The organism is Paraburkholderia sp. BL18I3N2 (assembly GCF_003001875.1).
Lineage (GTDB): Bacteria > Pseudomonadota > Gammaproteobacteria > Burkholderiales > Burkholderiaceae > Paraburkholderia > Paraburkholderia phytofirmans.
The window spans coordinates 57,672-113,833 of record NZ_PVNC01000021.1 but is presented as its reverse complement, the minus strand read 5'-3'; the positions used below and the strand labels follow the sequence as shown (position 1 = coordinate 113,833).

Sequence of the window (56,162 nt, the reverse complement as noted above, 5' to 3'; positions counted from 1 at the left end):
TTTTCGTTCGCGTGGAATTCGATACTGATCTCCGCGGGCGTGACGATTCTGTGCCTGATACTCGCCGTGCCGGCCGCGTATGCGATGGCGTTCTTCCCCACCCGGCGCACGCAGAAAGTGCTGCTGTGGATGTTGTCGACCAAGATGATGCCGTCGGTCGGCGTGCTGGTGCCGATCTATCTGCTGTGGAAAAACAGCGGTCTGCTGGATTCGGTGTCGGGTCTCGTGATCGTCTACACGCTGATCAATTTACCGATCGCGGTATGGATGTCGTTCACGTACTTCGCCGAAATTCCGCGTGACATTCTCGAAGCCGGCCGGATCGACGGCGCCGCGACGTGGCAGGAAATCGTCTATCTGCTGATGCCGATGTCGCTGCCTGGGCTCGCATCGACGGCGCTCCTGCTCGTGATCCTTTCGTGGAACGAAGCGTTCTGGAGCATCAACCTGTCGAGTTCGAACGCCGCGCCGCTGACCGTGTTTATCGCTTCGTATTCGAGTCCTGAGGGTCTCTTCTGGGCCAAGCTGTCCGCCGCTTCGCTGCTGGCGGTCGCGCCGATCCTGATCGTCGGCTGGCTGTCGCAGAAGCAACTGGTGCGCGGCCTTACCTTCGGGGCGGTCAAATGACGGCAGGCACGAGTGCAAGCACGCTCGCCGGCAATTTCGCGCTGATCTGCGATTGCGACGGCGTGCTGATCGACAGCGAAGCCGTGGCGGCGCGCATGCTGGTGCACGAACTCGAAGCGCGCTGGCCCGACACCGACGTCGAACCGGTCGTGCTGCCGCTGCTCGGACTGCGCATCGAGAAAGTGCTGCAAGGCACCGCGGCACAGCTCGGCAAAAGCCTCAGCGACGAGGATATCGATTCGATCCGGCAAGCTGTGGAAGCGGCGGCGATGCAGGCGCCGACGGTCGAAGGCATCGAAGCCGCGCTCGCTCAGGTGCCGCTCACGAAAGGCTGCGCGAGCAACAGCTTTCGCCCGTATGTGGAAACGGTGCTGACGCGCACGGGCCTCGTGAGATTTTTCGGCGACCGTCTGTTCTGCGCCGACGCGGTGCCGAATCCGAAGCCCGCGCCCGACGTCTATCTGGCGGCGGCCAAGGGTCTCGGACTCGCGCCCTCGGCGTGCCTCGTGGTAGAGGACAGCGTCACGGGTGTGACCGCGGCAAGCGCGGCTGGCATGACGGTGCTCGGTTTCATCGGCGGCGGTCACGCGAGCGACGCGCAGATCGACAAGCTGCATGCAGCCGGCGCGCGTCACGTCTTCGACGACATGCAGCAGCTGCCGGAGTTGGTCGCGCAATGGACGCTGAGTGCGACGGCCGCCGCGCCATAAGCGGCGGCATCGAAAGCGGATCAATGTAGCCGCCTGAGCGTCTCAAACAACTCAGGCAACCGAAATATCGGACAAGCAACACATAGCATTACACGGAGACACATCATGGCAAGCGTAACTCTGCGCAACATCAGGAAGGCGTACGACGAAAACGAAGTGATGCGCGACATCAACCTCGATATCGCGGACGGCGAGTTCGTCGTGTTCGTGGGCCCGAGCGGTTGCGGTAAATCAACGCTGATGCGGATGATCGCCGGCCTCGAAGATATCAGCGGCGGCGATCTGACCATCGACGGCATGCGCGTGAACGACGTGGCGCCCGCCAAGCGCGGCATCGCGATGGTGTTCCAGTCGTACGCGCTGTATCCGCACATGACGCTGTATGACAACATGGCGTTCGGCCTGAAACTCGCCGGCACCAAGAAGCCGGAAATCGACGCCGCCGTGCGCAACGCCGCGAAGATCCTGCACATCGACCATTTGCTCGATCGCAAGCCGAAGCAGTTATCGGGCGGCCAGCGTCAGCGCGTGGCGATCGGCCGCGCGATCACGCGCAAGCCGAAGGTGTTCCTGTTCGACGAACCGCTGTCGAATCTCGACGCTGCCTTGCGCGTGAAAATGCGCCTCGAATTCGCGCGTCTGCATGACGAACTGAAGACCACGATGATCTACGTGACGCACGATCAGGTCGAGGCCATGACGCTGGCGGACAAGATCGTGGTGCTGTCGGCGGGCAATCTGGAGCAGGTCGGCAGCCCGACCATGCTGTATCACGCGCCGGCCAACCGTTTCGTCGCGGGATTCATCGGTTCGCCGAAGATGAACTTCATGGAAGGCGTGGTGCAGTCGGTCACGCATGACGGCGTCACGGTGCGCTACGAAACCGGCGAGACGCAGCGCGTCGCGGTGGAACCGGCCGCGGTGAAGCAGGGCGACAAGGTGACGGTCGGCATTCGCCCCGAGCATCTGCACGTAGGCATGGCCGACGACGGCGTCTCGGCCCGCACGATGGCTGTCGAGTCTCTTGGCGACGCAGCCTATCTGTACGCGGAATCGAGCGTCGCTCCGGACGGACTGATCGCGCGCATTCCGCCGCTCGAACGTCATACGAAAGGCGAGACGCAAAAACTCGGCGCGACGCCGGAGCACTGCCATCTGTTCGACAGCGCAGGGAAAGCATTCCAGCGTAAGATCGTCGAAGTGCTGGCCGCGTGACGATTGGGAAAGCGGCGGGCGCGCCGCTTTCCTTTCAACCACGCCCCGGAAACGCTCATGGCCGCCTACGTCGTCATTACGCGCGAGAAAACGCTCGACCCCGCGAAGCTGGATGCATACAAACAGGTTGCACCTGCAACCTTCGAGCAGCATCCGGTCATGATGCTGGCGAGCCACGGCCGCAAGGAAGTCGTGGAAGGTCCGCCGATCGACGAAATTCTGATCCTCGAGTTCGCCAGCTACGACGAAGCGATTGCCTGGTATCGCAGCCCGGAGTATCAGGCCGTCAGCGAAACACGTCTGCAGGGCGGGGAATACCGGATCATCATCACCGAGGGCCTGACGGCGATGTAGGGCGGCATTTCCGCAGCCCGCCCGCTTACGCCTCGAGCGCGGCTCTCGCGCATGATTCGTCGGTCACCAATCCCGACAGCCAGCCGCCTTTGAGCACCGCGATCAGCGCTTCACGCTTGCGCTGCCCGCCGGCGAAAGCGATGGTCGGGCGCTGCGGCGGCGAGTCGAGCGCGATGCTCGTGACGCGCCGGCCGGTCGGCGATTCGACGTGCGCGCCGGCTGCATCGATCGGCAGTCCGAGCATTTCAGCCACTGCGCCGTTCTGCATCAGTTCTTTCACTTCCGCCGACGTAATGAAGCCGTCTTCGAGCAGCGGACATTTCGGCCCGATATTGCCGATGCCCACAAACGCCACGTCGGCCTGCGCCGATAGCGACTCGACAATCCGATAAAGCCGGTGATTGCACCACTGCGCGCGTTCCGCTTCGCTATCGGCGAGCAGCGGCGCGGGCAGCAGAAAATGCTTGCCGCCCGTCTTCTCCGAAATGTGCAGCGCGACGTCATAGCGGTTCGAGGAGCCGTCCTGGGCGATCGCTCCGACCATCGATACCAGCCGGTGCTGCGGACGGTCCAGCTGTGCGATCTGATCGACGGCGGCCTTCAAGGTCCGGCCGCTGCTCACCGCGACCACCATCGGTTTTTCCTCGCCGAGATAGCGCTCCATCACCTGCGCGCCGGCCACCGCCAGTTTGCGATCGACCTCATCCGACGTATCGCTGTCGATGGGCACCACTTCGCACATGCTCAGACCGTAGCGCTTGGACAGTTGATCGGCGAGGGCGAGGCAGTCCGCCAGCTTGTGATCGACGCGCACGCGAATCAGATTCTTTTCGACCGCGAAGGCGACCAGCCGTTGCGCGACCGGGCGCGATACCTGGAGCTTCTCGGCGATCTCGTTCTGGGTGTTGCCGGCAACGTAATAGAGCCACGCGGCGCGGGTAGCAAGATCTAATTTTTCTGTGGACTTGGGCACGGTGACGGTTCGCTTGAAGTGCGCCGATGATAGCAGCCGGTCTTCGCGCTTCAACTAACCCTGGCGCGGAAACCGGCCGCGGATTGCCGGTCAGGCAAGCGGTTGCCGCGCGGGGTCGAACAACGGCCGCACGTGACGGTAAAGCGCGCGATACGCTTCGAGCCGCGCGCGCAGTTCGGCATGGCGGCGCGGGTTCGGCGTGAACTCCTTGGCGATCGGCGGCTTGGTCAGCACGGTGGCCGGATCGCCGCCGGCGGCCAGCCAGCCGAGGCGTGCCGCGCCGAGCGCCGCGCCGGTCTCGCCACCGCCGTGCTTGCGGGTGGCGGTGTCGAGTGCGTCGGCGAGCAGTTGGGCCCAGTAGTCGCTGCGGGCGCCGCCGCCGAGCAGCGACAGCGCTTTCGCTTCGGTGCCGGCCGCGCGCAGCGCGTCGAGGCCGTCGGTGAGCGCAAGCGTGACGCCTTCGAGCACCGCGTAGCCGAGCAACGCGCGATCCGTTGCGTGCGTCATGCCGAAGAACACGCCTTGCGCATACGGGTCGTTGTGCGGCGTGCGTTCGCCTGACAGATAGGGCAGGAAGAGCGGCGCGGTGTTCAACGCGTCTGCGGGGAGCGCCTCGATTTCGGCGAGCAGGGTCGGTTCGTCGGTGGAAGTCAGCTTGCAGACCCAACGCAGACAACTCGCGGCGGAGAGCACCACGCTCATCTGATGCCAGCGATCCGGAATCGCGTGACAGAACGCGTGCACCGCCGAAGCGGGATTCGGCCGGAAGCTGTCGCCGACCACGCACAGCACGCCCGACGTGCCGAGCGAGACGAAGCCGTCGCCAGGTTGCGTCGCGCCGATGCCGATCGCGCTGGTGGCGTTATCGCCCCCGCCGGCCGCCACGATTACGCCGTCGCTCAGGCCGAATTCATGCGCGACCGAGGGCAGCAGCGTGCCGGATGGCTCGCTGCCTTCGGCGAGGCTCGGCATCTGCGCGCGCGACATATTGCAGGCTGCGAGCAGCGAGTCCGACCAGTCGCGTTTGGCGACATCGAGCCACAGCGTGCCGGCCGCATCGGATGGATCGGACACCTTGCCGCCGGTCAGTTGCAGGCGCAAGTAATCTTTCGGCAGCAACACACAGGCGGTCTGCGCAAAGATCTCGGGTTCGTGGCGCGCGACCCACAGCAGCTTCGGCGCGGTGAAACCGGGCATGGCGAGATTGCCGGCCACGCTGTGCAACTCGGGCGCGCGCTCGGTCAGTTCCGCGCATTCCTTGTCGCTGCGCATGTCGTTCCACAGGATCGCGGGACGCAGCACGCGGTCCTGCGCGTCCAGCAGCACGGCGCCGTGCATCTGACCCGACAGGCCGATGCCGCGAATCTGCGCGAACTCGTCGGGATGTTTGGCGCGCAACGCGGCGAGCGCGATACGCGTGCCGGCCCACCAATCTTCGGGATTCTGCTCGGCCCAGCGCTGATGCGGGCGCGAAACGGTGAATGGTGAGCCTGCGGTGCCGATCACGCGTCCGTCGGAGGCGAGCAGCAGAACTTTCACTTCGGACGTGCCGAGGTCGATGCCGAGATACATGGGCGCGGAACCTTCGTCGTTGGAGATGCGCTACTTTAGCCGCACATGGCGCGCGGTGCCATGCGCATTAAGCCTGGCTGTGCCGGGCGTGGCACCTGCGCGCTTCTATGCCGCGCGGTGCGCGGCCCTTATGAATCATCAAGTCAGCGGCGTTCAAACCGCGCCGCGTTTGGTGAGCCATACATCGACGCGCGCCAGGGCGCCTTCCAGCGCCGATTCCAGTTCCGGCGTCTGCGCCATGCTGCCCCACAGCAGACGGTCGGCGGCGAACGCTTTCAATGGATCGGGCGCCTCGAAGAAAGCACGCGCGACACGCTCATCCATCACGCCGTCCTGATATGCGTAGGGCAACTCGCCGGCGTTCCAGCGATCGAGAAAACGGAAGAACAGCGCCGGCAACATGGCCGTCGCCGCGGGCGTGACGCCGCGCTCGAAACACTCCGACAACGTCGGTGCGATAAATCCGGGCAGCTTCGAAAAGCCGTCCGCCGCGACGCGCTGGTTCGTGTCCTGGATATAAGGATTGCTGAAGCGCTCGAGCACCACGTCGCGATAGCGTTCGAGATCGAGCGGACTCGGCGTCAGGCACGGAATCACGTCTTCGGTCACGTATTCGTAGGCGAATTTGTTGATGTCCGCGTCGAGCGTGCCTTCGTGAATATAGTTCAACCCGACCAGCGTGCCCGCCCAGGCGATGCAGCTATGCGTCGCGTTGAGAATGCGGATCTTCGCCTCTTCGTACGGCATCACCGAGTCGACCAGTTCCGCGCCGACTTTTTCCCATGCCGGGCGTCCGGCGATGAAGTTGTCTTCGATCACCCATTGGATGAACGCTTCGCCCATCACCGGAACGGCGTCGTCGACACCGGTGGCGGCCTTGACACGCTCGCGCACGTCCGGCATGGGACGCGGTGTGATGCGGTCGACCATCGAACTCGGACTGGCGGTGTTGTCATCGAACCATTGCGCCAGTTCGAGCGCGCCGCGTCGTTCGAGAAACTCGCTCATGCCGGCATGGAAGCGCTCGCCGTTGCTGCGCAGATTGTCGCAAGTCTGCAGCGTGACCGGGCCCGCGCCGGCTTTCATGCGCGCGTCGAGAATCGCGGCCAGCGCGCCGTAGATGGTGGTGTGGCCGCCTTTGAGGTCGGCCGCGAGATCGGGGTTGGCGGTGTCGAGCTCGTCCTGCTCGTCGAGGTAATAGCCGCCTTCGGTGACGGTGAATGCGATGATCTTGCAGGCCGGGTCGGCGCCCGCTTCGATCAGCGCGTCGAGACTTTCGGTCCACGGCACCACGCGCTCGATCGAACGAATCGTCTCGTAGGCGCGCTCACCTTGAGGCGTGACGGTCTCGAGCGTATAGACGCCGTTTTGCGCGGCGAGCGCTTCGAGCACCGCGTTCATGTCGCTGCGGATATTGCCGACCGTCAGCGACCAGTGCGGCTCGCCCGCTACGTTGGCCTCGTTCAATCGATGGAGATACCACGCCTGATGCGCGCGATGAAACGATCCCGCGCCGATGTGCAGGATCACGTGTGCGGCCGCGCCGCTGTCTTGCCCGCTGTTCATGTGCGTCTCCTGAATGTCCTTGCTCGCACGGCTAGTAGCGTGCGTTTCTTCTTGGGTTGGAGCATTTGCTCTGCATGTGAGCGAATGATCGTACCCGGCGAAACGAAAGTCAAGGCGACGAAGTACGGTTTTTTGTGGCGCAGCGCCGCGCAGCGCGGCTTTTCAGCGCGATGGGCAGTCCGCCGCAGCGTGATGGACGCGTGTTGCGGAGCGTATTGCATTGCATCAAATTTGACACCGGCCGCGCCAGGACTAACCCGAATGCAAAAAAGTATCGGTCCGCGGTTTCATTTCTAGTGGTGAATAGCGCGCCGGAAGACTACTTTTGCTATACAAGACGAAGACTAGCGGCGCACGAGGCGGCCGCTTCATGGAGACAGACAGTGCAACCCGATCTCGAACTCGTGGCCGTACGTCGTGACGAATCGTTCAAAGTATGGTCGCACGGCTATCCGTACCGTACGGTGCGCTGGCACTTTCATCCGGAATACGAAATTCATCTGATCGTCGCGACGACCGGCAAGATGTTCGTCGGCGATCACATCAGCAGCTACACGCCCGGCAACCTCGTGTTGATGGGGCCGAACCTGCCGCACAACTGGGTGAGCGATGTGCCGGAGGGCGAGACCATCGCGCAGCGCAATCTGGTCGTGCAATTCGGGCAGGAGTTCGTGTCGGGCTGCATGGACAGTTTTCCGGAGTGGCGTCAGGTCGAAGCGCTGCTTGCCGATTCGCGCCGCGGCATCTCGTTCGGCGCGAAAACGAGCGCGGCGATCCAGCCGCTGTTCCTCGAATTGCTGGCGGCGCGCGGCCTGCGCCGGCTGGTTCTGTTCATGTCGATGCTCGAAATCCTGATGAACGCCGAGGATCGCGAGACGCTCGCGAGTCCGGCTTATCAGGCCGATCCAACCAGTTTCGCGTCGACGCGCATCAATCACGTGCTCTCGTATATCGGCAAAAACCTCGCGAACGAATTGCGCGAATCGGACCTTGCGCAGCTCGCGGGCCAGAGCGTCAGCGCGTTTTCGCGTTATTTCCGCCGTCATACCGGGCTGCCGTTCGTACAGTACGTGAACCGCATGCGGATCAATCTCGCGTGCCAGTTGCTCACCGACGACGACCTTAGCGTGACGGATATCTGTTTCAAGGCGGGCTTTAACAACCTGTCGAATTTCAACCGGCAGTTTCTCGCGGTGAAGGGCATGGCGCCTTCGAAATTCCGCCACTATCAGCAATTGAACGACGCGAGTCGCGACGCCTCGGAAGAAGCCGCCGCCCGCGGCGTGGGTATCGACGACGCCCCCGCCATCGTGCTCGCGCCGGGTCTGCCGCGCAGCGCCGCCGCTTATCCACCGACGTAGTCCCAAGCCCAGGCTTTCCGCCGAAGCGTTTTATTTCACCTGCGTTTCAACACGTATCGCGCTGTCCCACGACAGCGTGAGGGACGTGCTCACTTTCAATAATGGAGACAACCATGACGCAATCCCTTTCGAAGCCAACCTCGTTGAAGACCTTCGCACACAGCACGGCGGCACTGGCGACGCTCGCCTTCGGCTTGTCGTTCATCGCCGCGCCGGCTGCGCAAGCCGCGCCGTTGAAAATCGGCATGACGTTTCAGGAGCTGAACAACCCGTACTTCGTGACGATGCAAAAAGCGCTTAACGATGCGGCTGCTTCCACCGGCGCGACGGTTGTCGTGACCGACGCGCACCACGATGTCAGCAAGCAGGTCAGCGACGTGGAAGACATGCTGCAGAAGAAGATCGACATCCTGCTCGTGAATCCGACCGATTCGACCGGCATCCAGTCCGCGGTGACCTCGGCGAAGAAAGCGGGCGTGGTGGTGGTCGCCGTCGATGCGAACGCCAACGGTCCGGTCGATTCGTTCGTCGGTTCGAAGAACTACGACGCGGGCGAGATGGCTTGCGAGTATCTGGCGAAGTCGATCGGCGGCAGCGGCGAAGTGGCGATTCTCGACGGCATTCCGGTCGTGCCGATTCTTGAACGCGTGCGCGGCTGCAAGGCGGCGCTCGCGAAAGCGCCAGGCGTGAAGCTCGTGGATACGCAGAACGGTAAGCAGGAACGTGCGACTGCGTTGTCCGTCACCGAGAACATGATTCAGGCGCACCCGAATTTGAAGGGCGTGTTCAGCGTGAACGACGGCGGCTCGATGGGCGCGCTCTCGGCAATCGAATCGTCGGGCAAGGACATCAAGCTGACCAGCGTCGACGGCGCGCCGGAAGCGATTGCCGCGATCCAGAAGCCGAATTCGAAGTTCGTCGAAACGTCCGCGCAATTCCCGGCTGACCAGGTGCGCATTGCACTCGGCATTGCGCTCGCCAAGAAGTGGGGCGCCAATGTGCCGAAGACCATTCCTGTCGACGTGAAGATGATCGACAAGAGCAATGCCAAGGGTTTCAGTTGGTAAGCCGAATGTCCGTTGTCGGGTTGAGCAAAAAGCACGGCAACGGACAGAAGAGGAGGACCCGATGGACACGATACTCAAGCTCGACAACATCACCAAAAGTTTTCCAGGGGTGAAGGCGCTGCAAAGCATTCATCTGGAAATCGCGCGCGGCGAGATTCACGCGTTGCTTGGCGAAAACGGCGCCGGCAAATCGACGCTGATGAAAATCCTGTGCGGCATCTATCAGCCGGACGAAGGCACGATCACGATTGAAGGCGAGGCGCGTCATTTCGCCAACTATCACGATGCGGTGGCTGCCGGCGTCGGCATCGTGTTTCAGGAGTTCAGCCTTATTCCGTATCTGAACGCGGTGGAGAACATGTTTCTCGGCCGCGAATTGAAGAACGGCTTGGGCCTGCTCGAACGCGGCAAGATGCGGCGCGCGGCGGCGGCGATTTTTCAGCGCCTCGGCGTGACGATCGATCTGTCGGTGCCGATTCGCGAACTCTCGGTCGCGCAGCAGCAGTTCGTCGAAATCGGCAAGGCGCTCTCGCTGGAGGCGCGCATTCTGATTCTGGACGAACCCACCGCCACGCTCACGCCCGCCGAAGCCGAGCATCTGTTCGCGATCATGCGCGAGCTGAAGCAGCAGGGCGTCGCGATGATTTTCATCTCGCACCACCTCGAAGAGATTTTCGAGGTGTGCGACCGCATTACCGTTCTGCGCGATGGCCAGTACGTCGGCATGACCGAGGTTGCGCAATCCAATGTGGGGCATCTGGTGGAAATGATGGTGGGGCGCCGCATAGAAAACAGCTTTCCGCCGAAGCCGCCGCTGCGTGCCGACGCGAAGATCGTGCTCCATGTCGACAAACTGCAATTGCTCAAGGACAGCCCCGTGCTGAGCTTCACGCTGCGTGAAGGAGAAATTCTCGGCTTCGCGGGACTGGTCGGCTCGGGGCGCACGGAAACCGCGCTCGCCGTGATCGGCGCGGATCCCGCTTACGTGAAGGAGATTCGCATCAACGGCGCGGTGGCGAAGTTATCCGATCCCGCTGACGCGTTGCGCGCCGGCGTCGGCATTCTGCCCGAGAGCCGCAAGACCGAAGGCCTGATCACCGATTTCTCGATCAAGCAGAACATCTCGATCAACAACCTCGGCAAGTATCGCTCGTTGCGTTTCTTCATCGACCAGCGCAGTGAAGCGCGCGCGACCGCGGACATCATGAAACGCGTGGGCGTCAAAGCACCGACCATGCATACGGAAGTCGCGACACTCTCTGGCGGCAATCAGCAGAAAGTAGTGATCGCGCGCTGGCTGAATCACCACACCAACATCCTGATCTTCGACGAACCGACGCGCGGCATCGACGTGGGCGCCAAAGCCGAAATCTATCTGCTGATGCGCGAACTCACCGCGCGCGGCTACTCGATCATCATGATCTCGTCCGAACTGCCGGAGATCGTCGGCATGTGCGACCGCGTCGCCGTGTTCCGGCAGGGCCGCATCGAAGCGATGCTCGAAGGCGACGCGATCGACTCGAACGCCGTGATGACCTATGCAACTGCCGGCTCTCGTGGAGCAACACATGAACACGCCTAATCCTTCTTCACCCAAGACCTCCACTGTCAGCAGCGATACGCCGGGAGCACCGGTGCGTTTCACGTGGGCCGCATTGAAACGCTCCACGCTGTTCTATCCGTTCATCGGCTTGCTGGTGGTCTGCATCGTGATGGTGTTCGCGAGCGACAGTTTTCTGTCCGGGGCGAACATCGAGAACGTGCTGCGCCAGGTGTCGATCAACGCGATCATCGCCGTCGGGATGACGTGCGTGATTTTGACCGGCGGTATCGATCTCTCCGTTGGCTCCGTCATGGCGCTGGCGGGCACGCTCGCCGCGGGTTTGATGGTGGCCGGCATGAACGCGATCGCTGCGCTCGCGATCGGTGTCGCGGTCGGCCTCGGCTTCGGCGCGGCTAACTGTTTCTTCGTGGCGTTTGCCGGCATGCCGCCGATCATCGTCACGCTCGCGACGATGGGCATCGCACGCGGCCTCGCGCTGATCTACACGGGCGGCTATCCGATCGACGGCTTGCCGGACTGGGTGAGCTTTTTCGGCAGCGGCAAGATTCTCGGCGTGCAGGCGCCCGTCGTGATCATGGCGGTGATCTATGTGATCGCGTGGGTGCTGCTGGAGCGCATGCCGTTCGGCCGCTACGTTTATGCGATTGGCGGCAACGAACAGGCCACGCGTCTGTCCGGCGTGCGCGTGGCGCGCGTCAAGCTGATCGTCTACACGATTGCCGGTTTGACGTCCGCCTTCGCCGCCATTGTGTTGACCGCGCGTTTGATGAGCGGGCAGCCGAACGCCGGCGTCGGCTTCGAACTGGACGCCATCGCCGCCGTGGTGATGGGCGGCACGTCGATCTCCGGCGGCCGCGGCTCGATCATCGGCACGTTGATCGGCGCGCTGCTGCTCGGTGTGCTGAACAACGGGCTGAACATGGTCGGCGTGAATCCGTATGTGCAGAACGTGATCAAGGGCGGAATCATTTTGCTCGCGATTTACATCAGCCGCGACCGCAGAAAGTAACTCTTCAACGACTTCCACTTTTAAGCAGGACCATGCAATGACGACTCAATCCACAGACCACGACCAGCAGAACATGACAGCCATCGTCTGTCATGCACCGAAAGACTATCGCGTCGAACAGGTGTCGAAGCCTCGCGCGGGCGCGCACGAACTGGTGATCCGCATTGCCGCGTGTGGGATTTGCGCGAGCGACTGCAAATGTCATTCGGGCGCGAAGATGTTCTGGGGCGGCCCGAGCCCGTGGGTGAAAGCGCCGGTGATTCCGGGCCACGAGTTCTTCGGTTTCGTGGAAGAAATCGGCGAAGGCGCGGCCGATCACTTCGGCGTGAAGATGGGCGACCGCGTGATTGCCGAACAGATCGTGCCGTGCGGCAAATGCCGCTATTGCAAATCCGGTCAGTACTGGATGTGCGAGGTACACAACATCTTCGGCTTCCAGCGCGAAGTCGCCGATGGAGGCATGGCCGAATACATGCGTATTCCGCCGACGGCGATTGTCCACAAGATTCCCGACGGCATTTCGCTGGAAGACGCCGCGATCATCGAGCCGCTCGCCTGCGCGATTCACACGGTCAACCGTGGCGAAGTGCAACTCGACGACGTCGTGGTGATCGCCGGCGCCGGTCCGCTCGGTTTGATGATGACGCAAATCGCGCATCTGAAAACGCCGAAGAAACTGGTGGTGATCGATCTCGTCGAAGAGCGCCTCGCACTTGCCCGCGAGTACGGCGCCGACGTGACGATCAACCCGAAACAGGACGACGCGCTGGCAATCATCCATTCGCTCACGGACGGTTACGGCTGCGATGTGTATATTGAAACCACAGGTGCGCCGATCGGCGTGAATCAGGGCATGGACCTGATTCGCAAGCTCGGGCGGTTCGTTGAGTTTTCGGTGTTCGGCGCGGATACGACGCTGGATTGGTCGGTGATCGGCGATCGTAAGGAACTCGACGTGCGCGGCGCGCATCTCGGGCCGTATTGCTATCCGATCGCGATCGATCTGCTGGCGCGCGGGCTGGTTACATCGAAAGGCATTGTCACGCACGGCTTTTCGCTGGAAGAATGGGACGAGGCGATCAAGATCGCCAACTCGCTCGATTCGATCAAGGTGTTGCTGAAACCGCGCGCCTGAGCGTCGAACGCGGTCGGAGTACGAGCGGCATCTAAACGGAGACAGTATGGATTACGTCATCGGCGTCGATATCGGCACGCAGAGCACCAAGGCGCTGCTGGTCGATCAGCACGGCGCGATCGTCGCGCAGCATGCGTCGAGCTATCAGCCGGATACGCCCAAGCCGCTGTGGGCCGAACAATGGCCCGCGGTCTGGTTGAAGGCGGTGGTGGAGTGTATCGCTGCATGCGTTGCCAAGGCCAAGGAGGCGGGCGTCGCGGCGAAGTCGATTAAAGCTGTGTGCGTGAGCAGCCTGTACGGCGGCTCCGGCATTCCGGTGGATAGCGAGATGCGGCCGCTCTATCCCTGTTTGATCTGGATGGATCGGCGCGCCACCGAGCAGGTCGAATGGGTGCGCAACAACGTCGATCTCGAACGGCTCTATACGATCACCGGTAACGGCGTGGATAGCTATTACGGCTACACGAAAATGCTGTGGCTGCGCGATCACGAACCGGACGTGTGGTCGCATACGCGTTATTTCCTGCCGCCGAATGCGTACGTGATCTACATGCTGACTGGCGAGGTTGCGGTCGATCATAGTTCGGCGGGCAATATCGGCGGCATCTACGACATTGGCAAACGCGACTGGTCCGACGAAGCGCTCGACATGCTCGGCATTCCCGCGACGATGATGCCGGAGCGGTTGGTCGAATCGTCGGATGTGGTAGGCGGCTTGCTGTCGCAGTGGGTCGAGCAGCTTGGCCTCGACGCGGGCACGGCGATCGTCGCGGGTGGCGTGGACGCCGCAGTGGCGACGTTTGCGGCCGGCGTCACGCGCGCCGGGCAACACGTCGCGATGATCGGCACGAGCATGTGCTGGGGCTATATCAACCAGAGCGTCGACGCGCGGCATGGGTTGATCAGCATGCCGCATGTGTTCAACGGGCAGCGCGATATTTATGTGTTCGGCGGGGCGATTACGGCGGGCGCGTCGGTGACCTGGTATCGCGAGCAGTTCTGTCATGCGGAGATCGCGGCCGCGCGCGCGACGCCGCATGGCGATCCGCATCGCTTGCTGGAAGAGTCGGCCGAGAAGGTGCCGGCCGGCTCGGATGGCGTGATGTTCCTGCCGTATCTGATGGGCGAGCGCAGTCCGGTGTGGGATGCCAAGGCGAGCGGTGCGTTCGTCGGGCTGAGCCTGTTTCATACGCGGGCGCACTTGTATCGCGCGGTGCTGGAGGGCGTCACGTTCGCGTTGAAGCACAACATCGAAGCGGGACGCAAAGGCGCGCAGTCGCTGGACGACAAACTGATCGTGGTGGGCGGCGCCGCGCATTCGGATTTGTGGATGCAGATTATCGCGGACGTCACCGGGTATCCGGTTTATACCATCGAGCAGGACGTGGAGGCGGCGATGGGGGCTGCTTTGCTGGCGGGCGTCGGTGTTGGACTGGTGTCGCGTGAAGAGGCGCAGAGTGGCTGGGTCACGCTGGTTGAACGCGCGGAGCCGAACGCACAACGGATGGCGTTGTATGAGCAACGGTTCGGCGTTTATACGGATTTGTATCCGGCGTTGAAGCCGGTCATGCATCGGTTGCAGACATCATGAATGCTACTTTTGATTTTTCTGGTCGCTCGATTCTTGTGACGGGTGCTTCGAGTGGGATTGGACGTGCGACGGTTGAGGCGTTGTGTGCGTCGGGCGCGAATGTGGTGGCTGCCGCGCGTAATGTGAATGAGCTTGCGCGGTTAGCGGAGGAGACGGGTTGCGAGCCTTTAGTGCTTGATGTGAGCGATGAAGCGGCTATCGATGACGCGTTGGGTTCGCTCGATGTGTTCGATGGGCTCGTGAATTGCGCGGGAATTGCGTTGCTTGAACGTGCAGTGGATACGACGGGTGCTAGTTTTGATCGGGTGATGGCGGTGAACGCGCGGGGCGCTGTGCTGGTGGCCAAACATGTGGCGCGGGGGATGATCGATGCCCAACGCGGTGGCAGTATTGTTAATGTTTCCAGCCAGGCTGCGCTTGTCGCGTTGGATGATCATTTGAGTTATTCGGCTTCCAAGGCTGCGCTTGATGCTGTTACACGGGCTCTGTGTGTTGAGTTGGGGCCGTTCGGGATTCGGGTTAATAGCGTGAATCCTACGGTTACGTTGACGCCTATGGCGGTGCTGGCCTGGAGTGATCCGGTTAAGCGGGATCCTGCGCTTAAGGCTATTCCGTTGCGGCGGTTTGCTGAGTCTGCTGAGGTTGCGGTGCCGATTTTGTTTTTGTTGAGTGAGGGGGCTTCTATGATTAGTGGGGTTTGTTTGGCTGTCGATGGGGGGTATACGGCTAGGTGAGCGGTTCTTTGCGCTTGTGGTGGGGTGTTTGTCTGTCTGTGATCCTAAGTTTTTGGCCTTTTCTTGATTTGTTTGTGGTCTATTAGCGTTGCCCCTGTGCGGGGCGGCACTTACTTCTCTTTGCCGGCCGCAAAGAGAAGTAAGCAAGAGAAAGCGGCTCAAACCGCTAATTCTTAAACGGGTCCCCCCGCGCAGCCGCGGTAGTGGTGCATCTGGAATTTGTGCTCTCGCGCATTCGGCGCCTGTGACAAAGCACTCATTCTTCCCGCCTCGCGCTGCGCGCTCGCCGGAACGGTCTGCCTGAAACCGGTGGTTGTGTTGGGGCGTCGTGGGCCGTCGGCTTTGCCTCGGCAACGTCACAATGGCGGTCGTTTTTCTAGAGGCTCCGGCACTGGACCGATCTCGCGTCGCTGCACGAGAGACTCGCCAGTGCGTGGATTTTGAATACCATGGCCTTCTGACGCGAAGGTGCCCGCAAAACCGGAAGCCATTAACGGCATCCCGCCGAGGCGAAGCCGACGGCCCCCACCGCGCACAAACGCAACCGATGCTTTCAAGCGGACCGTTCCGGCGAGCGCGGAGCGCGAGGCGGGAAGAAATGAGTGCTTTGTCACTCACGCGGAGTGTGCGAGAACACAGATTCCAGATGCACCACTACCGCGACTGCGCGAGGTGCCCGCTTAAGAATTAGCGGTGTGAGCCGCTTTCTCTTGCCTACTTCTCTTTGCGGCGGCAAAGAGAAGTAGGTGCCGCCCCGCACAGGGGCAACGCTAATAGACCACAAACAAATCAAGAAAAGGCCAAAACGTCAGGATCCCAGACAATAGAGTCCGCCAGGAAAAACCCCGAACTACAACATAGTCCGAACATGCCAAAGCTCCGGAAACAAAACCACATCCAACATCTTCCGCAAGTAAGTGGCCCCACTAGTGCCCCCAGTCCCTTGCTTAAACCCGATAATCCTCTCAACAGTAGTCACATGCCTAAACCTCCACTGCCGAAAAGCATCCTCAAGATCAACAAGCTCCTCAGCCATCTCATAGAGCTCCCAATGCTGGGAAGGATTCCGATAAACCTCCAACCAGGCCGCTTCAACAGAAGCATCATGCACAGTAGGCTGAGTCCAATCCCTCTCCAACCTGGAGGCCGAAATCGCAAACCCGCGCCGAGCGAGTAACCGAACAACTTCATCATAGAAGGAGGGCGCTTCCAACGAAGCCTTAACCTCAGCCAACACATCAGCCCGATGCGCATGCGGCTTCAGCATCTGCTCATTCTTATTGCCTAGCAAAAACTCAATCTGCCGATACTGATAAGACTGAAACCCGGAAGAACTTCCCAAATAAGGCCGCATAGCCGTGTACTCAGACGGCGTCATAGTCGCAAGAACACTCCAGGCCTGCACAAGCTGCTCCATAATCCGCGACACGCGCGCGAGCATCTTGAAAGCCGGTGGCAATTCATCCCGATGCACGGCCTGCAGCGCCGCTCGCAACTCGTACAACGCGAGCTTCATCCACAACTCGCTAGTCTGATGCTGAATAATGAACAGCATCTCGTTGTGATCCGGCGACAACGGATGCTGCGCATCCAACACCGTCCCTAGCGACAGATAATCGCCATAACTCATCGACTCAGAAAAATCGAGCTGCGCATCATGCCAGCCATCGCCCGAATCGGCGGCCGGGGTAGCCACATTAGACGCAACAGCCCCATGCCCGAACGGACATCCCTGCGCAGGCTTTTCTTCCGGCAGCCCCGGTGTTTGCATGTGATCGGTCATCGCGCGCTCCTCAGGTCACTGCGCCGCGTGCGGCGAATTCAGGTGCCCGCCAGGTTTCCTTCACGAGCACCTCGCGCAACGTTTCCACCGCATCCCATACATCGACAAAACGCGTATACAGCGGCGTAAAACCGAACCGCAACACATGCGGCTCACGATAATCACCGATCACCCCGCGCGCAATCAGCGCCTGCATCACCTCATACCCATGCGGATGCTCGAAGCTCGCATGCGACCCACGCCGCGCATGCTCACGCGGGGTGACGAGCGTCAACGGAAATTCACTGCAACGCGCTTCGACCAGTTCGATGAACAGATCAGTCAACGCCAGCGACTTCTTGCGCACCGCCTGCATGTCGGTTTGCAAAAACACATCAAGCCCGCACTCGACGAGCGACATCGACACCATCGGCTGCGTGCCGCACAAAAAGCGGCCGATGCCGTCGTCTGGCTGATACGCCGGATCCATCTTGAACGGCGCGCGATGTCCCCACCAGCCCGACAGCGGCTGCGCGAATTCGTTTTGATGACGCTTAGGTACCCAAACGAACGCAGGCGAACCCGGCCCGCCATTCAGATACTTATACGTGCAGCCCACCGCATAGTCCGCGCCGACGCCGTTCAGATCGACCGGCACCGCGCCCGCCGAATGCGCCAGATCCCACAGCGCGAGCGCGCCTTTGTCGTGGATCAGCTTGGTGAGCGCAGCCATGTCGTGCATGTAGCCGGTGCGGTAGTTCACGTGCGTGATCATCGCGATGGCTGTGTCGTCGCCGAGCGCGGCGGGGAGTTCGGACGGATCGTCGACGAGGCGCAGTTCATACCCGCGGTCGAGCTGCTCGATCAAACCTTGCGCGATGTACAGGTCCGTCGGGAAATTCGAACGCTCGGAAACGATCACGCGACGCTTCGGGTCCCGCGCATTCGCGACCCGCACGGCCGCCGACAGCAGCTTGAACAGATTGATCGAAATCGTATCGGTGACGACCACTTCGTTTTCCGCCGCGCCGATCAGCGGTGCGAGCTTGTTGCCGAGGCGGCGCGGCAGATCGAACCAGCCCGCGGTGTTCCAGCTACGAATCAGGCCTTCGCCCCATTCGGCGCCGATCACGGTCTGTGCACGCTGCGCGGCGGCCGCGGGCGGCACGCCCAGCGAATTGCCGTCGAGATAGATGGTGGTCGACGACAGCGCGAACTGGTCGCGCAACGTCGCGAGAGGATCGGCGCTGTCGAGCGCCAGTGCTTCGTCACGGTGGTTCATGGTGATTCCGTCAGTCAGATGGAGATGTTCATTGCGATTCCGGCAGCGCGCGCAGGATCGCGCGCACCGGGCTTGCGTCGAGTGTGGTCAGCTTGAGCGGCAGCGCGATCAGTTCGTAGTCGCCGGGCGCGACGTCGTCGAGCACGATGCCTTCGAGAATCGCCATACGATGCGTGCGGATCCGGTGGTGCGCGTCCATCGTCTTCGATTCCTGCGGGTCGAGCGACGGCGTGTCGATGCCGATCAGCTTCACGCCGCGCGCCGCCAGCAGGTCGATGGTCTCCGGCGCAACAGCGCAGAACGCGCTGTCCCACGCGGCGGTCGGCGCGTTTCTGTAAGTGCGCAGTAAGACTCGCGGCGGCAGGTCGTCGAGCGAGCCGGTCAGGTGTTGTGGCGTCACAACAGGCGATGCGCCGATGCAATGAATCACGCGGCATCGGCCGAGGTACGCGTCGAGCGGTACTTCGCCGATGGCGGCACCTTCGGCGTCATAGTGCAGCGGGGCATCGGTGTGCGCGCCGGTGTGCGGCGACAGCGTCAGCCGCGCGACGTTGACGGGCGAGCCCGCCTCCATGCGCCACACGCGCTCGATGCCCACCGGCGTGTCGCCAGGCCAGACGGGCGTGGCCGTATCGACGGCGGGGGTGATGTCCCAAAGTGTTGGCATAGTCGCATCGGCGGTTTGTGTCTATCCGGGAATGATAGGTGGCTTGCCGCGAAATGTGATTGCGAAAAAATCTCCTTCTGCGCCGTGTCTTGGAACATAATTTGATTCAAACGGGAAAGGGAGACCGAATATGAACGCGATCTCGCTCGACGCCACCGATTGCCGTATCTTGACGGTGCTTCAGCAAGAAGGACGGATCAGCAATCTCGACCTCGCGGAGCGCATTTCGCTCTCGCCATCAGCCTGTCTACGGCGCCTGCGCCTGCTCGAAGAGCAGGGCGTCATCGAACACTACCGCGCGTGTCTGAATCGAGAAGTGCTAGGTTTCGAACTGGAAGCGTTCGTGCAGGTGTCCATGCGCAACGACCAGGAGAACTGGCACGAACGCTTCGCGGAAGCGGTGCGCGACTGGCCGGAAGTGGTCGGCGCGTTCGTCGTGACCGGCGAGACGCACTATCTGCTGCGAGTCCTCGCGCACAATCTCAAACATTATTCGGATTTCGTGCTGCAGCGTCTCTACAAGGCGCCGGGCGTGATGGATATTCGTTCGAATATCGTGCTGCAGACGCTCAAGGAAGATTCGGGCGTGCCGGTTTCGCTGGTGAAGAAAACCGGTGGGCATAGCGCCGCGCATAACGATCGCTGAGTGGGCACGGCGGCGCGTTCAAAGCGCGTCGAGTCGGTGAAACAAGCCGTTCTGAAACACCAGCGGTGACATCTTCGCGGCATTCTCGTGCACGCCGCAACGCTCCACTTCGCCGACAAAAATCACGTGGTCGCCTTCTTCGTAGCGGCTGCGGTTATGGCATTCGAACCAGGCGAGCGCGCCGTCGAGCACCGGCATGCCGGTGTCGCCTTCCGCGTGCGACACGCCTTCGAAGCGATCGCCTTTCACGGTGGCAAAGCGCTTGCACAAATCGAGCTGTGACGAAGCCAGCACATTGACCACGTAGTGACTGTTGGCGCGAAACACCGGCATCGACGCCGAACGCGTGGCCAAACTCCACAGCACGAGCGGCGGATTGAGCGAAACCGAATTAAATGAGCTGGCCGTGATGCCGATCAACTGGCCGGACGCCGCGCGCGTTGTAATAACGGTGACGCCGGTGGCAAATTGGCTGAGCGCCTGTTTGAAGGCGTTCTGGTCGAAGTTGGGCGGGCTGGCGTGCTTCATCGGGGGCCAGTCCCTGGCGCAAACCGGGGGAGCGCCGGGCTGAACCCATCTCGCGTGCCGCTGGAAACAAATGATTCGAAAGTCATAGTGAAAATCGTCGATTTGCCCCAATTTTAACTGCAATCGCGGCGGATCGGCCGCGACCCCAGCCGGTGAATGAAAAAGCCGCTAAGCTGGAAGGCTCGGATGGTGGCATGAGCGTTGCGGCGAACCGTGGACCGGCATCGGCCGACTATGTGTTTGAAGGAGCGAGCAGCATGAGTCAGACAGGCGAAGTCGCCACCCTGGGTGGCGGGTGTTTCTGGTGCCTCGAAGCGGTGTACCTGGGCGTCGACGGCGTGAACGCGGTGGAGTCGGGCTACGCGGGCGGCCAGACCCAACGTCCGACCTACGAGCAGGTGTGCGACGGCGAAACCGGCCATGCCGAGGTCGTGAAAATCGATTTCGATCCGACGAATATCAACTATCGCGAGATTCTCGATATCTTCTTCGCGATCCACGATCCGACGCAGTTGAACCGGCAGGGCAACGACGTCGGCACGCAATACCGCTCGGTGGTGTTCACGCATTCCGACACGCAGCGGGAAACGGCGCTGCAGGCAATTCGCGAGATCGGTGAACAACGTATTTACGACGGCCAGATCGTCACGCAAGTGCTACCGCTCGACGGCAATTACTGGCCCGCCGAGGCTTATCACCAGAACTATTTTGCGCGGCACCCGAATCAGGGCTACTGCCTGTTCGTGGTGGCGCCGAAGGTGGCGAAGTTTCGTCAGAAGTTTGCTCACCGGGTCAGGGCGAGCTAACGGCATGGGCGGCGGCTTGCGCGTGGCTCAGGCGTCGGAGCCGGGTGGCTGCTCGTCCTCTTCAGACGGCGCAGGTGCGTGATCGTCGTGCTCGTGCTCGTGCTCGTGCTCATGCTCATGCTCATGAGCGAGCCGTGCATACGCGTCGATGATCGCCCGCGCCAGTTCCACACAACTCAGTGGCGCCGAGCCTTCCGCTTTATTGTTGATAGCGATCACCACCGGCTGGCCGGCCAGCGCATAGCGCGCGGCCAGTTCGGCGAGTGACGCGCGGGTCGCCGGGTCCTCATCGACCAACTGGTTGAACGGTTCGTACTTGGCCTTTGCCTGTTCGTATTTGAAGCCGCCGTGCAGGCTCCAGCGCACGATCAACGGCCCGGCCGGTTCACCGTCCAGTAACGCAAGCGCCGCGGCCTGGCGCAACGGATCGGGCATGCGCGCGTGAATCCCGACGCAATAGCGCACGCCCGCCGTTTTGAGCGTACGGATGAAGCGCGGCGTAAGCAGACTCCCATCACGGATTTCGATCGCATAGCAGGCGCTGTCCGGCAGCTTCGGCAAGGCCATCAGAAATTCGGCCAGCCGTTCGATGAACACCGCCGGCTGGGCGAGCATCTGATCCGGCAGCGGCGAAAGCTGGAACACGAGCGCGCCGGCTTTGGCGCCCAGCCCTTCGAGACAAGGCGTGACGAAATCGTCGATCGCCATTTGCGCGTTCAGAAAGCACGGATTCATCGAGACCGGCTCGCCGCGTTCGGCGCGTACGGTGGCGTCGGTGATCGTCATCGGGGCTTTCACGATGAAGCGGAAATGCTCGGGCACTTGCTGCGCGTAACGCAAATACTCGGTGACCGTGAGCGCCTGATAAAACGACCGGTCGATGCTGACCGTCTTAAGCAGCGGATGCGCGCCATAGGCCGTGAGGCCTTCGCGCGACAGTTTGCTGTTGCTGTACTCGTCGCCATAGACGATGCCGTTCCAGCCCGGAAACGACCATGTCGAAGTGCCGAGGTGGATTTGCGGCGGTAGTTGCGCCGCAAGCGCGAGGAGTTCGGGCGAGGGCGGGGCGGCGACGATTTCGCGAGCGCGGCGTTTTTTGGGGGCGTCGGCGGGGGCGGGCGCGGTAATGGCTCCGGGCACGGGGACGGCGTTGGCTGGCGCCGCGGCATCGTCCTCCTGCCACAAAGAGCCGGCGCCTGGGGCCTTTGTCGCGCGCGGCTGACGCCGGCGCTCGGGCTGCGTCGCGGCGGCGGGTGCCGCGGATGCGTTAGCTGGCGCGGTTGCCTGCTCAACGGTCTGCTGATTCTGCTGAGCGGCGTCAGCATCTGCCCCAGCGGCTACGGCGGCCGCAGCAGTGCCAGTGGCCCCGCTCGTCCCGCGCGATAACTTCACCGCGCCATCGCGCATTGCCGTCGCCGCGTCCACCGGCATCCCGAACAGATCGAACTGCACGGCTTCGCCATCGGCGCCAGCTTCGCTCTCGACCGGCTGTTCAACTTCGCTTGTCCCGCTTGGGTCCATCGGTGTTCGACCTGCTGTTCAAGGGTTTGCGCCACGTCGCCCGTTCATGCACGGCGCCGCGGCGCAACCGTATCACAGCGGCTTGTCGTACATGAAGCGGCGCGACCACGGCAGGGTTTTCGCGCTGCGGCCGGCTTTGCGGCAGACCACCTGGTAGATCGAGACGTCGTCGTTTTCGAAAGCGTAGGCGCAACCGGCGAGGTACACGCGCCAGATGCGGAATTTCTCGTCGTCGACGAGCTTGCGGGCTTCCTCCGCATGCGCTTCGAAATTCTCCGCCCAGATGTCCAGCGTGTGCGCATAGTGACGGCGCAGGCTTTCGACGTCAACCGCTTCGAGCCCGCCGCGCTGCATCGATTCGAGCGCGAGGCTGATATGCGGCAGCTCGCCGTCCGGAAACACGTAGCGGTCGATGAATTCGCCGCCTCCGAGCGCAGTCTCGCCGCTGTCCGAATCGCTCGACGTAATGCCGTGATTCATGGCGATGCCGTCGTCGACCAGCAGATCGCGGATTTTCTCGAAGTAGCCCGGCAGATTTTTGCGGCCCACGTGCTCGAACATGCCGACGCTCGTGATGCGATCGAATTGCCCTTCGACGTCGCGATAATCCTGCAGACGAATCTCGATCCGGTCTTCCAGACCCGCCGCTTTCACGCGGGCGGTGGCGAGGTCGAACTGGTTCTGCGAGAGCGTCACGCCCACGCACTGCGCGCCGAACTTCTGCGCCGCGCGCAGAACGAGCGCGCCCCAGCCGCAGCCGATATCGAGCAGGCGCTGCCCCGGTTGCAACTGGATCTTGGTGAGGATGTGGTCGATCTTCTTGATCTGCGCGGTAGGAAGATCTTCGTCGCCGTTCTCGAAGTACGCGCACGAGTACACCATGTTCTCGTCGAGCCACAGCTTGTAGAACTCGTTCGAGACGTCGTAGTGATACTGGATCGCCTTCTTGTCCGAGGCTTTCGAATGATTGAAGTAGCGCCGCACGCGCGCCAGCTTGCCTGCGCTGTTGACGGTATTGCGCGCCAGCTGGTAGCCGATATTGATGATGTCCGACAGCTTGCCTTCAATGTCGATCTTGCCCTTCACGTACGCCTCGCCGAGATTGTCGAGGCTCGGTTCGAGCAGATAGGGCAGCGCCGTGGCGCTTTTGACATGTAGCGTGACCTGGGGCGCCGCGAACTGCCCGAAGTCATGTTGCTGACCGTCCCACAGCACGAGGCGTGCGGGAACGTTAGCCCTGGTTTTTACCTCTTCCACCCACTGCGCCAGCTTCTTCTCCCAGAACATGTGATCTCTCCGTGTCCGTTGAATTAGAGCAAAGCCTGTGTGGATCGCAGCTCCGTGCGGCGCGACTCCCATGCCGCGAGTTGCCATCCGGCCGCCGCGCGCTGCTGCGTTGGCAACGCGGTTGCGGCGTTGTATTTCGATTCAAGGCGATAGGCGGGAGATTTGCCAGTCGCTGTGTTCGTCTGAGCGCGTGTAGAGCAAGCGGTCGTGAAGGCGTGACGGGCGGCCCTGCCAGAATTCGATTGCTTCGGGCACCAAACGATAACCGCCCCAGTGTGGTGGGCGCGGTGGCTGGTCGCCGTATTGCAAGCTGATTTCGCGTTCGCGTGTTTCGAGCTGCGAGCGGCTTTCAATTAGCTGACTCTGATTCGAGGCCCATGCACCGATGCGTGAACCGAGCGGGCGCGATGCGAAATACGCGTCGCTTTCTTCCGCGCTGGTTTTGACGACGCGGCCTTCCACACGCACCTGGCGTTCGAGTTCGATCCAGTAGAAAAGCAGGCTGGCGTAGGGATTCGCGGCCAGTTCGCGGCCTTTACGGCTTTCGTAATTGGTGAAGAACACGAAGCCCCGCTCGTCGACGCCCTTAATCAGGACGATACGCGCCGACGGCCGGCCACGCGAGTCGACCGTGGCCAGCGTCATGGTATTCGGTTCGGGCAATTTGGCGTCGATCGCCTGTTGAAACCACGTATCGAATTGACGAAACGGGTTACGGTCGATATCGGCAACGTCCAAAGAACCCAGCGAATAGTTTTTTCGAAGTTCGGCGAGTGAGGTCATGTTCTTATGCGAACGCTACAGTTCAATCAGTATAGCCAAGCCGCTGCTTTTTTGCCTGCAACCACATCAAGGTCCCGCACGGTGCGGTCATGCGTGCCGGCGTATGTGGCTCTCGGTGCCGAGTTTTTTGCGGCGATGCACTTCGACGCCTTCAGGCAAAATACGAGGTTGCGTACGCCTTTGCGTCGCCACTTCGTGTTTTTGCCTCACCACCGAGCCCTGCCATCATGTCCAGCACCACCGCGCAAACCGATCTTACTACCAGCCTCGACGGGAAAGAAACCGCTGACCGTGAGCGGCGCTTCGGCGGCATCGCGCGTTTGTACGGCGCGCCGGCGCTTGCCGCGTTCGAAGGCGCGCACGTCGCGGTAATCGGTATCGGCGGCGTGGGGTCGTGGGTGGCCGAGGCGCTGGCGCGCAGCGCGGTCGGCACGCTGACGCTGATCGATCTCGACAACGTCGCCGAGAGCAACACTAACCGGCAGATCCACGCGCTCGACGGCAACTACGGAAAACCGAAGGTCGAAGCCATGGCCGAACGCATCGCGGCGATCAATCCATTTTGCGACGTGCGCCTGATCGAGGACTTCGTCGAGCCGGATAACTTCGAGTCGACGCTCGGCGGCGGCTTCGACTACGTGATCGATGCGATCGACAGCGTGCGCACCAAGACCGCGTTGATCGCATGGTGCGTGGAGAAGAAGCAGCCGTTGATCACGGTCGGCGGCGCAGGTGGCCAACTCGACCCGACGCGCATTCGCATCGACGATCTCGCGCTGACGATCCAGGATCCCTTACTGTCGAAAGTGCGCGGACAACTGCGCAAACAGCACGGCTTTCCGCGCGGCCCGAAGGCAAAGTTCAAGGTGAGTGCGGTGTATTCCGACGAGCCGTTGATCTACCCGGAAGCCGCCGTTTGCGATATCGACGAGGAGGCCGAGCACGTCACCACGTCGCCGGGCCATACCGGGCCGGTCGGTTTGAACTGCGCGGGATTCGGTTCGAGCGTGTGCGTGACGGCGAGCTTCGGATTTGCCGCAGCCGCGCATGTGCTGCGGGCATTGGCGAAGCAGGCGACGGCTTGAGGTGATTCGCGCCGCGACGAGTGCCGCGGCGCATTCAGGCGCGGCTGGGGCGCCGCGCTGGAATATCGAGTGATCCAGTCAGATCAGAACAACGAAGCGCTCAGCTTGCGCCGCCATTGCGACACCAGCTCCGGCTGATGCGCGGCCAGATCGAACACCGACAGCATCGTCTTACGGCCGATATCGTCGCGGAACGTGCGGTCGCGTTGCACGATCGCCAGCAAATGTTCGAGTGCTTGCGCGTATTTGCGGCGCGCGATAAACGCGCTAGCCAGATCGAAACGCGCTTCGAGATCGTCCGGGTCCGCCGCGACCTTCGCTTCCAGCGCATCAGTGGGCGGCAGATCCGCGGCGGCGTCCACGGCGTCGAGGCGTGTCTTGATCGCGTTGAAACGCGCGTCGATACCTTGCGTCGTTTTCGGCGACAGCAGATCGACTTCGTTGCGCGCTTCGTCGAGACGATTGTCTTCGAGCAGCATTTCAATGCGATCCATGCGCGCTTCGTCGAAACCCGGGTCGTAGGCGAGGGCGGCTTGCAGCGCGTCGTACGCATCTTCGCGGCGGCCTTCGGCCAGCGCGGCTTGCGCTTCGAGACGCGCGGCGTCCGCGCCTTGCGGGACGAGCCGCTCGATAAACTCGCGCAACTGTCCTTCCGGCAGCACGCCGACGAACTGATCGACGGGCCGTCCGTCGGCAAAAGCCATGACGTGCGGAATGCTGCGCACCTGGAAGTGCGCGGCCAGTTCCTGGTTCTCGTCTACGTTCACCTTCACGAGCTTCCATTTGCCGGCGGCTTCGGCTTCGAGCTTTTCCAGCATCGGGCCGAGGGTCTTGCACGGGCCGCACCAGGGCGCCCAGAAATCGACCAGCACGGGGGCCAGTGTCGACGCCGTGATGACGTCCTGTTCGAAAGTGGCCAGAGTGGTGTCCATTGCGTCCTCGTCGATAAAACGGTCTGTTGACTATTTGGGGCCGAACACCGGGGATTCAATGCTGCCCGAACCGCTTGCGCTCATTTGCGATGCTTATCCGCGTTGCTTATCTGCGTTGCTTACCTGCGGGGCTAATTTGCGTCGCTCACTTGCGCTGGGGCAGCGGAATCCATTCGGTTTCGCCCGGCACCTTGCCCATTTCCTGATTAGTCCACGCCAGCTTCGCGGCTTCGATTTTCTCACGCGAACTGGCAACGAAATTCCACTCGATGAAGCGCTCGCCATCCAGCTTTTCGCCGCCGAGCAGCATGACGCGCGCGCCGTGGGTGCTGGCCAGCGTCACCGTTTCGTCGAGCGCGAGCACCGCCATCTGGCCGACTTCGAGCGACGTGCCGTCGATCTCCAGATCGCCGTCGACGAGATAGACGCCGCGTTCCTCGTGTTCCGGTTCGAGCGCGAAGGCGCCGCCCGGCGCGAATTCGCCGGCCACATAGAGCGTGCCGGAAAACGTCGCGACCGGCGAGGTTGCGCCGAACGCCGTGCCCGCGATCACCCGCAGCGTGACGCCGTTGCGCTCGACCACCGGCAGCGTGTCGGCGGCGTGATGCGCGAACGACGGCTCGATCTCTTCGTCGTCGAGCGGCAGCGCGACCCACGTTTGAATGCCGTGCATGGTCTGGCCGCTCGCGCGGTCCTCGTCCGGCGTGCGCTCGGAGTGGACGATGCCGCGCCCGGCCGTCATCCAGTTGACGTCGCCGGGGACGATTTTTTGCATCGAGCCGAGGCTGTCGCGGTGCATGATCGCGCCTTCGAACAGATAGGTCACCGTGGCCAAACCGATATGCGGATGCGGCCGCACGTCGAGGCCCACGCCCGGTTCGAGAGTGGCCGGGCCCATGTGATCGAAGAAGATGAACGGGCCGATCAGGCGCGCCGCCATGGCCGGCAGCACGCGCCGCACGGTCAGACTGCCGACGTCGCGCAGATGCGGTTTGAGGACTGCTTTGATCGAGGAGGACATGGCAGGCTCGGTTGGAATGGTGGGCGGGGATTTTTGTTCAATGGACGATTCTACTGCGGTGAGCGTTACGACGACGGCTCGGCGACAAGTCGGCGCTCCGGGAATCCGTAGCGCGGGCCGGTGCCGGACGCTGCCGGCTCCGCTAAACTGCCGGATCGAACAATCAATTGGAGTCCGGCATGTCGCCGAGGGATTTGCTGCTCGCGATGATCGTGGTCGTCGCGTGGGGCGTCAATTTTGTCGTGATCAAGGTGGGTCTGGATGGTGTGCCGCCCATGCTGCTCGGCGCGCTGCGCTTTGCGCTCGCTGCCGTGCCTGCGGTGTTTTTCATCAAACGGCCCAATTTGCCGTGGCGCTGGCTGATCGCCTACGGCGCGACCATTTCGTTCGGCCAGTTCGCGTTCCTGTTCTCGGCCATGTATGTCGGCATGCCGGCTGGACTGGCCTCGCTGGTGTTGCAAGCGCAGGCGTTTTTCACACTGATTTTCGCCGCGATGTTCCTGCACGAGCGGTTGCGCTTGCCGAATGTGGTGGGTTTGCTGATCGCGGCGGGCGGCCTTGCCGTGATCGGCATGCAGGGCGGCCACGCCATGACGCTGGCCGGTTTCGCGCTCACCTTGTGTGCCGCGTGCTCGTGGGCGCTCGGCAACATCGTCACGAAGAAGGTCGGCCGGGTCGATCTCGTCGCGCTGGTGGTGTGGGGCAGCCTGATTCCGCCGCTGCCGTTTTTCGCGCTGTCGTACGCGCTCGAGGGTCCGCAACGGATCGTCGCGGCGCTGTCGGGCATCAGCGCGACGTCGATCTTCGCCATTGTGTATCTCGCGTTTATCGCCACGCTGATCGGCTACGGGTTGTGGAGCCGTCTGCTGTCGCGCTATCCGGCGAGCCAGGTCGCGCCGTTTTCGCTGCTGGTGCCGATTGTCGGGCTCGCGTCGGCGTCGCTGTTTCTCGACGAGCAACTGTCCGCGGCGCAGATCGCGGGCGCTTTGCTGGTAATGGCGGGGTTGGCCGTGAACGTGTTCGGCGGCTGGGCCGTGCAGCGGTTTTCACTCATGCGCTGAGCGGCCGGCTGGCCTGATCGAGGACGAAAAAACGGCCGCTTCGAGCGGCCGTTTTTCATCGCATCACTGCTTTGCGTGCGTGAGCATCAGGTCATGCGGTTCTTCGCGAGCGGTGGATTCGCCGCAAAATAACGCTTGATGCCGGTCATGATCGCATCGGCCATCTTCTCGCGGTACGCGTCGTCGTTCAGGCGGCGCTCTTCGTCCGGATTGCTGATGAAGGCGGTTTCCACGAGGATCGACGGGATGTCCGGCGCTTTCAGCACCGCGAACCCTGCCTGTTCGACCGAGCCCTTGTGCAGCTTGTTGATGCCGCCGATTTCCTTCAGCACGAAGTTGCCGTAACGCATCGAGTCGCGAATCTGCGCGGTGGTCGACATATCGAACAGCGCGCGGTTCACGGTAGCGTCGGCGGACTTGATGTTGATGCCGCCGATCTCATCCGACGAGTTCTCCTTGTTCGCCATCCAGCGCGCCGCGGCGCTCGTGGCGCCATGCTCCGACAGCGCGAACACCGACGAGCCCTTGGCGTCGGGCGTGGTGAACGCATCCGCATGGATCGACACGAACAGGTCCGCGCCGACGCGCCGTGCCTTCTGCACGCGCACGTTCAGCGGCACGAAAAAGTCGGCGTCGCGCGTCATCATGGCGCGCATGTTCGGTTGCGCGTCGATCTTCGCGCGCAGTTTCTTCGCGATGTCGAGCGCGACGTGTTTCTCGTACGTTCCTGAGCCGCCGATCGCACCCGGGTCTTCGCCGCCGTGGCCCGGATCGATCGCGACGGTCAACAGACGCACCGTATTGCTCTTGCCGGACTTGGGAGTGGTGAACGCGTAGGTGTCGTCGCTGCCGGCGTCGTCCGCGCCCAGCGTGCTGGCGCTGTTGCCCTTGTTGCGGGCGATGGCCGTGGGCGGCGCCACAGGTACAGCAGGCGTTGCCGGCTTGCCGAGGATCGGCGGAGCGGGCGTCGGCGCGACACGCACCGGCGGACGCGGCACGCTCGGTGCGGAGCCGCTGCCGCCGTTCTGCGCGTAACGCTCGAAGAACGCTTCGCTGTTGTCGGCGGTGGGCGGCGTGGTGCCGGGACCGCTCAGCGTCGCGGGCGGCGGTGCGGCGTTCTCTTCGTTGAGCGTCTGCTGCTTGCGTTCCGTCTGCGCGAGCAGATCCATCAGCGGGTCGGGCGCGACCGCGGGATAGAGGTCGAACACCAGCCGGTACTTGTACGCGCCGACCGGCGGCAGCGTGAACACCTGCGGTTTCACCGAGCCCTTCAGGTCGAACACCATGCGCACCACGTGCGGCTGATATTGCCCGACGCGCACCGACGAGATCTGCGGATCGTTCGGCGTGATCTTCGACACGAGGTCTTTCAACGCCTGGTCCAGATCGAGACCGCTCAGATCGACCACCAGCCGGTCCGGTCCCTGCAGCAACTGCTGCGCGTTCTGCAGCGGCTGATCGGATTCGATCGTGACGCGCGTATAGTCGCGCGCCGGCCAGACCCGCACGCCGAGCACCGAACTCGCCCATGCGAGACGCGGCGCGACGAGGCCGAGCACCAGCGTGGACGCACCCGCGCGCAGAATCTGCCGGCGCCGCCAGTTATGCGTTGCGGTAGCCGCCGATTCGATCGAGCGGAACGGTTTGATCAACATCTTTCGAGACATGCCTTTCCTGATTCGCTGTATGCCCGTGCGACGAGGACACGGCCGTCGCTTTCATTCTCGTTGTGGTTATCGAGGTCGAGCGAGAAGACAAGATCCGGCACGCCCAGGAGACGCCCCGCGCGCTGCGGCCATTCGACGAGACAGATCGCGCCGCTGTCGAAGTACTCGCGAAAGCCGGCGTCGGCCCATTCGGCCGGATCGGTGAATCTATACAGATCGAAGTGATAGAGCGCGAGTTCCCCAGTGGGCCGCTCGAGCACGTAAGGTTCGACGAGTGTGTAAGTGGGACTGCGCACGCGGCCGGTGTGGCCGAGGCCACGCAAGGTTGCGCGCACGAGGGTGGTTTTGCCGGCGCCGAGGTCGCCGATAAGCTGGACCTGCAGTCCGTAGAACGCCTTGTCTCCGCCCGCGCCCGGCGTGTGTTGCGCAACTTCGCGCACGCTTTCGATCGCCTGCGCGAAGCGCTCGCCGAAGGCCATGGTGGCGGCTTCGTCCGCGAGCGCGAAGGTGCGTTCGAGCAGAACGTTGGCGGGCGGTTGGATCGCGAGATCGGGATTGGCAGGCATTCTCGTAAAATGGCGTGATGAACCGAAGTCCGGAGTCCCCTGTTTCCTGCACGCCTGCGTCTAACGACGATGCGCGTGCCGAGCGTCATTTCGATGAAGCGGCGCTGAAGGCGCTCGCGCTGAACATCAAAACGTGGGGCCGTGAACTGGGTTTCGGAGCGGTCGGCATTAGCGATACCGATCTCTCCGCCGCCGAAGCGCCGCTTGCAGCCTGGCTGGAAGCGGGTTGCCACGGCGAGATGGATTATATGGCGAAACACGGCATGAAACGCGCGCGGCCCGCCGAGCTTGTGGCCGGCACGCGACGTGTGATTACGGCGCGCATCGCTTATTTGCCCGCCCAGACATTGAGCGGAAAGGCGCGCGAAAGCGCTTTGCAGGACGGCCCGCTCACGCAGGACTGGCGCGCAGCCGAGCATGCGCGGCTCACGGACCCGTCGGCGGCGGTCGTATCGATCTATGCGCGCGGTCGCGATTATCACAAGGTGATGCGTAACCGTTTGCAACATCTGGCCGAGAAAATCGAAGCCGAGATCGGCGCATTCGGCTACCGCGTATTTACCGATTCGGCGCCGGTGCTGGAAGTAGAACTTGCGCAGAAGGCCGGCATCGGCTGGCGCGGCAAGCATACGTTGTTGCTGCAACGTGACGCGGGTTCGCTGTTTTTTCTCGGCGAGATTTATGTCGATGTACCGTTGCCGACCGACGCCGACACCATGCCCGAAGTCGCGCCCGAGACGCCAGGCTCGCATTGCGGAAGTTGCGCGCGCTGTATCGGCGCGTGTCCGACTGGGGCGATCGTCGGGCCCTACAAGGTGGATGCACGCTTGTGTATTTCATATCTCACGATCGAACTGAAAGGCAGTATTCCCCTGGAATTGCGGCCGCTAATCGGCAATCGCGTGTATGGCTGCGACGATTGCCAGCTCGTGTGTCCATGGAACAAGTTCGCGCAGGCCGCGCCGGTCGCGGATTTCGACGTGCGGCATGGGCTCGATCGCGCGTCGTTGGTCGAGTTGTTCGCGTGGAGCGCGGACGAGTTCGATACGCGCATGCAAGGCAGCGCGATTCGTCGCATCGGTTACGAGAGCTGGCTGCGCAATCTCGCGGTGGGCATGGGCAACGCGCTGCGTGCGTCGCCGGACAGTTTGAGCGAGCCGGCGCGCGAGGCGATCGTGCAGGCGCTGAAAATGCGTGTTGATGACGCCTCCGCCGTCGTGCGCGAGCATGTGGAATGGGCTTTGGAAGCGGCGTAGAGTAGCGGCAAACCGGGCGGTGCGGCGCGTGCTTGGCGTGCCTGCGCCCCATGCAGGTACGCTACCTTGCAACCCTGAACGCCCGCGCCAGTGAGGAGCAGACAATCATGTTCAACGCAGTGATCGATGCGCCGTTCGGCAAGATCGGCATTCGCCTCGAAGGCGAGGCCGTGCGCGAGATCGTCTATCTGCCGGATTCGATGCAAAACGTCGCGCCCGACGCGCCGTTGGCGAGACAGGCAGCCGAGCAGATCGAACGATATTTCGAGCGCGCGTCGGCGAAGTTCGAGTTGCCGCTGGCCTCCGTCGGCACCGCGTTTCAAAAGCGCGTATGGCAGGCCATCAGCGACATTCCCCCGGGCGTCGTGCTGACCTACGGTCAACTGGCGAGGCAACTCGGCAGCGCGCCGCGCGCGGTCGGTCAGGCGTGTGGCGCCAATTATTTTCCGATCGTGATTCCGTGTCATCGGGTGGTGAGTTCGAGCGGCATCGGCGGTTTCGCGAATCACGCCGAAGAGGGTTTCTTCCGCAACATCAAGCGCTGGCTATTGGCGCATGAAGGCATTCCGTACGCATGAGCGATACATTGATCGACGACGCGGCCACCGCGTCACCTCTGTTCGTCGCCAGCTCGGCGTCGATCGATGCATTCTGCGACGCGCTGTGGCTTGAGCACGGACTGTCGCGCAACACGCTCGACGCGTACCGCCGCGATCTGCGGCTCTTTTGCGAATGGCTCGCGCAGAGCCGCAACGCCTCGCTCGACACTGCGAGTGAAGCCGATCTGAACGCTTATAGCGCGGCGCGGCAGAAAGACAAATCCACTTCGGCGAACCGCCGGCTTTCCGTATTTCGCCGCTATTACGGTTGGGCCGTTCGCGAGCATCGCACCAAGGTCGATCCGACGGTGCGCATCCGCTCGGCGAAACAGCCGCCGCGTTTTCCGTCGACGCTCAGCGAGGCGCAAGTCGAAGCGCTGCTCGGCGCGCCCGACATCGATACGTCTTTGGGCCTGCGCGATCGCACGATGCTGGAGTTGATGTACGCGAGCGGCTTGCGCGTAAGTGAACTCGTCACGTTGAAGACGGTGGAAGTCGGCCTGAACGAAGGCGTGGTGCGTGTGATGGGCAAGGGCTCGAAGGAACGCCTGATTCCGTTCGGCGAGGAAGCGCATAGCTGGATCGAGCGCTATCTGCGCGAGTCGCGGCCCGCGTTGCTCGGCGCGCGCGCGACCGACGCGCTGTTCGTGACGAACCGCGCCGAAGGCATGACGCGCCAGCAGTTCTGGAACATCATCAAGCGTCACGCCGTGGTGGCCGGTGTGCATGCGCCGCTCTCGCCGCATACCCTGCGGCATGCGTTCGCCACGCATCTGCTCAATCACGGCGCCGACCTGCGCGTCGTGCAACTGCTGCTCGGCCACACGGATATTTCGACCACGCAGATCTACACGCACGTGGCGCGGGAGCGGTTGAAGTCGCTGCATGCGCAGCATCATCCGCGAGGTTGATGCGCGCTTTGCGTGTGCGCTTGCGCTTCGTTCAGAGAAACTCGCGCAGCCGGTGCTTGAGAATCTTGCCCGTCGATGCCGCCGGCAACGCGGCGAGCACTTTGACTTCGGCAGGCCGCTTGTATGGCGCAAGACGCTCGCCGCACCAGTCGATCAGCTCGGCGGGCGTCACCGCTGCGCCCGCAAGCAACTCGACGAACGCGACCACTTCCTCGTTACCTTCCACCGCGCGTCCGATCACAGCCGACTGCACGACTTGCGGATGCGCGTTCAGCAAATGCTCGACTTCGGCCGGATACACGTTGAAACCCGAGCGAATGATCAGCTCCTTGCTGCGCCCGACGATATGCAACGCGCCGTCCGCGTCCTGCCGTGCGAGATCGCCGGTTTTGAGCCAGCCGTCTTCGGTGACGACCGCACGTGTCTGCTCCGGGCTGCGGTAGTAGCCCAGCATCACGTTGGGGCCGCGCACCCATAGCTCGCCGATGTCGCCCTGCGCGGCATCGATGCCGTCGAGTCCGACGAAACGCACCTCGACGCCCGGAATGACCTCGCCAACGGAGCAATCGCTGCGCGGCGCATCGAGCATGGTATGCGACACGGTCGGGCTGCTCTCGGTCATGCCATAGCCGTTGTGCAGCGGCAGACCGTAGACGCTTTCCACCTGCGCCTTCAAGGCGGCGTCGAGCGGCGAGCCGCCCGAATAGGCGAAACGCAATTGCGGCGCGGACCATGCGTGACCGTGTGTCTGCAGATGTTCGAGCAGTTTCGCGTGCATGGCCGGCACGCCCTGGAAAATCGACACGCGCTCTTCGGCGAGGGCGCGGCGCACGGCTTCCGGCGCGAAGCGCGGCACCAGCCGCAAGGTCGCGCCCGCATGCAGGCTGCCCAGACAGACGGACGCGAAACCGTAAACGTGCGAGATCGGCAGCACGGCATAGACGACATCGTCCGGGCCGACTTTGCGCAAACGGCTCGAGATCGCGGCGATGAACAGCAGATTACGATGCGACAGCATCACGCCCTTTGGCGCGCCGGTGGTGCCCGTGGTGTAAATCAACGCGGCGCACTGGCGCTCGCTTGCGGCTTCGACCGGCTCGGCGACGGCCGCGCTGTCCACCGTGTACGACCAGGCGCCGATGTCTGGCGTAATGACGGGTGCCCTGGCGGCGTGATGGCGCTCTGCGTGCAGCTTGGCGTCGGCCGAACTTTCCGTGGCGTAGGCGACCACGCGAGGTTGCGCGTGCACGCGGATCGAGTCGAGTTCGGCGGCGGACAGGCGCGCGTTCGAGACCAACGCCCATGCGTCCAGCCGGGCCGTAGCGAACAGCAGCACGATCTGCACGATGCTGTTTTCCGCGACGATCATCACACGATCGCCGCCGCGCACACCCCATTCGCGCAGGAGCGCGGTGGCGGCGTCGACGGCCTCCAGCAATTGCGCGCTGGTGAGGCGGCGCGCATCCTCGATCAGGGCGATGTGCTGTGGATCGCGCGCGGCGGCCAGCGCCGGAATGTCGGCGATGCGTGCGGGCAGGGCCGCCAGCAATGCGGGGATGTCGATCGTGGAACGGGTGGGCGAATCGAAGCTCAACGTTGTCTCCTTTGTCGACCGGAGTTGGCGCTTTAGCTGTCGACCGGAGTTCGCGCTTTAGCGCGTTACTCCTGTCCCATGCAAAGCACTTACTCCGGTCCCATGCAAGTTTCCAAAAAACAATACGGTGCCCAGCGTACGTCGCGCCGGTATATTTGCGAACGATCGTGCCACAACCGCTGGACCCGCACAATTAGCCGTTCGGCAAATAGCCGTTGTGCAAAGTCGCCATTACAATGCGCCGATGAGCAAATCCAGACACGTCTCCGAGACGCCGGCCACGCAGTTTCTGCGCCGCCATGGCGTCGCTTTCGGCGAACATCCTTATGATTACGTCGAGCACGGCGGCACCGGAGAATCGGCGCGCCAGCTCGGTGTGGACGAGCATCACGTCGTGAAGACGCTGGTAATGGAAGACGAGCACGCCCAGCCGCTGATCGTGCTGATGCACGGCGACCGCACCGTCAGCACCAAGAACCTCGCGCGGCAGATCGGCGCGAAGCGGGTCGAACCGTGCGAGCCCAAGGTGGCGAACCGGCATTCGGGCTATCTGATCGGCGGCACCTCGCCGTTCGGCACGAAGAAGCAGATGCCGGTCTACGTCGAGTCGAGCATTCTCGAGATGGACAAGATCTGGCTGAACGGCGGCCGGCGCGGTTTTCTGGTCAGCATCGACCCCAAGGTGCTGACGGAGTTGCTGGCGGCCAAGGCGGTGCAGTGCGCGAGCGTCGATTGACGTTTGCCTGAATGTTTTCCGGGCGCGCGGGTTCGGTAGAATGTGCGCCGCTTTATTCCGAGTTGCGCGCCCTGTTGCGGTTGGGGTATCGAGTTTCAGACCGCCGATCCTTATAAGAGTCCCAGATGCAAAACCTGATCGTTGCTGTCGTTGCCTACCTGATCGGTTCGGTGTCGTTCGCCGTGATCGTGAGCGCCGCGATGGGCCTCGACGACCCGCGCTCGTATGGCTCGGGCAACCCCGGCGCCACCAACGTGCTGCGCAGCGGCAGCAAGAAGGCCGCGATTCTCACGCTGATCGGCGACGCATTCAAGGGCTGGCTGCCGGTGTGGTTCGTCGTGCACTACGGCGCGCGTTACGGGCTGGACGAGACTTCGGTGGCGATTGCGTCGGTGGCCGTGTTTCTCGGTCACCTGTATCCGGTTTTCTTCCGCTTCAAGGGCGGCAAGGGCGTGGCGACCGCGGCAGGCGTGCTGCTCGCGATCAATCCGATTCTTGGCGTAGCGACCCTGCTGACGTGGCTGATCGTGGCGTTCTTCACGCGCTATTCGTCGCTGGCGGCATTGGCCGCTGCGGTGTTCGCGCCGATCTTCGACGGTTTTCTGTTCGGACCGCATGTGATCGCGCTGGCGATCGTCGTGATGAGTTCGCTGCTGGTGTGGCGCCATCGCGGCAATATCGCCAAGCTGATGCGCGGGCAGGAGAGCCGCATTGGCGATAAGAAAAAGGCGGATGCGGCCGCGAAGCCGGCGGGGGGGAGCGACGTTTGAACAGCGTTGCTTTGGTGCTCGGTTCCTGGGTTCCTGGGTGACTTAGTGCCTTGGCGCCTTGGTGGTGACTGCTCGGTGCACCGGTATGCGCGGCGTCGCGCAGGTGCCGCGTGGAGCATACCGGCAACCGCTACGGACAGACGCACGTGCTTGCGCGCCGGCAGTCTAGAGATTGGTGCGCCGTGCTCGGCGCTGAGTTACCCGGCGGTTGACTCTCAGGGCCCAGCACACCTGTCATGCGCGGCGGGGCGTGCGCGCGTTCCGCGGCCGCACGCGCGCACGGCTGCCTCTCTCTCAAGGGTCTCGTCATGAACCGACCCGCTCCGCCGCTCTGACCGCTCTGCTTCTTCGGGACGCCTTGGGCGTCCTGTATCAGCAACTCAATCGCGGAAGTTATTGAAGTCGAGCGGCGTGTCGGTCACATCCTTGCGCAGCATGGCGATCACGCTTTGCAGGTCATCGCGCTTGCCGCCGGTGATGCGCACCGCGTCGCCCTGAATGCTCGCCTGGACCTTGATCTTGCTGTCTTTCACGAGGCGCACGATTTTCTTCGACAGATCGCCCGACACGCCTTTCTTGATCTTGATAACCTGCTTGACCTTATCACCGCCGATCTTCTCGATCTTGCCGTGGTCGAGGAAGCGCACATCCACGTTGCGCTTGGCCATTTTCGACAGCAGCACGTCTTTGACCTGACCGAGTTTGAAATCATCGTCCGCGTAGGCCGTGATTTCGTTTTCCTTGTGCTCCACGCGCGCGTCCGACCCCTTGAAGTCGAAGCGCGTTGAAATTTCCTTGTTGGACTGCTCGATCGCGTTCTTGACTTCGATCATGTTCGCTTCGCAGACGACGTCAAACGATGGCATTTTTTTCTCCCAATAGTGCTGCGGTGCGTGACGCAACCGGACGGCTGCTCACGGGGCACTCGCTATAATCACGGACCGGACGTCATTTTACCGACGCCACTCCCTTTTGCCCAAGGCCGCCGCGCATTGTCGCCGGGCTGGGGCCCGAAGCCGGTTGCAACGGCTGCTTTATTCGTTGTTCCATTTGTCGTTTCACGGTTCTCATTCCGATGTCCCAATCCGATTCCGCCGCGTTCATCGCCGGCTTTCCGCTGAAGGCGCACAACACCTTCGGGTTCGATGTGCGCGCGCAGTTCGCGTGCCGCATCGAGCGTGAAGAGCAACTGATGGCTGCGGTGCGCGATCCGCGTGCGGCTGGCTTGCCGCGCCTCGTGCTGGGCGGTGGCAGCAATGTCGTGCTGACTGGCGATTTCGGCGGACTTGTGCTGCTGATTGCGCTGCGGGGCCGCCGCGTCGCGCGCGAGGATGATGACGCATGGTACGTCGAAGCGGCCGGCGGCGAGCCGTGGCATGAGTTCGTCGGCTGGACTTTGGCGCAAGGCCTGCCGGGTCTCGAGAACCTCGCGTTGATTCCGGGGACGGTGGGCGCGGCGCCGATTCAGAACATCGGCGCGTACGGGTTGGAGATGGTCGAGCGCTTCGCGTCGCTGCGCGCCGTGGAGCTGGCGACCGGTGAGGTCGTCGAAATGGATGCGCACGCGTGCCGCTTCGGCTATCGCGACAGTTTTTTCAAGCGGGAAGGGCGCGACCGTTTCGTGATCACGTCGGTGACGTTCCGCTTGCCTAAGGTCTGGCAGCCGCGTGCCGGCTACGCCGATCTCGCTCGCGAATTGGCCGCGAACGGCCATGCCGATACGCCGCCTACTGCGCAGGCGATCTTCGACGCGGTCGTGGCGGTGCGGCGCGCCAAGTTGCCCGACCCGTCAGAACTCGGCAATGCTGGCAGCTTCTTCAAAAATCCGGTAGTCGAGGCGACGCAGTTCGAGGCGCTGAAGACCATAGAACCGGACGTCGTGTCGTACATTCAGCCGGATGGACGGGTGAAACTTGCCGCGGGCTGGCTGATCGATCGATGCGGCTGGAAAGGTCGCGCGATGGGCGCGGCGGCCGTCCATGAGCGGCAGGCGCTGGTGCTGGTGAATCGCGGCGGCGCGAGCGGGACGGAGGTGCTGGCGCTCGCGAAAGCGATCCAGCGCGATGTGCTGGAGCGGTTTGGGGTGGAGTTGGAAGCGGAGCCGGTTTGTTTGTGATGCTCTGAATCGGCTTGTCCGGCGCGTAGGCGATAAAAAAGGCGCCGGGAGGAGACTCCCGGTGCCTTTTTGCGTTTGCGCTTCCGTTTGGGCCCGCGCTTCGCGGCGGTGACGTTCACTCACATGAACTTTAGCCTTTGCCGAATCATACGTCGTCAGCTTAGCTGGCTTGGCATTGCGGCTTCGGCCTGCACCTCGCGGCGCTTAACTTCGCTTACGCGAAGTTAGCCTCACGGAAGCCCCCAGCTTAATCGCGCTGACGGCGCGCGTTTTCCGCAATCCGCATACGCAGCGCGTTTAGCTTGATGAAGCCGCCGGCGTCGGCCTGGTTATAAGCGCCGCCGTCATCGTCGAACGTGGCAATGGTCTTGTCGAACAGCGTTTCCTTCGAATCGCGCGCGACCACCGATACGCTGCCCTTGTACAGCTTGACACGTACCCAGCCGTTGACCTTCTCTTGCGTATGGTCGATCAGCACCTGAATCGCGCGACGCTCCGGGCTCCACCAGTAGCCGTTATAAATCAGCGACGCGTAACGAGCCATCAGATCGTCTTTCAGGTGAGCCACTTCACGGTCCAGCGTAATCGATTCGATGCCGCGGTGCGCCTTCAGCATGATCGTGCCGCCCGGCGTTTCATAGCAGCCGCGCGATTTCATGCCGACGTAACGGTTTTCCACCAGATCCAGACGGCCGATGCCGTGCTTGCCGCCCAGACGGTTCAGCTCGGTGAGCATTTCCGCGGCCGACAGACGCTTGCCGTTGATCGCGACCGGATCGCCGTGCTCGTATTCGATGTCGATGTATTCAGCCTGGTCCGGCGCCTGCTCCGGCGACACCGTCCAACGCCACATATCGGCTTCGGCTTCCGCCTTCGGGTCTTCCAGATGACGGCCTTCGAACGAAATGTGCAGCAGGTTCGCGTCCATCGAATACGGCGCGCCGCCTTGCTTGTGCTTCATTTCGATCGGAATACCGGCCTTTTCCGCGTACGCGAGCAGCTTTTCGCGCGACAGCAGATCCCATTCACGCCACGGCGCGATCACCTTGATGCCCGGTTCCAGCGCGTAGTAACCGAGTTCGAAGCGAACCTGGTCGTTGCCCTTGCCGGTTGCGCCGTGCGACACCGCTTGCGCGCCGGTGGCGCGGGCGATTTCGATCTGACGCTTGGCGATCAGCGGACGCGCGATCGACGTGCCCAGCAGGTATTCGCCTTCATAGATCGTGTTGGCGCGGAACATCGGGAACACGAAGTCACGCACGAATTCTTCGCGCAGGTCTTCGATAAAGATGTTGTCCTGCTTGATGCCGAGTTGCAGGGCTTTCTTGCGCGCCGGTTCCAGCTCTTCGCCCTGGCCGATGTCGGCCGTGAACGTGACGACTTCGGCGTCGTAATTGTCCTGCAACCACTTCAGGATGACGGAGGTGTCAAGGCCGCCCGAATAGGCGAGCACGACTTTCTTGATATCGCTCATGGTGAACTCGTAGCTGGAGAAAGCGGGAAAACAAGGCGCGCCGGCGGTTCCGGAGCGCGGAAAACCACTATTTTGACACTAAACCGCAGGCTGCCCGCGTTTTTGGGGCGTTGCGGTGTTGAAGCCGGGTCCGCTTACGGCCGGTCGCGGCCGTGGACGCCGGCTCGATGCGTGGCGCGAAACGTGGATGCCTTGCCTCGTATTCAAGGCCCCGTCGCGCTTCCCGCAGATGCTGCTCAACTTGCTGACTGGGTGGCTCGCTCAGTGATTCAGCTTGCCGAGCAGCAGGTATTCCATCAAGGCCTTTTGCACATGCAGACGATTTTCCGCCTCGTCCCACACGACGCTTTGCGGGCCGTCGATCACTTCCGCGCTGACTTCCTCGCCGCGATGGGCGGGCAGGCAGTGCATGAAGAGCGCATCCGGATTGGCGCGCGCCATCATGTCGGCGTCGACGCACCAGTCGGCGAAGGCTTTCTTGCGCGCTTCGTTTTCGGCTTCGAAGCCCATGCTGGTCCAGACGTCGGTGGTGACGAGGTCCGCGCCGGCGCAGGCCTCGTTCGGATCGTCGAATTCTTCGTAGAACGGTGCGCTCTCGGCAGCGACCATGGCACGGTCGAGCTTGTAGCCCGGCGGCGTGGAAAGGCGCAGCTTGAAGCCGAGAATCTGCGCGGCTTCGATCCACGTGTACAGCATGTTGTTGGCGTCGCCGACCCACGCAACGGTCTTGCCGCGAATCGGGCCGCGATGCTCGAAGTACGTGAAGATGTCCGCCAGCACCTGGCACGGGTGATATTCGTTGGTCAGTCCGTTGATCACCGGCACGCGCGAATTCTCGGAAAAGCGCTGGAGAATATCCTGGCCGAACGTGCGGATCATGATGATGTCGACCATGCGCGAGATCACTTGCGCGGCGTCTTCGATCGGTTCGCCACGGCCGAGCTGCGTGTCACGCGTGCTCATGAAAACGGCGTGGCCGCCCAACTGGAAGATGCCGGCTTCGAACGACAGGCGCGTGCGTGTCGAATTTTTTTCGAAGATCATCGCCAGCGTGCGATCGTGCAGCGGATGGTAAGTCTCGTAGTTCTTGAATTTGCGTTTCAGAATGCGCGCGCGTTCCAGCACGTACTCGTAGTCTTCCAGCGAGAAATCCTTGAACTGCAGGTAGTGGCGAATTTTCTTGGCGGTCATGAAACAAATACGGCGGTCTCACCCGGCAGGATTGCCGGACGGCGCCGCCGTCGTTTGTGGTAACTCAATGCAGCATAAAGGATTTCGCCCGGTTTGACGAGTCGGCCAAAAGGCTGGGCAAGCTGTCTGAAAGCCTAATGGAACCCTCAGACATGTCTTGTGTGCGCTGCGGAAAAGGGTCCGCTGCGCTATAATCTACGGGTTATCCCAAAGCCCAGCAGGCCGGTATTCCGCTTGGCCAGCCTTGGCTCGCGCGGTTCGGAACGACCTGCTCGCGGTGCGCCGTCATGACGAGCGCGAGAGCAACTTAGCCGGCTCTTCGCGGTTCTGGTGGTGTGGTTCGCCATCGCGGCATGGTCGGCGAGTTCCAGGCAATTCAGAGCCGTTGCGCCGTCCGTTTTGCCGCCACCCCGCTGGGCAGTCACACAGGTATTCCTACATGGCCGAAGCAGCTCCAACCGAATATTTCATTCAGGGCATCACGTCGAAGGGAAAAAAGTTTCGGCCGAGCGACTGGTCGGAGCGTCTCGCAGGCGTCATGGCCTGCTTCGGCCCCGGCGCAAGGAAGGGGCCGAACGCTTATATGCAGTACTCGTTGTATGTCCGGCCGACCATGATCGGCGACCTCAAGTGCGTGATTCTCGATTCGCGTTTGCGCGACATCGAACCCATGGCTTTCGACTTCGTCCTCAACTTTGCTAAAGACAACGACCTCGTCGTGACGGAGGCGTGCGAGCTGCAACTCGAGCACGCCACGCCGCAAGAGAAAAGGCACGTGATCTAGCGCGAAGCTGCTGGATCGGCAAAAGAAAAAACCCGCTGGCAGCGGGTTTTTTTTACGCTCTGTCCGTCAGTCGTGAGCGCGACGAGCTATGCGATACAGTGCGGATCTGTCGGTCCGAAGCAAAAAAGCCCGCCGAGGCGGGCCTTTCTGTGCAGCGGAAACAGGAGGTAGCCCACCGAAGCGGGCTGACCGGAATTACTGCGCTGCGGACGCTTGCAGACCCTTGATGGCTGCAGCGAGGCGGCTCTTATGGCGAGCTGCCTTGTTCTTGTGAACGATGTTCTTGTCGGCGATGATGTCGATGGTCTTCGACGATGCCTGGAAGATCTCAGCGGCCTTAGCCTTGTCGCCGGCGTCGATCGCCTTGCGGACAGCCTTGATAGCCGTGCGGAACTTCGAGCGCAGTGCCGAGTTATGCGAGTTTGCCTTGGCGGCCTGGCGGGCGCGCTTGCGTGCTTGTGCGGAGTTAGCCATGACGGTTCCTTATCCTGTTCCTGTTTCCAGTACCTGACCTTCAAGTGGTGAGGTGCTGCTTTTAGATCGAACTCTTGGAAGCGATTGCCCAAGAGCGCAAAAGTGTCGAAAAAAATCGATCGGACTACGCGAAGGCAGGCCTGTGTTTTCGGGGTGTGCGAAGGTCCTGGCAGGCGCTGTGGCGCCGCTCCAAACCCCGTCCGAAAATTGAGCGAGCTTCGAAACCGGCGATTATAGCAACAAAATCAGGCACGTGGCAACGGGAAAGCGCCAATAAGGCCTGCCGCCCTGTTACGCAAAGTCCGGCGCCCATTTGGTAGCCATATAGGGCAAGCGTGACGCAGCCCGGCCGGAAAGTGGAGGCGGGGCGTGTCCGGCGGGTCCAGAACCGCCCGGCCGCGCTACAAAAAAACGCGCCGACTCGCTTATCCGATCGAACGTCCGCGCGGCAAATCGGTCCGAATCGCGTTCCGGCTCGTCGTCCGCACTCGCGGCACCCGTATAATAAGCGCCCCATGAATCTATTCCGAGCCCTGCTGACGGTCAGCGGCTTCACGCTGCTGTCGCGCGTGACCGGACTGGCCCGCGAAACGCTGATCGCACGCGCGTTCGGCGCCAGTCAATACACTGACGCGTTTTACGTCGCCTTCCGCATTCCGAACCTGCTGCGCCGCATCTCCGCCGAAGGCGCGTTCTCGCAGGCCTTCGTGCCGATCCTCGCGGAGTTCAAGAACCAGCAAGGTCACGACGCCACCAAAGCGCTGGTCGACGCCACCTCGACGGTGCTCGCCTGGGCGCTCGCGATCCTCTCGCTGATCGGCGTCGTCGGCGCGTCGGGCGTGGTGTTCATCGTCGCCTCGGGCCTCGCGCACGAAGGTCAGGCGTACGCCCTCGCGGTGACCATGACGCGCATCATGTTCCCGTACATCATTTTCATCTCGCTGACGTCGCTGGCATCAGGCGTGCTGAATACGTACAAGAACTTTTCGCTGCCCGCGTTCGCGCCGGTTCTGCTGAACGTCGCCTTCATCGTCGCCGCGGTGTTCGTTGCGCCGCGTCTGCAAACGCCGGTCTATGCGCTGGCGTGGGCCGTGATCGCCGGTGGCGTGCTGCAATTCCTCGTGCAGCTGCCGGGTCTGAAGAAGATCGACATGATTCCGCGCATCGGATTGAATCCGGTGAAAGCGCTCGCGCATCGCGGCGTCAAGCGCGTGCTGTCGAAGATGGTGCCCGCGATGTTCGCCGTCTCGGTCGCGCAGATCAGCCTGATCATCAACACGAATATCGCGTCGCGCATCGGGCCGGGCGCCGTGTCGTGGATCAATTACGCCGACCGGCTGATGGAGTTTCCGACCGCACTGCTGGGCGTCGCGCTCGGCACAATCCTGCTGCCGAGTCTTTCCAAAGCGCACGTCGACGCCGACCCGCACGAGTATTCGTCGCTGCTCGACTGGGGCTTGCGCGTCACCTTCCTACTGGCCGCGCCGAGCGCCGTCGCGCTGTTTTTCTTCGCGCAGCCGCTGACGGCCACGCTGTTCCACTACGGCAAGTTCGACGGCAATTCGGTGGTGATGGTCGCCCGCGCGTTGTCGGCGTATGGCGTCGGCCTGATCGGCCTGATTCTCATCAAGATCCTCGCACCGGGTTTCTACGCGAAGCAGGACATCAAGACGCCGGTGAAGATCGGCGTCGGCGTGCTGATCCTCACGCAGCTGAGCAACTATGTGTTCGTGCCGATCTTCGCGCATGCCGGTTTGACGCTGAGTGTCGGGCTCGGCGCTTGCGGTAATGCGTTGCTACTGTTTCTCGGGCTGCGCAAGCGTGGCATTTATACGCCGTCGAGCGGCTGGCTCAAATTCTTCGTGCAGTTGTTCGGCGCCTGTCTGGTGCTGGCCGGCACGATGCATTGGCTGGCCATCAGCTTCGACTGGATCGGCATGCACAGCCGCCCGGTCGACCGCATGGTGCTGCTCGCGGCGTGCCTCGTGCTGTTCGCCGCGCTATATTTCGGTATGCTTTGGCTGATGGGCTTCAAGTACGCGTATTTCAAAAGGCGAGTGAAGTGATCACGATGACGCGGGTTCTCGACTATTTCAGCACGCTCGTCGCCGAAGATGAGAGTCTTCCGCTGACCGAGGCGGCGCTCTCGCTCGCGCAGGACGCCTATCCCGATCTCGATCTGCAAGGCACGCTCGCCGAGATCGACGAACTCGTGGTGCGCTTGCAGCGACGCATGCCGGACGACGCCGACATCAAGCAGAAGGTCGGTATTCTGAACCGGTTTTTCTTTCGCGAACTGGGCTTCGCCAGCAATCTCAACGACTATTACGACCCCGACAACAGCCATCTGAACGCCGTGCTCAAACGTCGCCGCGGCATTCCGATTTCGCTGGCGGTGCTGTATCTGGAAATGGCCGAGCAGATCGGCGTGCCGGTACGCGGCGTGTCGTTTCCCGGCCACTTCCTCTTACGCGTGACCACGCCAGACGGCGACGTGATGCTGGATCCGACCAGCGGCCACTCGCTGTCCGAATCCGAGATGGTGGAAATGTTGGAGCCGTACGTGGCGTCGGCGGGCGAATCCGTGAGCAGGGCGCTGCGCATGCTGCTGCAACCGGCCACGCGCCGCGAGATCATCGCGCGTATGCTGCGCAATCTGAAGTCCACGTATCTTCAGACGGAACGCTGGCAGCGTCTGCTGGCGGTGCAGCAGCGTCTCGTGATCCTGCTGCCGGAAAGTATCGAAGAAGTGCGCGATCGCGGCTTCGCGTATGCACGGCTCGACTATTTGCGCCCCGCGCTCGAGGACCTCGAGCGTTATCTCGGCGACCGGCCGGATGCCGAGGACGCAACCGTGGTGGAATCGCAATTACACGAACTGCGTCAGCGTACTCAGCACGACGACCGCGAATAAAAGCGCGCCCGCGCAACGGGCATTGCAACCACGGCTCAAAACAAAACGCCTGCATATGAATGCTCATGTGCAGGCGTTTTCCTTTAGCGCGGCTGTTTGTGAAAGCGCGCGCTGTCTGCCAGCTTACTTCGGCTGCATCCGGATCGCGCCGTCCAGACGAATCACTTCGCCGTTGAGCATCGGATTGTCGAAGATCTGCTTGGCCAGCATCGCGTACTCGGCCGGCTTGCCGAGGCGCGGCGGGAACGGCACCATCGCGCCGAGGGCGTCCTGCACTTCCTGCGGCATGCCGAGCAGCATGGGCGTTTCGAAAATGCCCGGTGCGATTGTCATCACGCGGATCGCGTTGCGCGACAGGTCGCGTGCGATAGGCAGCGTCATGCCGGCCACGCCGGCCTTGGATGCCGCATAAGCCGCCTGGCCGATCTGACCGTCAAACGCGGCCACCGACGCCGTGTTGATGATCACGCCGCGCTCGCCATTCGCGTTCGGCTCGTTCTTCGACATGGCGGCGGCGGCGAGCCGGACCATGTTGAAGGTGCCGATCAGATTGATCGAGATGGTGCGCGCGAACGCGTCGAGCGGATGGGGGCCGTCCTTGCCGACTGTTTTGACGGCCGGCGCGACGCCCGCGCAATTGACCAGACCGCGCAGCGTGCCGAGCTTGGTGGCGGCTTCAACGGCCTGGATGGCGTCGTCTTCGCGGCTCACGTCGCATTTGACGAACACACCGCCGAGTTCCTTGGCGAGCGCTTCGCCGGCATCCACGTTCAGGTCGGCGAGCACCACTTTGCCGCCGTTTTCGACGAACAGGCGTGCCGTGGCTGCGCCCAGTCCCGATGCACCGCCGGTGATCAGGAAAACGTTGTCACGAATCTCCATGTCTTCTCCTTTGCTACGGTTCAGTAATGTCTGGATCGAATATTTTTTCGATGAACGATTGTAACGGCTATGCTGCGATGCGGAAAGCGTAGCGGGCGGGCGGCGAATTGGCTCGCTGGCGGCGTGCAGGCAGAGCAAATCGCTACGGATGGCTAATTAATACCAAGTGCGGGCACGGAGAAATCGTTCACTGTACTCGAACCATTCGCTGCATAAAAAAACCCGCCGGCAAGGGCGGGTCTTTCCTGAAGCGAAGACAAACGGAAACGAGCTTACTTCAACGCCTCGAACGCGCGGTCACGAATTTCGTCGACGCTGCCGAGACCCGAAATGCGCCGATACTGCGGCGCGGCCAACGGAGTCGACGAATCGCCGTTCTTCGCCCAGGTGTTGTAGTACTCGATCAGCGGCTTGGTTTGCGCCTCGTACACTTCCAAGCGCTTCTTGACGGTTTCTTCCTTGTCGTCGTCGCGCTGGATCAGCGGTTCGCCAGTCACGTCGTCCACGCCTTCGACCTTCGGCGGATTGAACTTGACGTGATACGTACGGCCCGACGCGGCGTGCGAGCGGCGGCCGCTCATGCGCAAGATGATCTCGTCGAACGGCACGTCGATTTCCAGCACGTAGTCGATCGGAACGCCAGCCTGCTTCATGGCTTCAGCTTGCGGAATAGTGCGCGGAAAACCGTCGAACAGATAGCCGTTCGCGCAGTCCGGCTGCTGCAGACGCTCTTTCACCAGATTGATGATCAGCTCGTCCGTGACCAGCTCGCCGGCATCCATGAAGCGCTTCGCTTCGAGGCCGAGCGGCGTGCCGGCCTTGACGGCCGCGCGCAGCATGTCGCCAGTGGAAATCTGCGGAATGCCGAATTTTTCCTTGATGAAGTTTGCCTGAGTGCCCTTGCCCGCGCCCGGTGCACCCAAAAGGATCAAACGCATGTGATATCTCCAGATCTATGTGAATTCTTTGGCGGCGCTGCGGACATCCCACGAAAAGCCGAGGGACCCGCATCGGCTGCCGTTCGGGTCTCGCGCTGCACGTGACGACGGCGCTGCAAGACGGTAACGGTGCGACCGGGCAAACCCTGGCTCTCGCGTGTAGCGGGAGGCGCGCACAACCGCCCGATTATGCCATGGGTTTTTACGCTCAAGACCCGAATAAAGCCTGCACACGCGCGAGATCGGCGGGTGTGTCCACGCCGGGCAGCGGCACCTCGTGCGTGACGAGCACGGCGATCCGCTCGCCGTGCCACATCGCGCGCAATTGTTCGAGTGCTTCGACCTGTTCGATCGGTGAAATCGCGAGGCTGGGGTACGTGCGCAGAAATTGCGCGCGATAGGCGTACAGCCCGATATGCCGATGAACCACCGCGGGCGCATGAGGCTCGGGCATCGACGCGACATTCGGCCAGTGCGGCTGGTAGGCGTCGCGTGCCCAGGGAATCGGCGCGCGCGAGAAGTACAGCGCGACGCCGCGCGCGTCGAGCACGACCTTGACCACGTTCGGGTTGAAAATTTCAGCGGGGTCGGTGATCGGATGCGCGGCGGTGGCGATCGCGCAGCCGTGGCTTGCCGCAAGGTGCGACGCAACGCCGCACACGAGCGCCGGATCAATCAGCGGTTCATCGCCCTGCACGTTGACCACGATCGTGTCGTCGCTCCAGCCGAACTGCGCCGCGACTTCCGCGAGACGGTCCGTGCCCGACGGATGGTCCGCGCGCGTCAACACGGCTTCGAAGCCGTGATCGCGGGCGGCGTCGAGCACCGCTTGCGCGTCCGAGGCGACCAGCACCTGCTGCGCGCCCGATTCGCGCGCGCGTTCGGCGACCCGCACCACCATCGGCTTGCCGCCGATGTCGGCGAGCGGCTTGTTGGGCAGACGCGTCGAGGCGAGCCGGGCCGGCACGACGGCGATAAACGGGGGAGTGGCGGTGTTGGGGTGGGTCATCGGCAGGACAGGTACAAAGACGGGCGGCGATGAAGCCGGAGGAAAGCGGCCGCGTATGCAGCGCGGCTGCGCACGGGCAAGACGACAAATGCGAAAAGCGCCGCGCCGCACGCCTCAAACACGGCCGCCGCGCGCGAGGGCGGTTTAGCTCAGGCCACGGAGCCCGGATTCAGATCGACCGGCGTGCCTTCCACGGTCTGCCGTGCTTCGTCGACCAGCATGACGGGAATGCCGTCACGGATCGGGTAGGCCAGCTTGTCCGCATTGCAGATCAGCTCCTGCGCGGCGCGATCGTAGCTGAGCGGGCCCTTGCAGATCGGGCAAACGAGAATTTCAAGCAGGCGAGCGTCCACGGACTTTCTCCACAACTAATGCAATGAGGCGATGATCGAGCGCGGCTTCGACTGGGACTACCCAGATGCGCGCGTCGTGCCAGGACCCTAATTTTACCGCATCCTTTTCCGTTATCAGGATGGCGTCGGCGTCCACATCGGTAAAAGGATTGCGCTCGAACGCGTAGTGATCCGGCAGCGCGCGGGTGGCGGGCGTGAGACCGGCGGCGCGCAGCGTGGCGAAAAAACGCTCCGGCGCGCCGATGCCGGCCGCGGCCAGCACCCGATCGCCGCTGAATTGCGCGAGCGGACGGCGCAACGCGGGATTGTCGAGATGCCAGGCGTCGGTGGGCGCGAGTTGCAGCGCGAAGGTATTCGGCCACGCCGGCAGCGTGCGTGCATACGGATCGTTGATGAGCGTCGCGTCGCGGCGGCGCGACAGCGGCTCGCGCAGCGGTCCGGCCGGCAGCAGGAAACCGTTGCCGCCGAGCCGGTGATCGAACACGACGAGTTCGGCGTCGCGTTTGAGCCGGTAATGCTGCAAGCCGTCGTCGCTCACGATCACATCGACTTCGCGGTGCGCGGCGCACAGCGCTTGCGCAGCCGCCACGCGATCCGGACAGACCCATACCGGCGCGCCGGTGCGGCGCGCGATCAGAAGCGGCTCGTCGCCGCCGACACTTGCCGCCGAGGTCGGTGTGACGCGCGTCGGCGATTTCACGCGCGCGCCGTAGCCGCGCGACACGACGCCGGGTTTAAAGCCCGCGGCCCGTAACGCCTCGACCAGTGCGATCACGGTCGGCGTCTTGCCGGTGCCACCGACGGTCACATTACCGACCACCACCACGGGCACTCCGACGCGGACCGATTTCAACCAGCCGAACGAAAAGGCGGCGCGGCGCGCGGCGGCAATTGCGCCGAACACGCAGGCGAGCGGCGACAGCGCCCAGGCGAGCGGCCCACGCTGCTGCCATTCGCGCGCGAGGCGTGCCTCGAGACGGTTGCTGACGTCGCTCATGGGCACGTCGCGCAAACGACCGGCGCGCCGTTCGGGCAAAGCCAGCCGGACGGCGGCGTGGAGGAGCTAGGCGCAATACGCGGGGCAAGCATCAACGCGGTTCTCCGGACTATCGAAAGTGAGGCGAAAAATGAATCTGGGCGGCATTGCGGCGCACTTGCGCAGTGTGCCGCAATGCTGGCGCCGCGGGGCGTTCGGCATGCCGTCGAACCCGCCACTCTAGCGCGCTGGCGTCCCGCCCGGCAAGTCGCGCGCCCTGCGCCGCGCGACGAAATAGCGCTTCACGCGCGGCTCGCAGCCTGTGGATAACTTTGTGGAGAACCTGCCGTCCGATGGACGGAGAGGGCCGTTCCATGCGCCCGGTATCGGCAATCATTCTCTTTAGTGAGACGTAAACGCCATATAAATCAACGACATGCCTGGAATTCATGCGGCGCGGCGGGCGATCTGGCGGGATCTGTCTGGCGGGTCCCGCCATGTGGACACTTTTAACAATTCGAGCGCCGCGCTGGACGGCGATGGCCGGTCGGTCTATCGTCTGTCCGGCCAGCCACACTTATTCCTCGCATGAATCCCGAAAGCCCTTTTTCCTCGTCGGCTACGCCCGGCGGTGAAGTCGTCGTTCCCGTTTCGGCGCTCAATCGCGCGATCGGCACGATGCTCGAACGTTCGTTTCCTCTCGTCTGGGTTGCCGGCGAAGTGTCGAACTTCACGCGCGCCGCGAGCGGTCATTGGTATTTCTCGATCAAGGACGCGCAAGCGCAGATGCGCTGCGTGATGTTCCGCGGGCGGGCGCAATACGCCGAATTCACCCCGCGCGAGGGCGACCGCATCGAAGTGCGCGCGCTGGTGACGATGTACGAGCCGCGCGGCGAACTGCAGTTGAATGTGGAAGCGGTGCGGCGCACCGGACAAGGGCGTCTCTACGAAGCGTTCCTCCGGCTGAAAGCGCAGCTCGAAGCCGAGGGTCTCTTTGCCGCCGAACGCAAACGCGCGCTGCCGTCGCATCCGCGTTCGATCGGCATCGTCACGTCGTTGCAGGCCGCGGCGTTGCGCGACGTCCTGACCACGCTGTCGCGGCGCGCCCCGCACATTCCGGTGATCGTCTATCCAGCGCCGGTGCAGGGCGTCGGCGTGAGCAGCAAGCTCGCGGCGATGGTCGACGCCGCCAACGCACGGCGCGAGGTCGACGTGCTGATCGTGTGCCGCGGCGGCGGCTCGATCGAAGACCTGTGGGCGTTCAACGAAGAAGTGTTGGCGCGCGCGATCGCGGAAAGCGCGATCCCCGTGGTGAGCGGCGTGGGCCACGAAACCGATTTCACGATCGCCGATTTCGCCGCGGACGTGCGCGCGCCGACACCGACCGGCGCCGCCGAACTCGTCAGTCCGCAGCGCGTGCTGCTGTTGCGCGAACTCGACCATCGTCACGCGACGCTCGCGCGCGGTTTCGGCCGCATGATGGAGCGGCGTGCCCAGCAACTCGACTGGCTCGCGCGCCGGCTGGTGTCGCCGGCCGAGCGGCTTGCGCGGCAACGCACGCATTTGCAGCAATTGAGCGTGCGGCTCGCTTCGGCGGGCGCGCGTCCGGCGCGTGACGCGCGAGCGCGGTTTTCGCTGCTGCAGATGCGCTGGCAGCGCTGGCGGCCGGATCTCGCCGGGCATCAGTCGAAACTCGACAATCTTTCGCAACGTTTGGACGCGGCTTTATTGCGTCAGCACGAACGTCAGACCGCGCGCATCGACACGCTCGCCGCACGTCTCGAAGTGCTGAGTCCGCAGCGTACGCTGGAGCGTGGTTACGCTGCCGTGCTCGACGCCCAGAGCGGGCGAGCGGTGCGCGCGCCGTCGTCGTTGAAGCCGGGGCGGCGCCTCACGGTGCATCTCGCGGAGGGCGCCGCGGACATCGCGCTGGCCGATGTGCAACCACGTCTGACCGACGGTTTCTGACACTTCACCAACGGCATCCGCTGCCGTACTTTTGACTGTAGGGAGGGTGGGGCACACTGCGTGCACAAGCATTAATTACGCTATGAACGCGGCATGTTCGCCGATGCCAGGCATAAAGTCCGTTGGTTTGCGGGGTTATTCCAACTCGCCTACAATCGAGTGCTCAAAAGCGTTATCCGCAGCCTCCCCCACAACAGATACAGACAGAAGGAAAGCACCATGGAACATACGCTCCCGCCGCTGCCGTTCGCGAAAAACGCACTCGTTCCGCACATGTCGGAAGAGACGCTCGAATATCACTACGGCAAGCATCACCAGACCTATGTGACCAACCTGAACAATCTGATCAAGGGCACGGAGTTCGAGAACCTGTCGCTTGAAGAAATCGTCAAGAAGGCATCGGGCGGCGTGTTCAATAACGCAGCTCAAGTGTGGAACCACACGTTCTTCTGGAACAGCCTGTCGCCGCAAGGTGGCGGTGCGCCGACTGGCGCGCTCGCTGACGCGATCAACGCCAAGTGGGGTTCGTTCGACAAGTTCAAGGAAGAGTTCGCCAAGACCGCAGTCGGCACGTTCGGCTCGGGCTGGGCATGGCTGGTAAAGAAGGCCGACGGTTCGCTCGACCTGGTGTCGACGAGCAACGCCGCTACCCCGCTGACCACGGACGCGAAAGCACTGCTGACGATCGACGTGTGGGAACACGCTTACTACATCGACTATCGCAATGCGCGTCCGAAGTTCGTCGAAGCGTACTGGAACATCGCCAACTGGGAATTCGCGTCGAAGAACTTCGCGTGAGATTGCCGGTGAGTTTGAACTCGGCGCTTGAGGCTGGGTGATCCGGTCACGGCGTCGAGCGTCAGGCTTCGCAGCAGTTGCAGGAAGAAAAGCCCTCGCATGCGAGGGCTTTTCTTTTTCCTGGCGTGGTTGCAGTCGTGCAAAGGTGCGTCGAAGAGTCTCGACGGGTTTCGATGCGTCTCGTGCCAGAAATGCATAGGATTGCTTTTCACGCGACGCTGCGCTTGAATCTTTGTCACAGTTGGTAACGGTACCGCAGCTTCCAATCGGCATTCAGCCTGCCGACGGCCGGTCTGGATGCCGGCGGAGAAAATACGGTAACTATCTCGTAAACAAAGCGCTCGCAAATTGGCCTAACGTATGTTTCCCCCTATGAAGAAACGTGCGCCACCATGATCTCAAGTCCTAAATCGATACGCGTCGCACTGCCTGTGGCAGCGGTCGCACTGGCGCTCCTCGGCGGTTGCGCGGTGGTGCCGCCGAGCGCTCCTTCCATCGTCGCGCTACCGCGCAGCGGCGAGCCGCTCGATCAGTTCCAGCAAGACGACTACAACTGCCGCGACTACGCTTATCGCTCGACCAACGCGACCGGCGCCTCGCAGGCCGCGACCACGAACAGCGTCAATAGCGCGGCTCTTGGCACGCTAGGCGGTGCCGCTGTCGGGGCGCTGATTGGCGCGGCGGCGGGCAATGCCGGCGCGGGGGCGGCCATTGGCGCGGGCAGCGGTTTGCTGGTCGGCGGCGCCGCTGGCGCGAACGGCGCGCAGTATGCCGGCGGCAGCCTTCAGATGCAGTACGATGCGGCGTACGCGCAGTGCATGACGTCGAAGGGCAATACGATTTCGCAGCCGCAAATGCCGGTCTATGCGCCGCAGCCTGTGTACGCGCCGCAACCGGTATATGTTGCTCCGCCGCCGCGTTATTACGGGCCGCCGCCGGTAATGTATGCCCCCTATCCGTACTACTGATCGAATGCCGCCGAGCGTCCGCATTCACTGAATCGCGTCGCCGTCATGTATTGCCTCGTATGGCGGAGAGAGGCGACACGATGGCGATAAACGCCTTTGCAAACGGCGTACGGTTAATTAGCCGTATGGGCGATGAATGTATTCAGGGAGCGGGAGACGCGCGTGGCGGACTCCTCTCTTACGGCTCGCGACGCGAGTCACGGCGCGCACCGTTTGTTGTGCGGAGTTGACCGTCGCGTCGTTCAGGAGACGAGGCGAACATGCGAATCTCGCAAGCTGGCGTTGAGACTTCCGGGCTAGCCGCATGGACCCGTCGGGGCACGATAGTGGCGCTGATCGCCATCGCCTCGTGTTTTGCGTCGTGTGGCGGTGGTGGTTCGGGCGGCACGTCCGGGTCGGCGAGCGGGAGCGGAAGTAGCACGTCGGGCGGCTCAGGTTCAGGGGCGGGAAGCAGCGGTACGGGGTCGGGCACGGGCAGCGGTTCGACCACAGGCACAGGTACAGGTACAGGCACTGGAACGAACGGCACGGGCAACACGCCGTCAGCGGTGACGGCCTACGCCACCGATGTCCTCATGCATCACAACGATCTCGGCCGCACCGGTCAGATGCTCGCCGAGACCACGCTCACGCTGGCGAACGTCAATTCGGCGAGCTTCGGCAAAGTCGCGTTTCTTGCCGCGGACGGCAAAGTGGACGGACAGCCGCTCTTCGTCACCAGCCTGTCGATCGGCGGCACGGCGCACGACGTGGTGTACGTGGTCACCGAACACGATAGCGTCTACGCCTACGACGCCAACTCGTTCGCGCAACTCTGGAAGGTCTCGTTGATCGGCAGCGGCGAAGTGCCCAGCGACGACCACGGGTGCCCGGACATCACCCCCGAGATCGGCATTACGTCGACGCCGGTCATCGACCGCAGTCGCGGCACGAACGGCGTGCTGTATGCCGTCGCGATGACGAAGGACAGTGGCGGCGGCTACCATCACCGGCTGCACGCGCTCGATCTGGCGACCGGCGCCGAAGTGCTCGGCGGCCCGACGGAAATCGCGGCGACTTATCCGGGCAACGGCGCGGGCAGCGTCAACGGCGTGATTACCTTCAACCCGTCGCTGCATACGGAGCGCGCGGCACTCACGCTGGTCGGCGGCAACATCTATATGGGTTGGACCGCGCACTGCATGGGAGGCTCGTACACCGGCTGGATGATGGCCTATAGCGCCGACACGCTGAAACAGACGAGCGTGCTCAACATCACGCCGAACGGCAGTCAGGGCTCGATCTGGATGGCCGGCTCGGGCATGGCGTCGGACGGCACGTCGCTCTATGTCGTGGACGGCAACGGCACGTTCGGCACCACGCTGAATGCGGCGGGCTTTCCCGCGGACGGCGACTTCGGCGATTCCATGATGAAGCTTTCGTTGGGCAACCTGCAGGTCACCGACTATTTCGCGATGTCGGATGTGGTCACGCAAGCGGCCACCGACAACGACTTCGGCTCGGGCGGCGCGATGGTGTTGCCGGATCAGACCACGGCAGGTGGCGTGGTCAAGCATCTGGCGGTGGCGGCCGGCAAGGACAACCATATCTACGTCGTCGATCGCGATTCGATGGGCAAATTCAACCCGACGTCGAACAATATCTGGCAGGAGCTGATCGGTACGCTGGCGGGTGGCATCTGGGGATCGCCGGCTTACTACAACGGCGTGGTCTATTACGGCGGCCTGAACGACAACCTGAAGGCGTTGCCGGTCTCGGGGGCGTTTCTCGCGACGACTGCCGCGTCGAGGAGCCCGACCACGTTCCCGTATCCCGGGGCGACACCGGCCGTGTCGGCGAACGGCACGAGCAACGGGATTGTCTGGGCGGCGGAAAACGGCACGACCGGCGCTTTGCATGCCTATAACGCCGGCAATCTTGCGGTCGAGTTGTACAACAGCAATCAGGCCGGCACGCGCGATCAATGGGGCGCGGGCAACAAGTTCATCACGCCGATGATCGCGCGCGGGAAGGTGTATGTCGGCGCTACCAATGGCGTCGCGGTGTTCGGGTTGTTGTGAGCGAAAGCGATCGCGAAGGCTGTGTGTTTGCCGCTGCATTTGTGCAGCGGCACCCACGTCAGCGCCGCTACACGTCACGCCGAATGCATGACACTCACTCCGCGTCGCTCGTCGCGGCCGTCTTACGCGGACGACGACTGCGCGCCGCAGTTTTGCGCGCGGCCTTTTTTGCCGGCGCGGGCGTTTCTTCTGCTGCGGCAGTCGCGGCCGGTGACTCAGCAGGCGCTGCGATCTCCGGAATGTCGTCGATGCTTCGCGGCGCGGCTTTCTTCGCTTTCTTTGCAGCCGTCTTGCGTGGT

53 protein-coding genes (2 of these 53 cut by a window edge) are annotated in these 56,162 nt (G+C 62.8%); 28 read left to right on the top strand and 25 right to left on the bottom strand.

Annotated elements, in window-relative coordinates:
* From B0G75_RS34220 to B0G75_RS34205, 4 genes are all read left to right on the top strand, one after another.
* Positions 1-627: the 3' portion of a carbohydrate ABC transporter permease gene (locus tag B0G75_RS34220; RefSeq protein WP_258194831.1), read on the top strand. The gene continues 207 nt to the left of window position 1, outside the view; only the last 627 of its 834 coding nucleotides appear in the window; its start codon lies off the left edge, out of view; its stop codon occupies positions 625-627.
* Positions 624-1,337, top strand: a complete 714-nt coding sequence (locus B0G75_RS34215; RefSeq protein ID WP_106314243.1) for an HAD family phosphatase — start codon at positions 624-626, stop codon at positions 1,335-1,337. The genes B0G75_RS34220 and B0G75_RS34215 overlap by 4 nt, the downstream gene beginning before the upstream one ends.
* 105 nt (positions 1,338-1,442) lie before the next feature.
* The gene (locus tag B0G75_RS34210) at positions 1,443-2,552 is read left to right on the top strand and encodes an ABC transporter ATP-binding protein (protein WP_106314242.1); all 1,110 of its coding nucleotides are present in this window, start codon (positions 1,443-1,445) and stop codon (positions 2,550-2,552) included.
* A gap of 57 nt (positions 2,553-2,609) precedes the next feature.
* Positions 2,610-2,906, top strand: coding sequence for a DUF1330 domain-containing protein (locus B0G75_RS34205; protein WP_106314241.1), 297 nt, complete (start codon positions 2,610-2,612; stop codon positions 2,904-2,906).
* A gap of 25 nt (positions 2,907-2,931) precedes the next feature.
* Here the strand turns inward: B0G75_RS34205 and B0G75_RS34200 are convergent, their stop codons facing one another.
* From B0G75_RS34200 to dalD, 3 genes are all read right to left on the bottom strand, one after another.
* Positions 2,932-3,879 (bottom strand): sugar-binding transcriptional regulator, encoded by a 948-nt coding sequence (locus B0G75_RS34200; RefSeq protein ID WP_106314258.1) that lies wholly within the window; start codon positions 3,877-3,879, stop codon positions 2,932-2,934.
* A 90-nt stretch (positions 3,880-3,969) separates the two neighbouring features.
* Positions 3,970-5,451, bottom strand: a complete 1,482-nt coding sequence (gene xylB, locus B0G75_RS34195) for a xylulokinase (protein ID WP_106314240.1) — start codon at positions 5,449-5,451, stop codon at positions 3,970-3,972.
* A 153-nt stretch (positions 5,452-5,604) separates the two neighbouring features.
* On the bottom strand, positions 5,605-7,017 hold the full coding sequence (gene dalD, locus B0G75_RS34190) for a D-arabinitol 4-dehydrogenase (RefSeq protein WP_106314239.1): 1,413 nt from the start codon (positions 7,015-7,017) through the stop codon (positions 5,605-5,607).
* A gap of 383 nt (positions 7,018-7,400) precedes the next feature.
* Here dalD and B0G75_RS34185 point away from each other — a divergent pair, with 383 nt between their 5' ends.
* From B0G75_RS34185 to B0G75_RS34155, 7 genes are all read left to right on the top strand, one after another.
* Positions 7,401-8,378: an AraC family transcriptional regulator gene (locus B0G75_RS34185; RefSeq protein WP_106314238.1), complete on the top strand. Its 978-nt coding sequence runs from the start codon at positions 7,401-7,403 to the stop codon at positions 8,376-8,378.
* 113 nt (positions 8,379-8,491) lie between these two features.
* Positions 8,492-9,445, top strand: a complete 954-nt coding sequence (locus B0G75_RS34180; protein ID WP_106314237.1) for an ABC transporter substrate-binding protein — start codon at positions 8,492-8,494, stop codon at positions 9,443-9,445.
* A gap of 61 nt (positions 9,446-9,506) precedes the next feature.
* A complete protein-coding gene (locus tag B0G75_RS34175; RefSeq protein WP_106314236.1) occupies positions 9,507-11,027 on the top strand; it encodes a sugar ABC transporter ATP-binding protein in 1,521 nt (506 codons plus the stop codon).
* Positions 11,014-12,018, top strand: a complete 1,005-nt coding sequence (locus B0G75_RS34170) for an ABC transporter permease (protein WP_106314235.1) — start codon at positions 11,014-11,016, stop codon at positions 12,016-12,018. The genes B0G75_RS34175 and B0G75_RS34170 overlap by 14 nt, the downstream gene beginning before the upstream one ends.
* Positions 12,019-12,055: 37 nt before the next feature.
* On the top strand, positions 12,056-13,153 hold the full coding sequence (locus tag B0G75_RS34165) for an erythritol/L-threitol dehydrogenase (protein ID WP_012434194.1): 1,098 nt from the start codon (positions 12,056-12,058) through the stop codon (positions 13,151-13,153).
* A 46-nt stretch (positions 13,154-13,199) separates the two neighbouring features.
* Positions 13,200-14,744, top strand: coding sequence for an FGGY-family carbohydrate kinase (locus B0G75_RS34160; protein WP_106314234.1), 1,545 nt, complete (start codon positions 13,200-13,202; stop codon positions 14,742-14,744).
* Positions 14,741-15,478 carry an SDR family oxidoreductase gene (locus B0G75_RS34155; protein ID WP_106314233.1) on the top strand — a complete coding sequence of 246 codons (738 nt, stop codon included), beginning with the start codon at positions 14,741-14,743 and terminating at the stop codon, positions 15,476-15,478. Before B0G75_RS34160 ends, B0G75_RS34155 begins: the two co-directional genes overlap by 4 nt.
* 850 nt (positions 15,479-16,328) lie before the next feature.
* Here B0G75_RS34155 and kynA read toward each other — a convergent pair.
* Genes kynA through kynB form a run of 3 tightly spaced genes read right to left on the bottom strand, consistent with a single transcriptional unit; the run spans position 16,329 to position 19,189 of the window.
* Positions 16,329-17,261 carry a tryptophan 2,3-dioxygenase gene (gene kynA, locus B0G75_RS34150; protein ID WP_106314232.1) on the bottom strand — a complete coding sequence of 311 codons (933 nt, stop codon included), beginning with the start codon at positions 17,259-17,261 and terminating at the stop codon, positions 16,329-16,331.
* A 10-nt stretch (positions 17,262-17,271) separates the two neighbouring features.
* Entirely contained in the window at positions 17,272-18,522 is a 1,251-nt protein-coding gene (kynU, locus tag B0G75_RS34145) for a kynureninase (RefSeq protein ID WP_106314231.1), read from the bottom strand.
* Positions 18,523-18,550: 28 nt separating this feature from the next.
* Positions 18,551-19,189 carry an arylformamidase gene (gene kynB / locus B0G75_RS34140; RefSeq protein ID WP_106314230.1) on the bottom strand — a complete coding sequence of 213 codons (639 nt, stop codon included), beginning with the start codon at positions 19,187-19,189 and terminating at the stop codon, positions 18,551-18,553.
* A gap of 130 nt (positions 19,190-19,319) precedes the next feature.
* Here kynB and B0G75_RS34135 point away from each other — a divergent pair, with 130 nt between their 5' ends.
* On the top strand, positions 19,320-19,835 hold the full coding sequence (locus B0G75_RS34135) for an Lrp/AsnC family transcriptional regulator (protein WP_012434188.1): 516 nt from the start codon (positions 19,320-19,322) through the stop codon (positions 19,833-19,835).
* 18 nt (positions 19,836-19,853) lie between these two features.
* Here the strand turns inward: B0G75_RS34135 and B0G75_RS34130 are convergent, their stop codons facing one another.
* The gene (locus tag B0G75_RS34130; protein ID WP_106314229.1) at positions 19,854-20,363 is read right to left on the bottom strand and encodes a flavin reductase family protein; all 510 of its coding nucleotides are present in this window, start codon (positions 20,361-20,363) and stop codon (positions 19,854-19,856) included.
* Positions 20,364-20,620: 257 nt separating this feature from the next.
* Here B0G75_RS34130 and msrA point away from each other — a divergent pair, with 257 nt between their 5' ends.
* The gene (msrA, locus tag B0G75_RS34125) at positions 20,621-21,169 is read left to right on the top strand and encodes a peptide-methionine (S)-S-oxide reductase MsrA (protein ID WP_106314257.1); all 549 of its coding nucleotides are present in this window, start codon (positions 20,621-20,623) and stop codon (positions 21,167-21,169) included.
* Positions 21,170-21,196: 27 nt separating this feature from the next.
* Here the strand turns inward: msrA and B0G75_RS34120 are convergent, their stop codons facing one another.
* The 3 genes from B0G75_RS34120 to pdxH form a co-directional block, all read right to left on the bottom strand.
* On the bottom strand, positions 21,197-22,690 hold the full coding sequence (locus B0G75_RS34120) for a DUF72 domain-containing protein (RefSeq protein WP_106314228.1): 1,494 nt from the start codon (positions 22,688-22,690) through the stop codon (positions 21,197-21,199).
* A gap of 72 nt (positions 22,691-22,762) precedes the next feature.
* Positions 22,763-23,977, bottom strand: a complete 1,215-nt coding sequence (locus tag B0G75_RS34115; protein ID WP_106314227.1) for a cyclopropane-fatty-acyl-phospholipid synthase family protein — start codon at positions 23,975-23,977, stop codon at positions 22,763-22,765.
* Positions 23,978-24,118: 141 nt separating this feature from the next.
* Positions 24,119-24,760 carry a pyridoxamine 5'-phosphate oxidase gene (gene pdxH / locus B0G75_RS34110; RefSeq protein WP_106314226.1) on the bottom strand — a complete coding sequence of 214 codons (642 nt, stop codon included), beginning with the start codon at positions 24,758-24,760 and terminating at the stop codon, positions 24,119-24,121.
* A 227-nt stretch (positions 24,761-24,987) separates the two neighbouring features.
* Here pdxH and tcdA point away from each other — a divergent pair, with 227 nt between their 5' ends.
* Positions 24,988-25,845, top strand: coding sequence for a tRNA cyclic N6-threonylcarbamoyladenosine(37) synthase TcdA (gene tcdA / locus B0G75_RS34105; RefSeq protein WP_106314225.1), 858 nt, complete (start codon positions 24,988-24,990; stop codon positions 25,843-25,845).
* Between the two features lie 83 nt (positions 25,846-25,928).
* Here the strand turns inward: tcdA and trxA are convergent, their stop codons facing one another.
* On the bottom strand, positions 25,929-26,777 hold the full coding sequence (gene trxA, locus B0G75_RS34100) for a thioredoxin (protein WP_106314224.1): 849 nt from the start codon (positions 26,775-26,777) through the stop codon (positions 25,929-25,931).
* A 145-nt stretch (positions 26,778-26,922) separates the two neighbouring features.
* Positions 26,923-27,798, bottom strand: coding sequence for a pirin family protein (locus B0G75_RS34095; protein WP_106314223.1), 876 nt, complete (start codon positions 27,796-27,798; stop codon positions 26,923-26,925).
* A gap of 179 nt (positions 27,799-27,977) precedes the next feature.
* Between B0G75_RS34095 and B0G75_RS34090 the strand changes: the two genes are divergently transcribed.
* Positions 27,978-28,859 (top strand): EamA family transporter, encoded by an 882-nt coding sequence (locus B0G75_RS34090; RefSeq protein WP_106314222.1) that lies wholly within the window; start codon positions 27,978-27,980, stop codon positions 28,857-28,859.
* 86 nt (positions 28,860-28,945) lie between these two features.
* Here B0G75_RS34090 and B0G75_RS34085 read toward each other — a convergent pair whose 3' ends face one another.
* Positions 28,946-30,526, bottom strand: a complete 1,581-nt coding sequence (locus B0G75_RS34085) for an N-acetylmuramoyl-L-alanine amidase (protein WP_106314221.1) — start codon at positions 30,524-30,526, stop codon at positions 28,946-28,948.
* Positions 30,508-31,092 (bottom strand): tRNA (adenosine(37)-N6)-threonylcarbamoyltransferase complex ATPase subunit type 1 TsaE, encoded by a 585-nt coding sequence (tsaE, locus tag B0G75_RS34080; RefSeq protein WP_106314220.1) that lies wholly within the window; start codon positions 31,090-31,092, stop codon positions 30,508-30,510. Before tsaE ends, B0G75_RS34085 begins: the two co-directional genes overlap by 19 nt.
* 17 nt (positions 31,093-31,109) lie before the next feature.
* Here tsaE and queG point away from each other — a divergent pair, with 17 nt between their 5' ends.
* The 3 genes from queG (at position 31,110) to xerD (ending at position 33,858) form a co-directional block, all read left to right on the top strand.
* Positions 31,110-32,348, top strand: coding sequence for a tRNA epoxyqueuosine(34) reductase QueG (gene queG, locus B0G75_RS34075; RefSeq protein WP_106314219.1), 1,239 nt, complete (start codon positions 31,110-31,112; stop codon positions 32,346-32,348).
* A gap of 107 nt (positions 32,349-32,455) precedes the next feature.
* Positions 32,456-32,926 (top strand): methylated-DNA--[protein]-cysteine S-methyltransferase, encoded by a 471-nt coding sequence (locus tag B0G75_RS34070; protein WP_106314218.1) that lies wholly within the window; start codon positions 32,456-32,458, stop codon positions 32,924-32,926.
* Entirely contained in the window at positions 32,923-33,858 is a 936-nt protein-coding gene (gene xerD, locus B0G75_RS34065; RefSeq protein ID WP_106314217.1) for a site-specific tyrosine recombinase XerD, read from the top strand. The genes B0G75_RS34070 and xerD overlap by 4 nt, the downstream gene beginning before the upstream one ends.
* A gap of 31 nt (positions 33,859-33,889) precedes the next feature.
* Here the strand turns inward: xerD and B0G75_RS34060 are convergent, their stop codons facing one another.
* Positions 33,890-35,452 carry a class I adenylate-forming enzyme family protein gene (locus tag B0G75_RS34060; RefSeq protein WP_106314216.1) on the bottom strand — a complete coding sequence of 521 codons (1,563 nt, stop codon included), beginning with the start codon at positions 35,450-35,452 and terminating at the stop codon, positions 33,890-33,892.
* A gap of 244 nt (positions 35,453-35,696) precedes the next feature.
* Between B0G75_RS34060 and ybaK the strand changes: the two genes are divergently transcribed.
* Both ybaK and plsY read left to right on the top strand, forming a co-directional pair.
* Positions 35,697-36,188 (top strand): Cys-tRNA(Pro) deacylase, encoded by a 492-nt coding sequence (gene ybaK, locus B0G75_RS34055; RefSeq protein WP_106314215.1) that lies wholly within the window; start codon positions 35,697-35,699, stop codon positions 36,186-36,188.
* Between the two features lie 125 nt (positions 36,189-36,313).
* Positions 36,314-36,958 (top strand): glycerol-3-phosphate 1-O-acyltransferase PlsY, encoded by a 645-nt coding sequence (plsY, locus tag B0G75_RS34050; RefSeq protein WP_106314214.1) that lies wholly within the window; start codon positions 36,314-36,316, stop codon positions 36,956-36,958.
* 380 nt (positions 36,959-37,338) lie between these two features.
* Here the strand turns inward: plsY and B0G75_RS34045 are convergent, their stop codons facing one another.
* Entirely contained in the window at positions 37,339-37,824 is a 486-nt protein-coding gene (locus B0G75_RS34045) for a YajQ family cyclic di-GMP-binding protein (RefSeq protein WP_012434170.1), read from the bottom strand.
* Positions 37,825-38,033: 209 nt separating this feature from the next.
* Between B0G75_RS34045 and murB the strand changes: the two genes are divergently transcribed.
* The gene (gene murB / locus B0G75_RS34040; RefSeq protein WP_106314213.1) at positions 38,034-39,074 is read left to right on the top strand and encodes a UDP-N-acetylmuramate dehydrogenase; all 1,041 of its coding nucleotides are present in this window, start codon (positions 38,034-38,036) and stop codon (positions 39,072-39,074) included.
* A 247-nt stretch (positions 39,075-39,321) separates the two neighbouring features.
* Here murB and B0G75_RS34035 read toward each other — a convergent pair whose 3' ends face one another.
* Both B0G75_RS34035 and argF read right to left on the bottom strand, forming a co-directional pair.
* Positions 39,322-40,548 carry an argininosuccinate synthase gene (locus B0G75_RS34035; protein ID WP_106314212.1) on the bottom strand — a complete coding sequence of 409 codons (1,227 nt, stop codon included), beginning with the start codon at positions 40,546-40,548 and terminating at the stop codon, positions 39,322-39,324.
* Positions 40,549-40,809: 261 nt separating this feature from the next.
* Complete coding sequence (gene argF, locus B0G75_RS34030) at positions 40,810-41,739, bottom strand: ornithine carbamoyltransferase (RefSeq protein ID WP_095418379.1); 930 nt, start codon at positions 41,737-41,739, stop codon at positions 40,810-40,812.
* Between the two features lie 439 nt (positions 41,740-42,178).
* Between argF and B0G75_RS34025 the strand changes: the two genes are divergently transcribed.
* Positions 42,179-42,523, top strand: a complete 345-nt coding sequence (locus B0G75_RS34025) for a DUF3579 domain-containing protein (protein ID WP_106314211.1) — start codon at positions 42,179-42,181, stop codon at positions 42,521-42,523.
* A gap of 195 nt (positions 42,524-42,718) precedes the next feature.
* On the opposite strand, the gene rpsT is transcribed toward B0G75_RS34025, so the two are convergent.
* Positions 42,719-42,997 (bottom strand): 30S ribosomal protein S20, encoded by a 279-nt coding sequence (rpsT, locus tag B0G75_RS34020; RefSeq protein ID WP_012434165.1) that lies wholly within the window; start codon positions 42,995-42,997, stop codon positions 42,719-42,721.
* A gap of 515 nt (positions 42,998-43,512) precedes the next feature.
* Between rpsT and murJ the strand changes: the two genes are divergently transcribed.
* Both murJ and B0G75_RS34010 read left to right on the top strand, forming a co-directional pair.
* The gene (gene murJ / locus B0G75_RS34015) at positions 43,513-45,063 is read left to right on the top strand and encodes a murein biosynthesis integral membrane protein MurJ (RefSeq protein WP_106314210.1); all 1,551 of its coding nucleotides are present in this window, start codon (positions 43,513-43,515) and stop codon (positions 45,061-45,063) included.
* Positions 45,064-45,068: 5 nt separating this feature from the next.
* Positions 45,069-45,911 (top strand): SirB1 family protein, encoded by an 843-nt coding sequence (locus B0G75_RS34010; RefSeq protein ID WP_012434163.1) that lies wholly within the window; start codon positions 45,069-45,071, stop codon positions 45,909-45,911.
* 123 nt (positions 45,912-46,034) lie between these two features.
* Here the strand turns inward: B0G75_RS34010 and B0G75_RS34005 are convergent, their stop codons facing one another.
* The 5 genes from B0G75_RS34005 to lpxK all read right to left on the bottom strand — a co-directional run bounded on the left by B0G75_RS34005 (position 46,035) and on the right by lpxK (position 50,090).
* Positions 46,035-46,793: a 3-hydroxyacyl-CoA dehydrogenase gene (locus tag B0G75_RS34005; RefSeq protein ID WP_106314209.1), complete on the bottom strand. Its 759-nt coding sequence runs from the start codon at positions 46,791-46,793 to the stop codon at positions 46,035-46,037.
* Positions 46,794-47,065: 272 nt separating this feature from the next.
* Positions 47,066-47,731, bottom strand: a complete 666-nt coding sequence (adk, locus tag B0G75_RS34000) for an adenylate kinase (RefSeq protein WP_106314208.1) — start codon at positions 47,729-47,731, stop codon at positions 47,066-47,068.
* A 208-nt stretch (positions 47,732-47,939) separates the two neighbouring features.
* A complete protein-coding gene (gene kdsB / locus B0G75_RS33995; RefSeq protein ID WP_106314207.1) occupies positions 47,940-48,740 on the bottom strand; it encodes a 3-deoxy-manno-octulosonate cytidylyltransferase in 801 nt (266 codons plus the stop codon).
* Positions 48,741-48,889: 149 nt separating this feature from the next.
* On the bottom strand, positions 48,890-49,093 hold the full coding sequence (locus B0G75_RS33990; protein WP_007180583.1) for a Trm112 family protein: 204 nt from the start codon (positions 49,091-49,093) through the stop codon (positions 48,890-48,892).
* On the bottom strand, positions 49,074-50,090 hold the full coding sequence (lpxK, locus tag B0G75_RS33985) for a tetraacyldisaccharide 4'-kinase (RefSeq protein WP_106314256.1): 1,017 nt from the start codon (positions 50,088-50,090) through the stop codon (positions 49,074-49,076). Before lpxK ends, B0G75_RS33990 begins: the two co-directional genes overlap by 20 nt.
* Before the next feature lie 567 nt (positions 50,091-50,657).
* Between lpxK and xseA the strand changes: the two genes are divergently transcribed.
* From xseA to B0G75_RS33965, 4 genes are all read left to right on the top strand, one after another.
* The gene (xseA, locus tag B0G75_RS33980; protein WP_106314206.1) at positions 50,658-52,037 is read left to right on the top strand and encodes an exodeoxyribonuclease VII large subunit; all 1,380 of its coding nucleotides are present in this window, start codon (positions 50,658-50,660) and stop codon (positions 52,035-52,037) included.
* 219 nt (positions 52,038-52,256) lie between these two features.
* The gene (gene sodB / locus B0G75_RS33975; RefSeq protein WP_106314205.1) at positions 52,257-52,835 is read left to right on the top strand and encodes a superoxide dismutase [Fe]; all 579 of its coding nucleotides are present in this window, start codon (positions 52,257-52,259) and stop codon (positions 52,833-52,835) included.
* Between the two features lie 392 nt (positions 52,836-53,227).
* Entirely contained in the window at positions 53,228-53,803 is a 576-nt protein-coding gene (locus B0G75_RS33970; protein WP_106314204.1) for a YMGG-like glycine zipper-containing protein, read from the top strand.
* A 260-nt stretch (positions 53,804-54,063) separates the two neighbouring features.
* On the top strand, positions 54,064-55,863 hold the full coding sequence (locus tag B0G75_RS33965) for a pyrrolo-quinoline quinone (protein ID WP_106314203.1): 1,800 nt from the start codon (positions 54,064-54,066) through the stop codon (positions 55,861-55,863).
* A 94-nt stretch (positions 55,864-55,957) separates the two neighbouring features.
* Here B0G75_RS33965 and B0G75_RS33960 read toward each other — a convergent pair whose 3' ends face one another.
* Positions 55,958-56,162, bottom strand: partial view of an NYN domain-containing protein gene (locus tag B0G75_RS33960; RefSeq protein ID WP_106314202.1) — the 3' portion only. Its footprint extends 1,232 nt past the window's final position; only the last 205 of its 1,437 coding nucleotides appear in the window; its start codon lies beyond the right edge, outside the window; it ends in the stop codon at positions 55,958-55,960.

Excerpts from the sequence above, each read along its gene's own strand:
- B0G75_RS34215 (WP_106314243.1), top strand. The coding sequence starts at position 624 with ATGACGGCAGGCACGAGTGCAAGCACGCTCGCCGGCAATTTCGCGCTG.
- B0G75_RS34210 (WP_106314242.1), top strand. The coding sequence starts at position 1,443 with ATGGCAAGCGTAACTCTGCGCAACATCAGGAAGGCGTACGACGAAAAC.
- B0G75_RS34205 (WP_106314241.1), top strand. The coding sequence starts at position 2,610 with ATGGCCGCCTACGTCGTCATTACGCGCGAGAAAACGCTCGACCCCGCG.
- xylB (WP_106314240.1), bottom strand. The coding sequence starts at position 5,451 with ATGTATCTCGGCATCGACCTCGGCACGTCCGAAGTGAAAGTTCTGCTG.
- dalD (WP_106314239.1), bottom strand. The coding sequence starts at position 7,017 with ATGAACAGCGGGCAAGACAGCGGCGCGGCCGCACACGTGATCCTGCAC.
- B0G75_RS34180 (WP_106314237.1), top strand. The coding sequence starts at position 8,492 with ATGACGCAATCCCTTTCGAAGCCAACCTCGTTGAAGACCTTCGCACAC.
- B0G75_RS34175 (WP_106314236.1), top strand. The coding sequence starts at position 9,507 with ATGGACACGATACTCAAGCTCGACAACATCACCAAAAGTTTTCCAGGG.
- B0G75_RS34170 (WP_106314235.1), top strand. The coding sequence starts at position 11,014 with ATGAACACGCCTAATCCTTCTTCACCCAAGACCTCCACTGTCAGCAGC.
- B0G75_RS34165 (WP_012434194.1), top strand. The coding sequence starts at position 12,056 with ATGACGACTCAATCCACAGACCACGACCAGCAGAACATGACAGCCATC.
- B0G75_RS34160 (WP_106314234.1), top strand. The coding sequence starts at position 13,200 with ATGGATTACGTCATCGGCGTCGATATCGGCACGCAGAGCACCAAGGCG.
- B0G75_RS34155 (WP_106314233.1), top strand. The coding sequence starts at position 14,741 with ATGAATGCTACTTTTGATTTTTCTGGTCGCTCGATTCTTGTGACGGGT.
- kynA (WP_106314232.1), bottom strand. The coding sequence starts at position 17,261 with ATGACCGATCACATGCAAACACCGGGGCTGCCGGAAGAAAAGCCTGCG.
- kynU (WP_106314231.1), bottom strand. The coding sequence starts at position 18,522 with ATGAACCACCGTGACGAAGCACTGGCGCTCGACAGCGCCGATCCTCTC.
- kynB (WP_106314230.1), bottom strand. The coding sequence starts at position 19,189 with ATGCCAACACTTTGGGACATCACCCCCGCCGTCGATACGGCCACGCCC.
- B0G75_RS34135 (WP_012434188.1), top strand. The coding sequence starts at position 19,320 with ATGAACGCGATCTCGCTCGACGCCACCGATTGCCGTATCTTGACGGTG.
- B0G75_RS34130 (WP_106314229.1), bottom strand. The coding sequence starts at position 20,363 with ATGAAGCACGCCAGCCCGCCCAACTTCGACCAGAACGCCTTCAAACAG.
- msrA (WP_106314257.1), top strand. The coding sequence starts at position 20,621 with ATGAGTCAGACAGGCGAAGTCGCCACCCTGGGTGGCGGGTGTTTCTGG.
- B0G75_RS34120 (WP_106314228.1), bottom strand. The coding sequence starts at position 22,690 with ATGGACCCAAGCGGGACAAGCGAAGTTGAACAGCCGGTCGAGAGCGAA.
- B0G75_RS34115 (WP_106314227.1), bottom strand. The coding sequence starts at position 23,977 with ATGTTCTGGGAGAAGAAGCTGGCGCAGTGGGTGGAAGAGGTAAAAACC.
- pdxH (WP_106314226.1), bottom strand. The coding sequence starts at position 24,760 with ATGACCTCACTCGCCGAACTTCGAAAAAACTATTCGCTGGGTTCTTTG.
- tcdA (WP_106314225.1), top strand. The coding sequence starts at position 24,988 with ATGTCCAGCACCACCGCGCAAACCGATCTTACTACCAGCCTCGACGGG.
- trxA (WP_106314224.1), bottom strand. The coding sequence starts at position 26,777 with ATGGACACCACTCTGGCCACTTTCGAACAGGACGTCATCACGGCGTCG.
- B0G75_RS34095 (WP_106314223.1), bottom strand. The coding sequence starts at position 27,798 with ATGTCCTCCTCGATCAAAGCAGTCCTCAAACCGCATCTGCGCGACGTC.
- B0G75_RS34090 (WP_106314222.1), top strand. The coding sequence starts at position 27,978 with ATGTCGCCGAGGGATTTGCTGCTCGCGATGATCGTGGTCGTCGCGTGG.
- B0G75_RS34085 (WP_106314221.1), bottom strand. The coding sequence starts at position 30,526 with ATGTCTCGAAAGATGTTGATCAAACCGTTCCGCTCGATCGAATCGGCG.
- tsaE (WP_106314220.1), bottom strand. The coding sequence starts at position 31,092 with ATGCCTGCCAATCCCGATCTCGCGATCCAACCGCCCGCCAACGTTCTG.
- queG (WP_106314219.1), top strand. The coding sequence starts at position 31,110 with ATGAACCGAAGTCCGGAGTCCCCTGTTTCCTGCACGCCTGCGTCTAAC.
- B0G75_RS34070 (WP_106314218.1), top strand. The coding sequence starts at position 32,456 with ATGTTCAACGCAGTGATCGATGCGCCGTTCGGCAAGATCGGCATTCGC.
- xerD (WP_106314217.1), top strand. The coding sequence starts at position 32,923 with ATGAGCGATACATTGATCGACGACGCGGCCACCGCGTCACCTCTGTTC.
- ybaK (WP_106314215.1), top strand. The coding sequence starts at position 35,697 with ATGAGCAAATCCAGACACGTCTCCGAGACGCCGGCCACGCAGTTTCTG.
- plsY (WP_106314214.1), top strand. The coding sequence starts at position 36,314 with ATGCAAAACCTGATCGTTGCTGTCGTTGCCTACCTGATCGGTTCGGTG.
- B0G75_RS34045 (WP_012434170.1), bottom strand. The coding sequence starts at position 37,824 with ATGCCATCGTTTGACGTCGTCTGCGAAGCGAACATGATCGAAGTCAAG.
- murB (WP_106314213.1), top strand. The coding sequence starts at position 38,034 with ATGTCCCAATCCGATTCCGCCGCGTTCATCGCCGGCTTTCCGCTGAAG.
- B0G75_RS34035 (WP_106314212.1), bottom strand. The coding sequence starts at position 40,548 with ATGAGCGATATCAAGAAAGTCGTGCTCGCCTATTCGGGCGGCCTTGAC.
- argF (WP_095418379.1), bottom strand. The coding sequence starts at position 41,739 with ATGACCGCCAAGAAAATTCGCCACTACCTGCAGTTCAAGGATTTCTCG.
- B0G75_RS34025 (WP_106314211.1), top strand. The coding sequence starts at position 42,179 with ATGGCCGAAGCAGCTCCAACCGAATATTTCATTCAGGGCATCACGTCG.
- rpsT (WP_012434165.1), bottom strand. The coding sequence starts at position 42,997 with ATGGCTAACTCCGCACAAGCACGCAAGCGCGCCCGCCAGGCCGCCAAG.
- murJ (WP_106314210.1), top strand. The coding sequence starts at position 43,513 with ATGAATCTATTCCGAGCCCTGCTGACGGTCAGCGGCTTCACGCTGCTG.
- B0G75_RS34010 (WP_012434163.1), top strand. The coding sequence starts at position 45,069 with ATGACGCGGGTTCTCGACTATTTCAGCACGCTCGTCGCCGAAGATGAG.
- B0G75_RS34005 (WP_106314209.1), bottom strand. The coding sequence starts at position 46,793 with ATGGAGATTCGTGACAACGTTTTCCTGATCACCGGCGGTGCATCGGGA.
- adk (WP_106314208.1), bottom strand. The coding sequence starts at position 47,731 with ATGCGTTTGATCCTTTTGGGTGCACCGGGCGCGGGCAAGGGCACTCAG.
- kdsB (WP_106314207.1), bottom strand. The coding sequence starts at position 48,740 with ATGACCCACCCCAACACCGCCACTCCCCCGTTTATCGCCGTCGTGCCG.
- lpxK (WP_106314256.1), bottom strand. The coding sequence starts at position 50,090 with ATGAGCGACGTCAGCAACCGTCTCGAGGCACGCCTCGCGCGCGAATGG.
- xseA (WP_106314206.1), top strand. The coding sequence starts at position 50,658 with ATGAATCCCGAAAGCCCTTTTTCCTCGTCGGCTACGCCCGGCGGTGAA.
- sodB (WP_106314205.1), top strand. The coding sequence starts at position 52,257 with ATGGAACATACGCTCCCGCCGCTGCCGTTCGCGAAAAACGCACTCGTT.
- B0G75_RS33970 (WP_106314204.1), top strand. The coding sequence starts at position 53,228 with ATGATCTCAAGTCCTAAATCGATACGCGTCGCACTGCCTGTGGCAGCG.
- B0G75_RS33965 (WP_106314203.1), top strand. The coding sequence starts at position 54,064 with ATGCGAATCTCGCAAGCTGGCGTTGAGACTTCCGGGCTAGCCGCATGG.